Origin of the sequence: Pseudoalteromonas peptidolytica (genome assembly GCF_012641745.1) — a bacterium.
GTDB lineage: Bacteria > Pseudomonadota > Gammaproteobacteria > Enterobacterales > Alteromonadaceae > Pseudoalteromonas > Pseudoalteromonas peptidolytica.
The window spans coordinates 230685-277623 of the sequence record NZ_WEHZ01000002.1 but is presented as its reverse complement, the minus strand read 5'-3'; the positions used below and the strand labels follow the sequence as shown (position 1 = coordinate 277623).

General features: G+C 42.4%; 40 protein-coding genes (1 of these 40 running past the window's edge). 23 read left to right on the top strand and 17 right to left on the bottom strand.

Annotated features, from left to right (window positions below; genetic code table 11):
• Window positions 1–337 precede the first annotated feature (337 nt).
• Window positions 338–1309: an integron integrase gene (locus F9Y84_RS02470; RefSeq protein WP_147391343.1), complete on the top strand. Its 972-nt coding sequence runs from the start codon at window positions 338–340 to the stop codon at window positions 1307–1309.
• Window positions 1310–1764: 455 nt separating this feature from the next.
• Here F9Y84_RS02470 and F9Y84_RS02465 read toward each other — a convergent pair whose 3' ends face one another.
• The gene (locus tag F9Y84_RS02465) at window positions 1765–2313 is read right to left on the bottom strand and encodes a hypothetical protein (RefSeq protein WP_147391344.1); all 549 of its coding nucleotides are present in this window, start codon (window positions 2311–2313) and stop codon (window positions 1765–1767) included.
• Window positions 2314–2701: 388 nt separating this feature from the next.
• Between F9Y84_RS02465 and F9Y84_RS02460 the strand changes: the two genes are divergently transcribed.
• The 5 genes from F9Y84_RS02460 (at window position 2702) to F9Y84_RS02440 (ending at window position 7376) form a co-directional block, all read left to right on the top strand.
• Entirely contained in the window at window positions 2702–3451 is a 750-nt protein-coding gene (locus F9Y84_RS02460; RefSeq protein WP_147391345.1) for an acetoacetyl-CoA reductase, read from the top strand.
• Between the two features lie 168 nt (window positions 3452–3619).
• On the top strand, window positions 3620–3967 hold the full coding sequence (locus F9Y84_RS02455; RefSeq protein ID WP_125253982.1) for a phasin family protein: 348 nt from the start codon (window positions 3620–3622) through the stop codon (window positions 3965–3967).
• Between the two features lie 60 nt (window positions 3968–4027).
• Window positions 4028–5794 (top strand): class I poly(R)-hydroxyalkanoic acid synthase, encoded by a 1767-nt coding sequence (gene phaC / locus F9Y84_RS02450; protein WP_147391346.1) that lies wholly within the window; start codon window positions 4028–4030, stop codon window positions 5792–5794.
• 289 nt (window positions 5795–6083) lie between these two features.
• Window positions 6084–6770 (top strand): glycine-rich domain-containing protein, encoded by a 687-nt coding sequence (locus F9Y84_RS02445; protein WP_147390441.1) that lies wholly within the window; start codon window positions 6084–6086, stop codon window positions 6768–6770.
• A 117-nt stretch (window positions 6771–6887) separates the two neighbouring features.
• The gene (locus F9Y84_RS02440) at window positions 6888–7376 is read left to right on the top strand and encodes a hypothetical protein (protein WP_125253985.1); all 489 of its coding nucleotides are present in this window, start codon (window positions 6888–6890) and stop codon (window positions 7374–7376) included.
• A gap of 7 nt (window positions 7377–7383) precedes the next feature.
• On the opposite strand, the gene F9Y84_RS02435 is transcribed toward F9Y84_RS02440, so the two are convergent.
• The gene (locus F9Y84_RS02435) at window positions 7384–7857 is read right to left on the bottom strand and encodes a DUF4920 domain-containing protein (protein WP_125253986.1); all 474 of its coding nucleotides are present in this window, start codon (window positions 7855–7857) and stop codon (window positions 7384–7386) included.
• A 139-nt stretch (window positions 7858–7996) separates the two neighbouring features.
• On the opposite strand from F9Y84_RS02435, the gene F9Y84_RS02430 reads away from it, so the two are divergent.
• Window positions 7997–10225 carry a TonB-dependent receptor domain-containing protein gene (locus F9Y84_RS02430; protein WP_147390442.1) on the top strand — a complete coding sequence of 743 codons (2229 nt, stop codon included), beginning with the start codon at window positions 7997–7999 and terminating at the stop codon, window positions 10223–10225.
• Window positions 10226–10450: 225 nt separating this feature from the next.
• On the opposite strand, the gene F9Y84_RS02425 is transcribed toward F9Y84_RS02430, so the two are convergent.
• From F9Y84_RS02425 to F9Y84_RS02410, 4 genes are all read right to left on the bottom strand, one after another.
• Window positions 10451–12178, bottom strand: coding sequence for a hypothetical protein (locus F9Y84_RS02425; protein WP_128731600.1), 1728 nt, complete (start codon window positions 12176–12178; stop codon window positions 10451–10453).
• Window positions 12179–12470: 292 nt separating this feature from the next.
• Window positions 12471–14435 (bottom strand): pre-peptidase C-terminal domain-containing protein, encoded by a 1965-nt coding sequence (locus F9Y84_RS02420; protein WP_147390443.1) that lies wholly within the window; start codon window positions 14433–14435, stop codon window positions 12471–12473.
• A 10-nt stretch (window positions 14436–14445) separates the two neighbouring features.
• Complete coding sequence (locus F9Y84_RS02415; protein ID WP_125253990.1) at window positions 14446–15117, bottom strand: Lcl C-terminal domain-containing protein; 672 nt, start codon at window positions 15115–15117, stop codon at window positions 14446–14448.
• Window positions 15114–16616, bottom strand: a complete 1503-nt coding sequence (locus F9Y84_RS02410; RefSeq protein ID WP_147390444.1) for an ethylbenzene dehydrogenase-related protein — start codon at window positions 16614–16616, stop codon at window positions 15114–15116. Before F9Y84_RS02410 ends, F9Y84_RS02415 begins: the two co-directional genes overlap by 4 nt.
• Window positions 16617–17042: 426 nt before the next feature.
• On the opposite strand from F9Y84_RS02410, the gene F9Y84_RS02405 reads away from it, so the two are divergent.
• Window positions 17043–18881 (top strand): di-heme-cytochrome C peroxidase, encoded by a 1839-nt coding sequence (locus tag F9Y84_RS02405; protein WP_147390445.1) that lies wholly within the window; start codon window positions 17043–17045, stop codon window positions 18879–18881.
• Between the two features lie 140 nt (window positions 18882–19021).
• Here F9Y84_RS02405 and F9Y84_RS02400 read toward each other — a convergent pair whose 3' ends face one another.
• Window positions 19022–20131 carry a GNAT family N-acetyltransferase/peptidase C39 family protein gene (locus F9Y84_RS02400; protein WP_147390446.1) on the bottom strand — a complete coding sequence of 370 codons (1110 nt, stop codon included), beginning with the start codon at window positions 20129–20131 and terminating at the stop codon, window positions 19022–19024.
• Complete coding sequence (locus F9Y84_RS02395) at window positions 20131–21579, bottom strand: RimK family protein (RefSeq protein ID WP_147390447.1); 1449 nt, start codon at window positions 21577–21579, stop codon at window positions 20131–20133. Before F9Y84_RS02395 ends, F9Y84_RS02400 begins: the two co-directional genes overlap by 1 nt.
• 629 nt (window positions 21580–22208) lie before the next feature.
• Here F9Y84_RS02395 and F9Y84_RS02390 point away from each other — a divergent pair.
• Window positions 22209–23351 carry a serine hydrolase domain-containing protein gene (locus F9Y84_RS02390; RefSeq protein WP_147390448.1) on the top strand — a complete coding sequence of 381 codons (1143 nt, stop codon included), beginning with the start codon at window positions 22209–22211 and terminating at the stop codon, window positions 23349–23351.
• 129 nt (window positions 23352–23480) lie between these two features.
• Here the strand turns inward: F9Y84_RS02390 and F9Y84_RS02385 are convergent, their stop codons facing one another.
• Window positions 23481–24449, bottom strand: a complete 969-nt coding sequence (locus F9Y84_RS02385; RefSeq protein ID WP_147390449.1) for an AraC family transcriptional regulator — start codon at window positions 24447–24449, stop codon at window positions 23481–23483.
• A gap of 119 nt (window positions 24450–24568) precedes the next feature.
• Here F9Y84_RS02385 and F9Y84_RS02380 point away from each other — a divergent pair, with 119 nt between their 5' ends.
• Entirely contained in the window at window positions 24569–25417 is an 849-nt protein-coding gene (locus tag F9Y84_RS02380) for a sterol desaturase family protein (RefSeq protein ID WP_147390450.1), read from the top strand.
• Window positions 25418–25421: 4 nt separating this feature from the next.
• Here the strand turns inward: F9Y84_RS02380 and F9Y84_RS02375 are convergent, their stop codons facing one another.
• Window positions 25422–26333 (bottom strand): LysR family transcriptional regulator, encoded by a 912-nt coding sequence (locus tag F9Y84_RS02375; protein WP_147390451.1) that lies wholly within the window; start codon window positions 26331–26333, stop codon window positions 25422–25424.
• Window positions 26334–26429: 96 nt separating this feature from the next.
• Between F9Y84_RS02375 and nfsB the strand changes: the two genes are divergently transcribed.
• The 3 genes from nfsB (at window position 26430) to F9Y84_RS02360 (ending at window position 30296) form a co-directional block, all read left to right on the top strand.
• Window positions 26430–27089, top strand: a complete 660-nt coding sequence (gene nfsB, locus F9Y84_RS02370) for an oxygen-insensitive NAD(P)H nitroreductase (protein ID WP_128731609.1) — start codon at window positions 26430–26432, stop codon at window positions 27087–27089.
• Window positions 27090–27605: 516 nt separating this feature from the next.
• Window positions 27606–28715 carry a M35 family metalloendopeptidase gene (locus F9Y84_RS02365; RefSeq protein WP_147390452.1) on the top strand — a complete coding sequence of 370 codons (1110 nt, stop codon included), beginning with the start codon at window positions 27606–27608 and terminating at the stop codon, window positions 28713–28715.
• A 519-nt stretch (window positions 28716–29234) separates the two neighbouring features.
• A complete protein-coding gene (locus tag F9Y84_RS02360) occupies window positions 29235–30296 on the top strand; it encodes an endonuclease/exonuclease/phosphatase family protein (RefSeq protein WP_147391436.1) in 1062 nt (353 codons plus the stop codon).
• A gap of 78 nt (window positions 30297–30374) precedes the next feature.
• Here F9Y84_RS02360 and F9Y84_RS02355 read toward each other — a convergent pair whose 3' ends face one another.
• The 4 genes from F9Y84_RS02355 to F9Y84_RS02340 all read right to left on the bottom strand — a co-directional run bounded on the left by F9Y84_RS02355 (window position 30375) and on the right by F9Y84_RS02340 (window position 34954).
• Window positions 30375–32246 (bottom strand): DUF885 domain-containing protein, encoded by a 1872-nt coding sequence (locus F9Y84_RS02355; protein WP_147391437.1) that lies wholly within the window; start codon window positions 32244–32246, stop codon window positions 30375–30377.
• Between the two features lie 677 nt (window positions 32247–32923).
• A complete protein-coding gene (locus F9Y84_RS02350; protein WP_147389780.1) occupies window positions 32924–33613 on the bottom strand; it encodes a transposase in 690 nt (229 codons plus the stop codon).
• Between the two features lie 578 nt (window positions 33614–34191).
• A complete protein-coding gene (locus F9Y84_RS02345) occupies window positions 34192–34365 on the bottom strand; it encodes a hypothetical protein (RefSeq protein ID WP_167508252.1) in 174 nt (57 codons plus the stop codon).
• A 124-nt stretch (window positions 34366–34489) separates the two neighbouring features.
• Complete coding sequence (locus F9Y84_RS02340; RefSeq protein ID WP_125254003.1) at window positions 34490–34954, bottom strand: CreA family protein; 465 nt, start codon at window positions 34952–34954, stop codon at window positions 34490–34492.
• 339 nt (window positions 34955–35293) lie between these two features.
• Here F9Y84_RS02340 and F9Y84_RS02335 point away from each other — a divergent pair, with 339 nt between their 5' ends.
• The 3 genes from F9Y84_RS02335 (at window position 35294) to F9Y84_RS02325 (ending at window position 40403) form a co-directional block, all read left to right on the top strand.
• Window positions 35294–37741: a TonB-dependent receptor gene (locus F9Y84_RS02335; protein WP_147389782.1), complete on the top strand. Its 2448-nt coding sequence runs from the start codon at window positions 35294–35296 to the stop codon at window positions 37739–37741.
• Window positions 37742–37795: 54 nt separating this feature from the next.
• Window positions 37796–39280, top strand: coding sequence for a tetratricopeptide repeat-containing sulfotransferase family protein (locus F9Y84_RS02330; protein ID WP_147389785.1), 1485 nt, complete (start codon window positions 37796–37798; stop codon window positions 39278–39280).
• Window positions 39281–39344: 64 nt separating this feature from the next.
• Window positions 39345–40403 carry a hypothetical protein gene (locus F9Y84_RS02325; RefSeq protein WP_147389786.1) on the top strand — a complete coding sequence of 353 codons (1059 nt, stop codon included), beginning with the start codon at window positions 39345–39347 and terminating at the stop codon, window positions 40401–40403.
• A 3-nt stretch (window positions 40404–40406) separates the two neighbouring features.
• Here F9Y84_RS02325 and F9Y84_RS02320 read toward each other — a convergent pair whose 3' ends face one another.
• The gene (locus tag F9Y84_RS02320) at window positions 40407–40988 is read right to left on the bottom strand and encodes a YqaA family protein (protein WP_147389788.1); all 582 of its coding nucleotides are present in this window, start codon (window positions 40986–40988) and stop codon (window positions 40407–40409) included.
• A gap of 161 nt (window positions 40989–41149) precedes the next feature.
• Between F9Y84_RS02320 and F9Y84_RS02315 the strand changes: the two genes are divergently transcribed.
• Window positions 41150–41737: an acyl carrier protein phosphodiesterase gene (locus F9Y84_RS02315; protein WP_128732213.1), complete on the top strand. Its 588-nt coding sequence runs from the start codon at window positions 41150–41152 to the stop codon at window positions 41735–41737.
• Between the two features lie 3 nt (window positions 41738–41740).
• Here F9Y84_RS02315 and F9Y84_RS02310 read toward each other — a convergent pair whose 3' ends face one another.
• Window positions 41741–42139 carry an MmcQ/YjbR family DNA-binding protein gene (locus F9Y84_RS02310; protein ID WP_147389790.1) on the bottom strand — a complete coding sequence of 133 codons (399 nt, stop codon included), beginning with the start codon at window positions 42137–42139 and terminating at the stop codon, window positions 41741–41743.
• Between the two features lie 178 nt (window positions 42140–42317).
• Here F9Y84_RS02310 and F9Y84_RS02305 point away from each other — a divergent pair, with 178 nt between their 5' ends.
• The 5 genes from F9Y84_RS02305 to F9Y84_RS02285 all read left to right on the top strand — a co-directional run bounded on the left by F9Y84_RS02305 (window position 42318) and on the right by F9Y84_RS02285 (window position 45421).
• Window positions 42318–42635, top strand: coding sequence for a hypothetical protein (locus F9Y84_RS02305; RefSeq protein WP_147389792.1), 318 nt, complete (start codon window positions 42318–42320; stop codon window positions 42633–42635).
• A gap of 28 nt (window positions 42636–42663) precedes the next feature.
• Complete coding sequence (locus F9Y84_RS02300; protein ID WP_147389794.1) at window positions 42664–43398, top strand: helix-turn-helix transcriptional regulator; 735 nt, start codon at window positions 42664–42666, stop codon at window positions 43396–43398.
• A gap of 117 nt (window positions 43399–43515) precedes the next feature.
• Window positions 43516–44070 carry a hypothetical protein gene (locus tag F9Y84_RS02295; RefSeq protein ID WP_147389796.1) on the top strand — a complete coding sequence of 185 codons (555 nt, stop codon included), beginning with the start codon at window positions 43516–43518 and terminating at the stop codon, window positions 44068–44070.
• Between the two features lie 334 nt (window positions 44071–44404).
• Window positions 44405–45154, top strand: a complete 750-nt coding sequence (locus F9Y84_RS02290) for a hypothetical protein (RefSeq protein ID WP_147389798.1) — start codon at window positions 44405–44407, stop codon at window positions 45152–45154.
• A gap of 108 nt (window positions 45155–45262) precedes the next feature.
• Entirely contained in the window at window positions 45263–45421 is a 159-nt protein-coding gene (locus tag F9Y84_RS02285; protein ID WP_167508253.1) for a hypothetical protein, read from the top strand.
• A 169-nt stretch (window positions 45422–45590) separates the two neighbouring features.
• On the opposite strand, the gene F9Y84_RS02280 is transcribed toward F9Y84_RS02285, so the two are convergent.
• Window positions 45591–45773 (bottom strand): alternative ribosome-rescue factor A, encoded by a 183-nt coding sequence (locus F9Y84_RS02280; protein ID WP_125254016.1) that lies wholly within the window; start codon window positions 45771–45773, stop codon window positions 45591–45593.
• 243 nt (window positions 45774–46016) lie between these two features.
• Between F9Y84_RS02280 and F9Y84_RS02275 the strand changes: the two genes are divergently transcribed.
• Window positions 46017–46939, top strand: partial view of an alpha/beta fold hydrolase gene (locus F9Y84_RS02275; RefSeq protein ID WP_128732222.1) — the 5' portion only. 7 nt of this gene lie beyond the right edge of the window; the window shows 923 of its 930 coding nt (coding positions 1–923); the start codon lies at window positions 46017–46019; its stop codon lies beyond the right edge, outside the window.

Sequence of the window (46939 nt, the reverse complement as noted above, 5' to 3'; positions counted from 1 at the left end):
TTTGACTTGTTCTATGAGTGGGTTCATGACTTACCTCCAAGTTATGGGATAACCTCAAGGTAAGTGTGGCTCAGTTGGTGAGAGTAGGATCTCCGCGTAGCGGCTTAGTTCAACAATTTAATATCGACCCAACGGGTCGTTTTTCTACCATTGGCTGGGTCGTTTATCTGATTGAACCAGTTTTATCATACATTTCAACCTATTGCTAAATATTTATATTTAGCAATAATACCTTTTAACAAAAAGGAGAAAACGTCCCATTTGCTCGCTTTCTTGACTATGGAGGCAATGCAGCAAAACTGTATATATATACAGCCAACAATTCAAAGATATGATGATGAAAACACGCTCTCCATTTTTAAACTCAATTGTCGATTACATGCTAACCAAACAATACTCTTTGCGGTCTGTTGACACCTACTTAAAATGGATTGCTGGGTTTATTAATTATCACGACAAGCGACACCCTTCATCTATGGGGGATAACGAGGTTGAGAAATATTTAGACTATTTAGTTTTGAAGAAAAATGTATCTCCTAAAACCCAAGCTACGGCTTTAAATGCGTTGGTATTTTTATATAAACACATCATCAAACAAGAGCTATCGCCCGATCTAGTATTTGTACGTAGTAAAAAACAGCAAAAATTTCCCATAGTGATGACACCCAATGAAGTAAAATTATTGATGTCATTTTTAGATAAACGCTATTACTTAATCGCAGGATTAATGTACGGTAGCGGTTTACGCGTGATGGAAGCTGTGCAGCTACGAGTTCAAGACATTGATTTCGATTATAAAAGCATTCGTATATGGAACGGCAAGGGTAATAAACACCGTATAGTGACGTTAGCTAACGAGTTAGTTCCTTTATTGCGAAGTCAAATAATTCAGGTCAACGATTACTTGCAGTTTGACATAAGGAACGAACAATACGCGGGTGTTTGGATGCCCAATGCCCTTGCTCGCAAATATCCATCAGCTAATAAGTCTCTGGCGTGGCAGTATTTATTTCCATCTTATAAGTTAAGTGCAGATCCAGAAACAGGCGAAATTAGAAGACACCACTTTTATCCGACGGGAGTACGCAAAGCGATTAAAAAGGCAGCTTTAAAAGCGCAAATAACAAAGCCCATTACACCTCACACGCTAAGACATTCATTTGCAACTCATCTACTACAATCTGGGGCCGATATTCGTACCGTGCAAAGCCAACTTGGACACTCAGACGTTAAAACAACACAGATATATACCCATGTTTTACAACAAGGGGCTAACAGCGTGGTGAGTCCATTGAGCAAGCTACTCTAATGAAGCGATTATCAGATCGCAGTTTGTGCTCATTAATGGATAAGTAATAGGCCTGAATTTATGACTTTGTTTAGTGTTAGTGAACGTCTGCTATTGGGAAATGGGGCTATAGAAAAATACTAATCGCAAGTGTCCGTAGAATGCGCAATTAAGACCTGAGCTCTAACTCACTTTGGGGCAAAAATGAGTTGGTTGAACGGCCACTTTGTTAAGTTGCGGTAGCATTCACAACCATCACCTATGCGCTTAAAGCGGCCTGTCAGGCGAGTCTAATAGACCCTCTCATTTAAACGGTAAGATTTGGGGGTAAGCTACTATACATTAGCTTATTTCTTTCTCACTTTAGGGCATTTTGAGGATAGTCCTGCTCTTATATGCCCAAGTTCTTGTCTCTAGTTGGCAAGGCTGATTCACTTTCAATAATTCACTAGTAGCAGGGAGCTTTTCGCTGTACTTTACAGTTTACCCTTACTTTTGAGCTCTTCTAACCGCTCTCGTTCTGCCAAAATCGCCTTTAACATCTGAGTACGCAGCTGCGCTTCTTGCCCTTTTAACTCTGATAGTTGCTTCTCAAGTTCTTTTACTTCATCGGTCACCGTATTATCACGATACTTTTTGCTTCCGACATGCTCTGCAATAACGGCTCCGTCATCGGGCGTAATATCTTGTTGGTGGTTTATTTTCATAAAACGCTGTTCTCGGGATTGCATCAGCTTATCAATACGCTCTTGCAATGTATGAATTTGCGCTTGAATAAGATCCATCGCTTTTTCTAAGTTTTCGTAGTCTTCTTTAAAGACTGGATTATCTTCCTTATAACCCGTTGCCTCTTCATCAAGCTCCTTTGAGAGCACCACACGCTGATCTTGCTCATTCTCATTTTCAACTTCACTTTGAGGTAATGACTGAGCGTTTTGTGACACAGGTTGAGATGCAGCTGATGATTTAGACATAACGTCAGGTACTCTTGGTGATAAGCTTCCCTGATGTATTCGAATATCCATTTTCACTCCTTGGGATCAATACGATTAATTTGATGCTGACGACAGGGGTAAGTAATTAATGTTAGATCTCCTTATGCCCCGTTTACTCGCAGCTCCGCTTTACTTTATCGGTCAATCAAAAATAAACTTAAGACTATTTACCCTGAACTAGGGGTAGTAACTTGTTCTCTAGCAGCTATTACGCCTTTTGCGCTTAGGTGTTTTAGCTGACTAGCTCACTTTTACCCCACGTTCGGGTTATTTAAATTTTCGTTCCTAATTTAGTTTCCACTGTCTTCAAACTGACACAAACTCGCGACTAATTTGTCATAAAAGCGCGCAAAAATGATAGTTAAGCTAACTCGGCTAGGAAGTATGTTGGTATAGCCTCTTTTTTCGCGGGAGCGTTATGGAAAACAAGTATATTGCAGTAGTTACCGGTGCCTTTGGTGGTATTGGTTCTGCTATTACAAAAACACTCATTGAAAAAGACTTTTTTGTTATCGCCGTTGCGAGCGAAAGACGCAATGAGGCTGACTTTGATAATTGGCTTAATACGTTGCAAATCAACCCAGTAAACGTAAAGCCGTTATTTTTAGACGTCACCAATGCCGAACATTGCCACACTGCGATGACGCAAGTGTTACAAGAGTTTGGCAACATAGACTTACTGGTCAATAACGCGGGTATTACCAGAGATTCTGCATTTAAGAAGATGACACATACGCAGTGGAGCGAAGTCATAAACACTAACCTAAACTCTTTGTTTAATATGACAAACCCTGTTTTTTCTGCAATGTGTGCCAACCGCCAAGGTCGTATCATAAACATCTCTAGCGTAAATGGACTAAAAGGCCAGTTTGGTCAAACAAACTATTCTGCCGCCAAAGCTGGCATGATTGGCTTTACTAAAGCCCTAGCCTACGAAGGTGCTAGAAGTGGCGTTACCGTCAATGCTGTTGCACCCGGCTATACAGAAACGCCCATGGTAAGCGCTATGCGTGAAGATGTATTGAACAGCATAAAAGCACAAGTGCCCATGCAAAGGCTGGCGACTCCTGACGAAGTTGCCGCTGCGGTAGCCTACTTGGCATCAAAACAGGCGAGTTATATCACAGGAGAGACACTCTCTCTTAATGGCGGATTATACATGCAGTAATATCGCAACCACCAAAGGAATGAGCTGTACCTGATGTTTGGTGGCATTGTGGTTTATATAAAGCCAATTTATTACTTTGAGATTTTGAGAAGAAATGTACTGGCTTTTTTAAAGCCCAGATTTCACAAGATTTATTGCGTTAACTCAATCCAAAACAAGGAAACGATCATGTACAGCGATTTATTTAAAACATTCAACGAGCAAACCGAGCAATTTTTCGCGCCAGCAATACAGTTCAATCAAATTGTTGCAAAAAATATCGAAGCGCTCTCTAAAATCCAGCTTCATAGTGCAGAGCAACTCACTAAAACCTCAATTGAGCAATTAAAGCAAGCGACTGAAATCAAAGATGCAAAGTCGATGATGGACTTTAATGCAAGTCAGTTAACTGCCCTAAACGTACTCAGCCAGCAAATGATCCAAGACGGTCAAAAGCTTTCGCAATTAGGTCAAGAGTTTAAAGACAGCCTAGAGTCTCTAAGCAAAGAAACACTAAAAACAGCAAAAGCGCAATAACCTCTAACACTGGGCGATCTCGATCGCCTTACCCGTTCAAAAAATAAAGGATTTTCCGGTATGGGCACTCAAGCAAATATTGAGCAAGGGTTGACCGCATGGTGGCAATATAATCAAGAATTGTGGCAACTGGCCGCCACCAACCTAGGTAAAGCGCATCCATTGCAACAGGCATTGAATGAACAAAACCAAGCTGATTTTCAGAGCTGGCTCAGTGCCATCAACCAACAGCCTGATTCTTTCTTAAAACAACAAAGTGAATGGTGGCAAACTCAATTTGCTATTTTCCAAAATAGTTTTATGCCACACACAACAGGAGAAAAAGCGCAGGTTGTTAGTCCAGAGCGTGGAGATAAACGTTTTGTTGACGCAGATTGGCAGGAAAACCCGTGGTTTAACTACCTAAAACAGAGCTACCTTTGGTTTGGGCAATCACTGCAAAATACCATTGAAAATACCCCGGGCCTTGACCCTAAACTCAAAGAGCGATTGGCGTTCTTTGCCAGGCAGTCAGTAAATTCGATGTCACCAAGCAATTTTGTATCAACCAACCCTGAATTGCTTAGGCTAACGCTTGAGAGTAACGGCCAAAACTTGTTTGATGGTCTAGCACTACTGAAAAAAGATTTGGCCAAAAGTTCAGAAATGCTACGTATAAGCATGACCAATGAAAATGCTTATACCCTTGGCGAGGATCTCGCTTGTACCCCAGGCAGAGTGGTATTTCAAAACCATCTATTTGAGCTGATCCAATATCACCCTTGTACTGAAGAAGTACACAAAACACCGCTATTGATCGTGCCTCCTTTTGTTAATAAGTACTATATACTTGACTTACGAACTGACAATTCTCTGGTCAAGTGGGCACTCGAACAGGGTTATTCGGTTTTGATGATCTCTTGGAAAAACCCAGATCCAAGTATGGCTAACATTGCTTTTGATGACTACGTTGTTGACGGCGTGTTATGCGCTTTAGAGCAAACAGAAAAACAAACCGGCGAAACCCAAGTCCATGCTATGGGTTACTGTATTGGCGGTACTTTACTGACGACTTGCATGGCTTATATTGCAGCAAAGCGCATGAAGCAAAGAGTGAAAAGTGCCACCCTGCTGACGACTATATTAGATTTCTCGCAACCTGGAGAGATAGGCGCTTTTATCAATGAGCCAACCATTAGTGCACTTGAGCAGTACAACAACCAGCATGGTGTAATGTCAGGCCACTTGCTTGGCACTTCTTTTAGTATGCTGCGAGAAAACAGCCTGTACTGGAATTACTTTGTCAACAACTATCTGAAAGGCAAAACACCTGCGGATTTAGACCTGCTCTATTGGAATAGTGATAGTACAAACCTAACCGCAGCATGCCACAACTTTATCTTACGTGAGCTATATCTCAATAACGGTCTTATCGAAGACAAAGCAGTGAGTATCCGAGGCACTAAAATTGACCTTGGCAAAGTAAAGCAACCGGTCTACTTTCTCTCTACGCGTGACGATCATATTGCGCTTTGGCAAGGGACATACGAAGGGGCTAAAAGGCTCAGTAGTTCAGTGACCTTTGTGCTTGGTGAATCGGGCCATATTGCAGGAGTGATCAATCCGCCAGCTGCAAATAAGTACGGTTTTTGGTTTGACGGACAAGATAACGACGACCCAACTCAGTGGTTTGAATCAGCACAGCACCAAAGTGGTTCTTGGTGGCCTCACTGGGCACAGTGGTTACACCAATTAGCACCAGAACTTGTACCAGCAAGGGCTGCGCAAAGCGATGAACAGCCTGGTATTTATGATGCACCAGGCGAATATGTCAAACGCGTTATTTAGTCTCAACGATAAGGAACCTGAGCATGAGTAATTCATGCGTGCCTAGCAATTTGGATTTACAAAAGGTGCTCAGGTTATTTAGTTGTTCTAAATAAGAAGTTTTAACGCAGTTAGCGTCAGATTTGCTCCGTCAAATTGAGCAAGTATTAACGCTAATTGGTATTACAGCATCCAATCTCTACTGCTATAAACTCAGCCTCTCAAGTTTTATCCCTCAACCAAATGCTTTCATTATTGACACCCTTAGTGAGTTTCGTCATGCTAACTCTCAAAAATATAGGGAAAGTACATGCTAGGTTTTATCTACGCTTTAATTGGAGTGGCTGTTTTAATTGCCGTATTACATTATAAAAAGGTAAAAACTGACGCGCGTCGTCGTACGTACATTCAAAATTACAATCTAACCTTCCTTAGACCTAAATTACGTCAGTATCACCCCACACTATCAGATACAGATCTGGCGCAAGTAGAATCCGGCTTGAAGCAATTTTTTCTTGCTAATTTATTGCTCAAAGACCAATCTCTCGCTATGCCCTCAAAAGTAGTAGATACACTCTGGCATGAGTTTATATTGCATACCAAAACGTACCATGAGTTCTGCCAACAAGCTTTTGGCAGGTTTTTACACCATTGCCCATCAGAAGCAATGCAAGGCAGTAATAAAGCACAGCTCAGTATTCGTAAAACTTGGCGAGCCTGTTGCAGTATTGCCAGCATTTCGCCACGAAAACCACATCAACTGCCCATCCTATTTGCATTAGATGCACAGCTACACATACCCGACGGGTATTACTATACAACAGCTGAATTTCAATCAGATCAAACTGAACCGAAACATGACGATACGCTCGCCATTTATGCCGGAAACATCGGCTGTACGACACTAAAAAGTGGTGATGGTAACGCTGATGGCGCTGATAGTTCAGCATCCAGTTGTAGTAGTGGTTCCAGCTGTGGTAGTGGTTGTAGCAGCTAGCTTGATCCCTCCACTAAAATAGAGGCTCTTTACATTCGTTAACGTTGCACACTTATATTAACAGCAAAGATTAGCTACTATTTGTACCGGTTTAACTTATTGTAATTTGGTGATCCGGTGTCCATTATAAATAAACATTACAGCCTCGCCTTATCTGCACTGCTGCTCTTTGGATGCAATCAACTGAGCGAAACGCAGCCAATATGGAAAATTGCGGCTGAAGGTATTATTTTTAATGGCCAACTGCAAACCCATCTATCGGCAACCTCGATACAATGTGAACAGTGTGAAATCGTCAACCAAACCGATATGCGCCCCTCAGGTCCTGCCAACTACACCTTGGTATCTGAGAGTAGTAAGCTAAAAGCAATTTGGGGCAAAAGCGGTAATGCGGCTTTGTACATACCTAATAATGTCGGTAGAACGTTAATAAACTTAGCCCCAGATACAGAAACTGGTGTGTGGTTGATGGACTTAGACAGTACCCCAAAGCCACTCAAAGTAGGCAAAGTAAATTACGTTATGTTAGGGGCACAAACCTATCAGGTTGTCATCAGCCCCACGTCTAAGCGCACCGACTTCGAGTACGCTGTTTTGGTGAAGTGATGTCAGCCTACTCACTCTCTTGAATAATTGTTACTGCATCCGGTTTTAGCCTGATAAGCTCCATTCCCTCTATGACTTTAGTTTCATCGAACTGTTCGCCGTTTTCATGCGCTTTATGCGCAAGATAGCGCTTAGTTTTTGCAATATCCAGCTTAAAATGTTCAACTTTACCGGTCGCAAAAGCACGCTTACCGATTGCTGACATCGGAAATACCATATCACCATCTCGGACTTTAACATTCAAACTTTCACCGTTATCGACTTGCAGTGTCATCCAACAACCACGCTTCTTACAGACTTTAGTTACCTTGCCTGATACTGTGATCTCACGTTCTTTAAACTCATTCACGTTTTCAAGTACCTCTGTAGCCGCAACAAGCTTATTCAAATCAGCGCCACCACCAAACTCAATGTTTTTAGCTTCGCTTGCCAGACTAAGTACCAGTACTGATAGCGCACATAGTGTACGTATTTTATTCATATTTTCTCCTTAAAAATAAATTCTGTTTACCTTACAAATCATATAACTATAAGTAATTAATTATTGCAATTAGATCTTATAACATCTAACATCCACGCCGCAACTGCAAATAGTAATTGTTTTTATTAAGGATTAATAAATGAAATACTCTACTCTCTCCTTCTGCATTTTTGCAGCGCTTTATGGTGCCTCCGCTGATGCAGCAGCGTCTGACACCTCATCAACTACTATCGAAAAAATTGAGGTACTTGGTCATAAGTTAACTACCCAAAATCATGATGTTGCCGCATCAGTCTCGGCACTAACCAAAGAACAAATCGCAAGGCAGCAAGCCGCAGATCTAAATCAAATACTTAAAACGCTACCCAATGTCGAGTTTTCAGGCAGTGTGACGCCGCTATCAGGACAGCCTGCAATTAGAGGACTGTACGGTGAGCGGGTTCATATCTCCGTCGATAATGTAAAACGTAAGATTGATTCTGATGGTAGCCAAAATATTGCACAAATTAACTCCCTTGGCATTAATCCTGATCAGCTTAAACAAATACAAGTGTTAAGAGGTGCTGACTCGCTAACTGTTGGCTCAGGTGCCATTGGCGGCAGCATACGTTTAGTCACTAAAAGTGCAGCTGATTACCTGCAAGATAATCAAGGGCTTGGAGCTAGTGTGTCTGTAACACACTTATCTGTTGCTGACGCAAATGATGTCAATGTCAGTATATTCCACTTAAATGATCACAGCGATACCGTATTGTCTTTCGGACAAGTAAAGTATAGTGACATTGATGTTGTCGCTGACGAACATACTGATGAAGAAGATGATATTCAACGTATCAGTAAAATCAAAAACGAATCCAAACGACAAAACGTTGCGCTAAAAAATACTTGGTACATTAACGATCACCACAGCCTCACAAGTAAAGTCGACTACAGTAAAACCGAGTCAATCGATCAACCATATGCGCAGCGTATGGACTTGGCAATTGCCTACCCCACCCTCGCTGAAGACTACAAAAATGATTATCTTGAAGGAATGGTTAACTATACCTATCAGGCCGACAATGACTTAATCGACCTAGATGTCCAAGCGTTTTTCTCTCGTAAGACCTATGACGAAATCACCAAAGGATTTATCGAGCGTGGCAGCAATAAAATCAATTACGACAGTGCTAAAACGGGTGAGAGTAAACGCCATGGCTTGCGCGTGGCGAACTTATCAACCTTTACCGGCAAGGTAAAACACAAGCTCGCAATTGAGGCCCAATATGAAGCGGAGAGCTTTGACCAGCAACAATGGGATGATAACCCTGCCAACCTTTCAACCTACTACGGTGATAGCGACGCATCCAATTGGTCAATTTCTATAATCGATCAAAGCCAGTGGTGGCAAGACAAATTGCTACTTACAGGGGGCGTAAGATTCGATCATTACAGCCGCTCTAGTGATCATTTTACCGGCTATCAAGATAATGATGACTCCGCACTTTCAGGTGAACTTGGTGTCACAATTAAAGCTGCTGAGCACCTTAATTTGTACGCAAAAACAGCGCAGGCCTTTCGAGCCCCCTCACTGCAAGAGCTGTACAAAAAAGATGAATGGCGTTGCCACATTGGTGGAAAGATATGTTTCAGTGAACCGCAACCAGATTTACAAGCGGAAGAATCACAAAACTACGAGATAGGCTTTGGACTAAATTGGCAAAATTTACACTATGCTGAAAACCTAAGTATCAAGGTTATGTATTTTGATACCGAAGTAGATAACTACATCGATAATGTTCCATTTATGTATTACATAGATGCCAATGGTACCAAACAACTTGGGTCGCCAGGTCCAGAGCCCAGCAACGGTATTCCCGTCGCAACACACCGTGATTATAGTGCCAAAAATATCGGTAAATTATTTAGTCATGGTGTTGAGATTGAGGCGCACTACTCCTTTGCTGCACTTGATATGTACCTGGGGTACGCGTCTATGAATATGGATGTAGAAGGGGTACCTAACTTTTATCTCGGCACAATAGATTATCAGTCGCAACCCTACTCAGAAGCGCCAGCTGACAAGCTCACTTGGAACAGCAACTATCAATTAAATGAGAACATTAACGTAGGTCTGCAACTATTACACTACCGAGCACAGCAACGCCTTGATGATGCGATGTTAGAGCGAGGGTTTGGTACAAAAACCTATACTGTTTACAATCTCAATGCCAAGTATCAAGGAACAGGAGGCTTATCAAATTTCTCCGCTCGCTTAGGGGTAGACAACCTCACTGATAAGCGCTATTTGCGTGCACCTGCAAGTGAAGCCAATGATCCTGCGGAGCTTGGTCGTAATATTAAAATGACAGTGCGATACCAATTTTAATATCAATTTTCTTACTTAAGCGGTCTATTTTGAGGCGAGAAAATCTTGTCGATTACCAAGTAACAATTTTGCTATTTAGTTGTTCTGGAAAGGAAGTTTTTAACGCTGTTAGCGTCAAATTTACGCCTTCAAATTGAGCAAGCATTAAGTCAAATTGGTATAACCTCAGACACAAAAATGCCGACAGTAAGTCGGCATTTTTTACGTGTTATTTGTACTTAATCTTTATAGCTTTTTTAGCTTCATATCAGTACCGAATACGAGGCCATGTTCAGCCACATCCATACTAAACTCAAACACCATATTTTGCTCCAGGAGCGCATCGAGACTTTCAGGAACAGGTTGTCCTGCTGACTTCAATGCAGTTAGCATTGGTGTCAAAAAGGCCTGCATATCCATGCTAAAGTGTGTCATGCCATTACTCTCAAGTGCTTGGTCTGCCATTTTCTGTGCAACAACAGTAGACTTTTCACCAGTAAATAATACTAAGTGATCTCCTTTTAGCGCCAGTTTAATATCTATTCCTAGCGGCTGCGGAGAAGGGATATATTGATTAATTGAGATGGGGCTACCATCTTCAGGTATTTCAATTTGTGCAAGCATAGGAGCAAGACCTTTAACAGTATTCACCAATACTAATGGGTCTTCTGCTGAGAGCGTAATAAGTGCATCAACCGCTTTTGGCTCAGGCATCCCTTGGGCATTCTGATCTATTGATAAATCAAACACTGATGCGCTTACACCTTTTACAGAGTTAACCATACCAGTCATCATCGCCACTGCCATTGGACTATTTTGCTTAGCTTGTTGCTGCGCTGCGACAAGCTCTGCACAAGAAAACTCCGCTTTAGTAAAGCGACTCCATAAGGTGTTAGCAAGCGGTGCAATCTTAGCAACATCCACGCCGTATCCAAACCCCAGCACTTTGTCTTCATCATTAGTGACATGCGCAGGAATAAAGCCACGAATAGAACCAAGCGCTTTCATTAATTCTGTGTCTTTACCAACAACCACAGTGTCAATTTCAAAGTCGATTTCAGAATTAGTAAATTGAACCTTCTTAGTACCCATTACCGTTGCAGGCCACTGATTCGCAATTGCGCTGTAGTCAGCTTGGCATTCTGGCGTTCTGATGCTTGCAAGCTCTTCTGCGCCACCACCTAACTGCAATATGTTGTTCAGCATACGTGCCAAATCAGACTGCTTATTTGCTGTGATCCCATCAACTAACGCCACGTGATTTAAAAACGCAATTGACGCACCATCAAAACCAAATTGCTCGTTGTACTGTTCAAGTTTGCCTGATTGTGCAAGTGATTGAGCAGGCTTGGCAATACCTAGTGCAATTTTTAGATCGGCTTCAGTGTTAATCGGTGTATTGAAAGTAGTGGTGATCCACTGTCCCTGAATAGAGGTGATCAGCTCAATATTGGCATCTGGGGCAACCTCAAGTTTGTAACGCGTCAGCGCCACGCCATCTAGCGTGTCTTCCTCGAATGTAATACCAGCGTCTTTAGCTGCCATTTTGATGGTACGGTTTAACGCTTCAGGATCTGCAAGTTCGTAGCGAATTGAAGGTAACAAACCTACGGTATAGAACACACTTCTCACGGTGTCACCCATACCAAGGATAGCTTTCATTTGCTCAGGCGAAGTCATCGCTTGATTATACTGCTCTAATAATGTCGCCAAGAAGTTAAGATGCTTATTATTTTCCTGTCTGATTATTGCAGTTACTTCTTCAATATCTTGGATCTGCCTTAGTTCCTGTGGCATGAAAGAGAGGTATTTTTGCTGCTCAAAAGGCTGCAACTGCCCCCAAAAAACTGCAGTGTCAGCAGGCACATACTCTAGCTGTTCCATGGCTATGCTAGGTGAAGAAGGTTGAGTAGAAACATAAGCACCAACGGCAATAGCCACAGCACCTAAGCCAACGAGAAGTTTTGTATTCATAATATGATCCTTGTTATCACCACGAGACTAAATCCAGCTCGTGATCAATTATTCTTCCCTACGAACCGCAACGATTGCGAGCCTCAGAGGTCGTTGCCAGAACGCATGAATGCGTCCAAAAAAGCAGCGTAATTGTACCCTGATTATTGTCGCAATTCCATCAATTCACTCTATTTTGCAACAAGCCTATCTTCTGTGATCACACGCCAAAATAATTACTTAACCCGGCCTAACGTATAACCTGAGCCAAAAACAAGTGTTTGTTCCAAGCTCAAGCATATTATTACCATGACTACTGAGCATTAGCCTCCACTGTTACGCCAGAATAGGCGGCGTAGCCGTAAAGTCCAATGTGCCATTGCCCTGCGGCCGGCGCTGTAATAGTACACAGCTCATTATTGCCGTTTTCATAGGGGCGACACTCATACAATTCGCTTGTTGGTTTTTGACCAAAACGGACATATAAATCGGCATCCCCTGTCCCTCCTGCTGCACTGATCTGTAAGCTTTGCGTTCCTTGTGCAACATCAAATGTATAATACTGCCATTGTCCTTTGCTTCCACCTTGATCTGGCCATTGTTTTTGCTTGCCTTGATCCGGCGGTGTGTCTGTCGAATAGGTCGCAGTCAAAGACACACCAGAATAATCACGGTAGCCATTAAGCATCACATAATAATTGCCTGACTGTACCGGTGTGATGGTACACACTTCATTATTGCCAGACTTATAGGGGCGACACTCAAAGGTGTTTGTGGTGGGTGGTGCATTAAAGAGTACGTACAAATCTACGTCACCTTGACCGCCGCGCGTCTCTACCGTCAATTGTGTCGCCGTCGGAGGCACTGCAATATAGAAGAGTGACTGCGATGCTTGTGCGCCTGTTAAATTGGTTTCAGCTTGACCACTGATCAACTCTGTCGGCAAAGGAGGCTCTATCACCGGTGTATCTATTACCGAAAGGTTATTTGCAGCTTTAAGTAAGTTTAGCTCCTCACCAATTTCTGTGGCATACCACCATGTCATATTCATAGGCAGCGCCAGCGGATCGGCGTCACGCTCAGCTTTAGTCAACGCCGTCGCATTACTAGAAAACTCTGCGGTACGTACTGTCAGCTTGTCATTGGTCACACTCAATACTTTAAACTGCTGAATACTTGCCAAGTCAATCGTCCAATTTTTTGGATCATTTGCACTTCTTGCAGGTGCTCCCCAGCTACCTTCACCCACATAAACCGTACCACCTTGTGTAGTTGCACTGAATCCATTACTGGTGGGGCTAAGTGCATAAGTGAGCTTATTGATATGGGTGTCAGACTCAACGACGAGGTTCATCGCATGATCATAAAAAGTCTGCGCCCACCACGTATGTAATATGGTATTGTCAGACTTACCTGAGTAGTGTGGATACATAGGTTTGTGGTACTGTGCAACACGCCATTTGGCGCCAGCTCCCTGCGACTGTAAATCACTTTTTAACCAGTTATTCATGGCTGTTGCATAATTCGACCAACCACTGTTTTTAAATTGACTATTTAGCGTATAAACCCGCAACAGGCCAGCGACATTAAACGCACCATAGGTGTCCTTTGCGGTGCACGTCCCATCTTGATCATAATCCACGCCAAATACTTGGCAGAGCGTTTTATAGTTATCATCTTCATGATTTCCATGCGTCGCGACAAACGGATAAATACGTTTATAAGCCAGCCCATTTATTAAGTCATCTGAAAATGTTAATTGCCAATCTTTTAGATACTCACGCATTTCAGAAGCTGAATTTGCATTGGTATAATCTCCACCGTGCATAATAAATAACGGCCTAATTTTGGCAATCAACGCATTCCCCTTGCGTCGCGTTGTCCATCCGGTGCGCGTATCACCACCAGCCACAGCGGTGATACCCGATGCAGTTTGTGGTGCCGTTCTAAACCAAAGTCGCTGACCACACCCATCAGAGTCACACACGCGATAATACACGGCACTATTGGGTGTTAAGCCCGTTAACTTTACAAATGAACTTGAAAGGCCATTATCAAAAGTATGAGTCGCACTAACTGCGCCACTGCGCCAAGTTTGTTCATCGGTCGTATCGCCATATTTCACGATATGACCGGTTCCCGATGTGGCAGTAAAACCGATTGTGGCTGAGGTGCTAGGCTCTGCATCCCAAACAAGCCGATGATAATCACTGGCAGCCATGCTGCCAAAAGAGAGGCTCGTGGTAAGTAATAATGTTGCTGTATACGTGTATTTCATTTCCTTGGTCCTAGTTAAGCGTAATAGGCTCATTACCACTTAGAGCCGTAGAGAGTTGTATTGGTGGCGTTGCCACCAGCATCACAAAAGCAGCATTGTCATAAGGCAATGAAAGCGACTCTTTTGTATGAAAGTTCACCGCAACAGCCCCTCGTTTTTTACCTCTAAATGCACGAGGTAATTGGGCATCAGCTGCATTGCTCCAGTAATCACCATTTTTAATATGGGGGAAAAAATCACTCGCAATATGCGGACTACCTGGACTATTAGGTGTTTGAATTAATGAGCGCAGCTCTGCGGGGGTAGGCAAGCGCCACATAGTACTACCGCACAGTGCAGCACGGTTGGTGTTACGAATAAGGTCTTGGCTATCACAACGAGATGCTTCAAAGTAACAATCCCCTTGATCAGCAATACCTGTATTACCATCGTACCAAGAGTAGCTCCAGTAACCGTCATGAATAGATTCATCGTCACGTTTGACTTCCCAAATGAGATTTAACTTTTTGTCGTATACACAATGCCACGGTCCTTGCCATGCTGATAACGGCTGCATATCACTCGTTACTTTGATAAAGCGACTATGCGCTGGCGCTTTGCGCTTTGGAGGCTCTCCCCACAAACAAGCGAAGGTCATCCCCACGATTATCAGCGTTAAAATAAAGCGTGAAGTGATATTCATAGCATATACCGCAACTGGATGGCTCTGTGATGTCGAGTGTGTGCAATTTGTGCATGATCAAAGGCCGATACCCACATACACACACCTGACTGTAAATCTACATCAAGGGCGGAGTTAGTTTGGTGTTTCCTGACCAGTTCCAGTGTCCAATAACCATCTTGCCAACGCCCACGCGCTCTTACGTCCGCTCTATCCCCTTCAAAACGATTTGAGCGATACAACACCGATGGAAGTTGCTCACCTATTTTCGCGCTATCAGATTGTGGTGTGTAGACTGTACTAGAAAACCAATCAAGTACCTTGTTTGGTGTTTCTTCAGCGGTAGGAATTGGCAGCCGTTTTGGGGTCACTGTGTCGGGTGAATACCAACGCCAATTCATTACATAAGCCCCACTTTCTTTACCATCAGCTTGGTAACCTGCGGTATAGCGCCGCTCTCCTAGCGCCACCTTTTTTGCCGCTCCAACAAAGTTGTCATCTGCCAAGTACATATCGTTGGTTCTTAGGGCCTTCCAATGCCACAGATCTCGTACACGACCGTCTGTACTGGCATGGTATCCTTTGCCGTGCCAATTTTGCGGTTTATCATTTAGCGGTGTATCGCCATAATGGACAGTTCCATCTCCTCCCAGCTCACAGGTTGTCGACAGCATGATGGCAAATTTGTCTTCATAGTAAGTACGCTCATCAAAACGGTAAAAACCATCTTCTTGAACTTGCCACCCTGCTGCGGTTTTTTCCAACGGTAAGTGAGAGAGGCTTTGGGTGGGATCTTGCCAACGGATCAGGAAAAAGGTTTCGCTGTGATTACTCAGCGCCTTTATCTCCACCTCGCTACTACCATCGGTAAAGTTTGCCCCACCAAACGTAGTTAATGTCACGGGTTTTGCTCGAGACCATTCAGGCTCATCACCAAGACCATCGATTTCAAGAAAACTGTGTTCAGACAGGGGCGCTATCTCTAATCGTAAATGCTGCGTCAACATAAAATATTGCACACCTAACCCCGAGCAATACACAAGCGCCACACAACAACTTAGCAGTACTAAGGCGTTTCTAGGTATCAACACGCTCAGAACTCGTTTACCTTTATAGACAATATGCTTTACCCCATGTAGCAGTAAATAAACCATAATGGCTGCGGCGCAAATGCCATGAACAATGAGGCCGAGAGATTGCGGGCTTAACCATAATAACCAGCCCGTAATAATGGCAAGGATGATGCTGATATAACCAAACCAGTTAATAAGTTTGTCAAATTTGCTGGGCGTACCATAAAAGGGGTTACGAAGACTCACAAATGCAAATGCAATCGCAATCAAGGTCAGCACACAACCGGACAGTACATGCGTTGAGAGTATTGCACCTTGGGGCAATAACGGCGATAAAAATGCAAGAAAGTCATGGTTAATAATAGCCAAACGAGGGCCTGTGATCAGCCCAAACAAAATAACTACCACTGCCATCAAATGGAAAATAGCGAAACTACTTCGGCGCACAAATGCTCCCCAACAAACAAAGTAAATACAGTGTAAACAAATAAATTTACATAAATATTTCATCTTTGAAAAGTAAAGTCTGATAAATAATCAGCGTCTTGAATAACTCAAGCAGCTTGAGCAGTCATATTTTAGCAATAACAGGGGTGCGCTTAGCCTGTGCTTTGTTAAATAAAATTTACTATAAATATCAAACAGATAAAAAATAGAATAGAAAAAATCTGCAAGCTCTCCGTTACTAAAAAACACTAATATAGTAAAAAGGCATCTCTAGGAAAGCTTTAAAAACAATAGCTTGACCAACTCTCGATTTCAGCGTCAAGGTCACTTATAAATCTGCTTGCTTGGTGTAATGTGATGTAACTTGATTGTTAAAAGCCATGTACTAAGGTTGTCTGTACTTTTACCGTCAAAGCAAAGAAAATTATGGATAAGCCACCAGTATTACAATATATAAACACTGCAATTATCTGTACCTTGCTCCTTGCAAGTTGCACGTCGCCCACTAACAAACCTGAAATATCAAAAGAAGTCGTTGAGCAAGTAACACATTCAGGTCAAGTTCCTAAGCGGGTTTGGCTAAACCAAGGGTGGTCTGATAAGTTACGACAGGACTTTTGGTTTACAGGTCAAGGCTCTCAGATAATCCCCTATTCATGGTTTACGTGGTTAGAACAGCCTGACAGTACCGCACTTTTTCGTGATAGTGAACACATGGAAATGCTGCGTTATTTGCCAAGTAAAACATCTGCAAATAACCCATCGGGATTACCTATTGGGTTTGCACTTCATCACAACCAACAGACCGGACAAGCTTGGGTTGGTATGACTTGTGCGGCATGTCACACCAATCAACTTGATTTTAATGACACTAAAATCCTGATCGAAGGTGCACCGACCCTGGCCAATTTTGTGCTCTTTTTTAGCCGCTTAAATGCCGCACTTGAAGCCACGCTTAATGATAATCAGAAATTCAATCGGTTTGCCAAACGTGTATTGAAAGGTAGCAAATCTGCTGAGTTAATTGATGATTTGCGCGAAGATCTTAAACATGTTGCCCTTGCCACCGCTGAGCGGCAAACGGTTAATGCTTTGCCAGCACACTACCCTGAGGACTTTACCAGCTACGCCCGCTTAGACGCCTTTGGTAATATTCAAAATGCTGGTACTGCTTTCGCGCTGGATGATCTCAATAATAAAAATGCACCTACGGCACCGGTCTCTTATCCCTTCTTGTGGGGGACACATCAGTCTAATGTCGTGCAGTGGAACGCGTCTGCACCAAACGTTCCTGTGATTGGTCCTTTGGTCAGAAACATCGGAGAAGTCGTCGGTGTGTTCGGTTCACTAGCTATTGAGGAAGCACCTGTTTGGCAACGAGTTTGGGGGAAACATGCTCGTTACAGCTCAACTGTCGATATTCAAGGTCTTGGGCAACTAGAGGCGTGGGTTAAAACTTTATTGCCACCAGCTTGGCCTGAGCAATACTTACCTGGTATTGATACCAATAAAGCCGCGCAGGGTAAAGTGTTATATCAGGATAATTGCGCCAATTGTCACCAACTGATTGATCGAAAAAACGTGCTTAAAGATTATCAGGCAGTAACCGTACCTGTTAGAACAATTGGCACTGATCCGACGATGTCCAATAATGCCAGTTGTCATCAAGCTAAGACCTTATTCTTGGCTGGCACGAAAACAGATATTTTGATAGGAAATAAGTTTGATGCCATTGATAGAGCGATTGATATACCGGTAAATGGGGTGGTCGGCTTAGTGTTAAAACATCCCATCAAAGCCATTGAAGCTGGGCTTGTTGCTGAACGTGCAGGCCCAAATGGTAAGAAAACCACGGCCAAAAAGTCCATAGAAGAACGCCTCAAAGTATATCTGAAAAACAGGCATGATCTAAGCCCTGATACGGATGTAGATTGCCAAGATGGCTTTTATGATGCTGGTGTTTACAAAGCTCGACCACTCAATGGCATTTGGGCAACGGCTCCGTATCTTCACAACGGCTCAGTTCCCAACTTATGGTCATTACTACAATCACCTGAATTACGTCCGGATACTTTTTGGGTTGGTAGTCGCCAGTTCGATCCTGTACATGTGGGTTATATCACCCATAAAGGCATGAATGAATTTAATGTAAAGCAGGGAAATGGTGATGTGATGCCTGGAAATAGTAATCATGGGCACCTCCATGGCACAACGTTAAGCAACGACGAAAAATGGCAACTTGTCGAGTTTTTAAAGACATTATAAGGACAAAATAAGGGCTATAACTGATGCTCTTACTTTATCAACACTACTTTTTGAGTGAAGTACCTGTTTGCTGATAGTTAGGGTAAAGGGTGAGCAAGCTCCCCCTTTACTTTTAACTCAGGCGGTGTAGTACTGTTTGCTCAAAATGACTCATACAACACAACTAAGGCACTTAGCTTACTTGCGCCAAAGGTGATCATTTTTTCAAAATCTGCCCTTGCAATTGGAACTTGTTGGCAATCAATTGGATTTTGATTGTCCTCTACATCAGGATCATTAAGATATAAACATAATTCATCTATACCCGTAATTAGTACCCAATGTGGTGCCTTTTTACCGTTTAACCGATACGTGCTTATTAACGCCAGCACTGCACTGCCTTGTGATAGCCATTTTTCCACCTGCGCTAATTGCACATCGGTCTGATGAATCGGAATATCTCGATACTCACATTCTTGCTGAAATTGCTCATGTACTAACGTCATGATTTGTTTTTTCTGCGCGCTTCTTACACCATCCAAAAATATTGGCCCAGATGTATTAACTGCCACCTCTGCTGCAAAACCCCGGCGTTCAGCTGCCAATGCCAAACCAAACGGGTGACACCCACCGTGTCCGGCGGTCATAAATATAGTCGTCGCTTCACGCCAAATCTGAAGCTCCAATATTTGATCGCCCATACACCCAGAATCAATACTCGCCATCGCCATCATCAGTGACGCAGGGCCGCAAGTGAACTCAGTAGTTTGCTGATACCAAAGTGCGGGGTGTAATACGGCCTGCTTTGATAGCTTGCGTACACACTTTTGCATTCTTAGCGCATCATCTTGGTCTGCATAGTAGTTTTGATACTCACCAAACACCCGATAACCCATACGCTTATACAAACCAATGGCAGAGGTATTGCGCTTAGCAACCTCTAGACGCACGTATAGCCAACCAAACTCACCCGCTTTGGTTTCTAACTCTGACATGAGTTGGCGTGCTATGCCTTGCCCTTGATGCTGTGGCGACACCGCCAGCGAATAAAGTCTTGCTAGGCGTGTTCCTTGATGTAACCAAAGGAGACCATATCCCACAAGCTCTCCAGCAAGTTTAGCGGTTAGCAATAGGCTATGTTCAAAATTAATGTAATGCTTGAGTTGGCGACGGCTGAGCTTGTCTGCGCTAAAGCATTGCTGCTCTAGCGCGCTAAGATCATTCAAATCTTGTGGAACAGCCTTCTCAAGCACTAACGCCGGTTGTAACATTACTTTTTACCTCTCGCTTCTAGGCGCCTTAATAATTCAGACATTACCTGCATGTACAGCTCGTCACCGAGGTACTTGTCTTCAACCCCTTGGTCAATATTTGGGTTGTCATTTACTTCAAGCACGTAGGCCTTACCATTGTGCTCTTTAATATCAATTCCATACAAACCATTGCCGACGACTGCTGCCGCTTTTAATGCCGCCCGCAATACCGCTTTTGGTACTTCAAACGTTGGCAAAGTGTCAAAGCCACCAGAAAAGTTACGCTTTGAGCCGTGGTTATAAATTTGCCAATGGTTACGTGCCATATGATAACGGCAGGCGTATACCGCACGGCCATTTAATACACCAATTCTCCAATCGTACTCGGTATACAAGTATGCTTGCGCTAGTACAATCGCAGAGACCTTCATTAGTGCCTCTAGACGCTCTGTCAACTCTTCTTTGGTTTTCACTTTAAAAACACCTTTTGAGAACGAGCTCTCAGGCATTTTAAGCACCAGAGGTAACGACAAGTCGTCAATGAGCTTATCAATTACTTGTTCAGTGCACTGGCTAACAAATCGCGTCTCTAAACTTGGCACCTTCTTGTAATTAAAGGCATCATGTAAAAACACCTTATTACAACAGCGCAAAATAGAGCTTGGGTCATCAATTACCACTAAATCTTTTTGCTCTGCCTCTTGCGCAAGGCGATAAGTGTGATGATCAATTGCCGTTGTTTCACGGATAAATAAGCCATCATATTGACCTAAGTTATACAGCTCAGACGCTTCCAACGGATGCACCTTCATTCCTAGCTTTTCACCCGCCTTAACAAAACGGCTAATGGCACCTTTATTGCTCGGCGGTAGCTTCTCATCATGATCCACTAACATGGCAATATCCCAGCGATATTTTTTGTGGCTCTTGCGCTTGTTCCACTGAGTTGCGTGAACATGTCCTAGTACCTGAGTACAAAACGCAAGCTGCGCAGGCTGTAGCGTCGAAAAGTCGCGCCGCTGTACCTGCACACGTACACCTTTATCCTGAAGTTGTAACCCCACCTTTAATAATGGTGCAGGAAACTGCTGGAATAAGTACGCAGCTAACTTAGCAAACTCAGTTGACTGCGTCTCACCCATACAGATGATAAGCTCTATATCCTCTGCAACACGCATATCTCTTTTATCAAACCAAGCTTGGGATAAAAATAATGCGTTATCACCGTCCCTTAAGCCATTAATCACTTTGGTGCTTGGGATCACCTGATGATCACGCGCCTCAGCAAGTAAAGAGCAGTAGTAACCTTGGCTTAAATAGCGGTCACAGTCACATAAATTAATCACTCGAAGTTTTGATTCGCCAAGCTTTGGATATTCCTGTAAATAGGTTTCAAAGGTGACAACGTTGTTTGCCAGCGGCAGCACATCGGTGCTTTGATCAACAACGAATAAAGTTGATAGCATCTAAAGAGTCCTTGAGTGGTGATGCTTAACATCAATATTTGATGGTTTTAGCACCCCACGAGTTAACATAGGGTAAGTGGGAAATTGAGAGCACCCACATAAAGTGAAGTAGTTGTAATCTTAAATATAGCTCTTAGCAATTGAGTAATTTTGATGCTCAAGATAAATCTTTCTTGCGGTCGAGAGTAAAAATAAAAATCTTTAATTTCAAAAGGTTGAAAACCATAAAAACATTCACAATCAGATTTGATTGAAGCGATTAAGATTTCTCGTGTTTAAAAAGAAAATGAAGAATGAAATAGCAAACGATAGGCACACTTCAAAACGCCAAGAGCAATGAACGCTTTGATTGTAGTTGTTTATATTTGTAACTAACCTTGACTCTGACATCAAGGCTCCTCTTTAGTCCTTTACTGGCGTAGCTAATTTAGCAGACATGTCATATTCTTTCCGATACAAACATAGAGTATATTTTTCAACCTAAAACGATTAATATTTTGGAGTTACAAAATGTTATATAACGAGTTTTAGTACTTGACAATGCTAGTGCGAATGTAAAATCACCTAACGTTTTAGTTTACATGGAAGGCAAATGTTTCTAAGCATAAATAATAAAATAGGAAAAACTCATGCACAGATTAATTCAGGCGTTCACCTTTAGCTTACTACTCAGTTCAGGTCAAACTGTTGCACAGAATAAGCAGCTAATGCTTTTAGAAAAAAGAATGGATGCAATTGCAGATAAAAGCATTAACCCAGATGGACCGGGCTGCTCTATAGGTATTATCCAAAACGAAAAGTTTATTTTCAAAAAAAGCTATGGCCTGGCTAATTTAGAACACCAAATCCCCCTCAATAATCAATCGGTATTCAGAATGGCGTCGGTATCAAAGCAATTTACAGCGTTTGCTGTTTTGTTATTAGCAGATGATGGAGCCATCAAGCTGGAAGACGATATACGCAAGCACCTACCTGATTTAAAAGATTATGGAAGAAAAATTACCATTAATTCAATGCTAGGTCATTTCTCTGGTTTAGGAAACTTCGACGATCACCTAGACACGCTACGTGAATCTCCTTTAAGCCGATTTATGATAGGTAGTGAACAATTCATACCAAATGCGGAATACTATTCTGTCATTAAAGATTTCCCGCTTGTACATGAGCCTGACACCACAATGAAATACAGTAATCACGGGTATATCATTCTGGCAAAATTGATTGAGCGGGTAAGCGGAATGACGATACGCGAATTCACCGACAAGCGTATATTTAAGCCGCTCGGTATGAAGCACACATTTTTTTCAGATAGCGCCGAAGAGGTTATTCCTCACCGCGCTTCAGGATATCGTTCACCCGAAGCAGGAAAACAGCTCAATCATTTAACCGCTTTACACACTATTGGTGATGGAGGCTTATTCACCACCATAGATGACATGCTTATTTGGGATACTCACTTCCAAACTCCTAAGCTAGGCAAAAATCCAGAAACGTTAATGGCGCTAATGAACAAGCCAAATATCAATATTCCAGAGAGTGACGAAGGAAAGTGGTATTACGCCAATGGGCAAAATACTGATGGACGTTATTATTTCCACAACGGGGGTTGGGTCGGCACAGACACCAGTTACATTCGAAGGCCAGACACCAAAACGTCTGTTGTGGGAATGTGTAATTCGGTGTCCTTGAGTGTAAGTGACTTTACTTATGCAACCTTTGAAATATTGGCTGCTTTAAAATTATGGGACGGGGAAGACCCTTCGATTTATTGAATTAAAACGCGTAAGCGGTGAGGTAACGGTTGTTGGAAATCGATGATGCCAAGTATGTATTCTCAATACATATTTGCACCGATGCTGGGAGTTTGACTAACTAGCCCAAACTTACCCACCTTCGGCTCTTCATTTTAGCTTTGATGGTGATTTTCCGTACCATTTCATACAAACTTTATTGAGCGCACTTTGTTCTGTAAAACCGAGCGCATCGACAATATCGAGTAATCTCGTGTTGCCGATGAGCTGTTCAAATCGAAGCTTTCGCTCTTCATCGAGTAGGACTCTAAAGCTAGTGTGTTGTATTTGTAGCTTACGCTGCATCGAACGCACACTCATGTTTAATGCTTTAGCAATACTTGCTTGGTTGACTCCAGCAAGTGAGTGCTTTGCTGCCAGTAAATTAGCAACGCGGGTCTTTAAATCATGATTATCACAAAACGCTGAGACGCTTTTAGCAAGCACTTGCTCAATATGTTCGTGCATTAGGCTGTCGACGGTAGCGACTGGCATGGTAAGAAAATCTAACGGAAACCACAGTGCATTTTCAGGGCAGTTTTGTAAAACGGAGCAGCCAAACCAAGTTTGTAAACGCTGTAATTCTCGATCACACACGCTAAAGCTAAGATGGAGTTGATTAGGCGATAAAGTTGAACGCAAAAGCTGCCGTGCAGCGCTCACCCAAGCGGTCATATTACGCAAAATGGCTTGCTTACCCAGCGGGGTTTTTGGTTGCCAAGTTAACTTGGCATTGTCGCTATCACTTGTGAATACAGCGAGGCCAATATCGGCAACAATGGCATCGTAATGCAATAAAGAGGTAATCGCTTGCTGTAAGTCTTTACTGGTTTCAACCAAGTAACCTAGCGCTCCATAGTCATGCAACTGAATGGCTTTACCCAGTTCAAAACCAATCAAGGGATCGCCGCTCAGCTCCAGCCCTACCTCAAGCAGTCGCTCATATTCAACAAGTGGTACACGTTCAGGCCGTGACGCTACTAGCTCTGCAAGCTCACCTAGCAGTCTCTTGTTATCAGTAAAATGGTCATGAATATGTACCCACGCACTATAAAAATATACAAACGAAGTTGAGTGCATTGCAGTTCCTTTTGTCGTATTTGGACAAATTTTTGGCGCAGTTTGGCAGGATTGTCAATGACTATCCCGTTACGCTAGTGCATAAAGTACCAAAGCTTTGGCTAAAGAAGGAGCTGTATATGATTGATGTATCGCTAATTTTACTGGCACTCAGTCCCGCCTTTTTACTTTGTGTTGCTTGGGAGTACATCAAGCACCACGAATATTATGATTGGCGAGATTCAATGCTCAATGCCCTACTTGCCTTGCTCCATCAAGGCAGCGACGCGCTAGCTTTGCTTGTATTGATGCCACTCTTTTACTGGCTCCATCAATTTGCTTTATTCACAATCGAACTCAATCTCTTCACTTTGCTTTTTGGTTTTATCTTGCAAGATTTTTTGTATTACTGGTTTCACCGGGCATCACACTGTATTCATTGGCTTTGGAGCGCACACGTAGTGCATCATAGCTCTAATAAAATGAACTTTACCACCGCATTTCGCCAAAGCTTGCTTTACCCAATTGTCGGTATGTGGCTATTCTGGCTGCCTATGATACTCCTTGGGTTTACCCCGACCTTGGTATTTGCCATCGTCGCAATTAACTTAGCTTTTCAATTTTTTGTTCATACACAAACAGTTAATCGATTAGGGATGGTAGAGCGGATTTTTAATACGCCTTCCCACCACAGAGTTCATCATGCCAGTAATCCCGATTATATAGATAAAAACTTTGCCGGGGTGCTCATCATTTGGGATAAGCTTTTTGGCACCTTTGTTGAGGAGCGTAAAGACATAACAATTTGCTATGGAATAAGAGGTGCGGCACCAAAGCAAAACCCTGTAGACGTAAGCTTTGCTCAGTGGCGTCATATGTTCCACCGCTTTTCACAAGCAAACACCTTAAAGGGCAAATGGTTGGCGTTATTTGGTTATCCAACCCATTTACCCGACAAACCCAAGAGTACAGCTTCAGTCAAGCCCTAGCGCATTACTTATATCGCTCGGCCTTTTCCACAAGCGCTTGGCAGTACACTCTTAGTTTATCGCGCAGCACTCTCACGCTTGGGTTGATCATTTGCTTTGACGGGCAGATCAACCACAGCGGCTTACATTCAACGCGGTAGTCATTTAATATACTTTGCACCACACCTTGTTCTAGTTGGTCTGCTACATCTATCGCGGAGCGCAATGAAATACCCGCTCCTTGCGCACACCAGCGCTTTACCACATCCGCATCATTACTGGTTCTACGCCCTTTAAGTACCACTTTGTAAGTTTGTTCATTTTTCGTCAGTTTCCACGTATCAAACTTACTACCTCTGATCAAAAAGAATAGCCCTTGATGCTCGCTTAAGTCTTCATGGCTCTTTGGTGTGCCTTGTTTTTCTAAGTATTCCGTAGAGGCACAAAGCAGCAATGGCACATCGCAAATTTTAAAGCCGTAGAAGCTACTGTCTTCAGGCGCGCCATAGCGCAGCGCGATATCAACACCGTCACGATAAAAGTCGAGATTGTGATCATTAAGAATAAGCTTCAGGGCAAGTTTGGGGTATTCGTCAAGTAATTCGTCTAGCCAAGGTAGGAGAATATTACGGCCAAAATCTGACGGTGCGGTTAACCTTAGCTCACCGTCAATTTCGTTGTCGTTATCAAGCACCTGTTTTTTGCCATCAGCCAAAAGCGCAAGTGCCTGCTCGCAAATTGGCAAGTAAGTTTCACCTTGCTTTGATAGCCTTAAGCTACGCGTAGAACGCACAAAAAGTTGAAAGCCAAGGTGCTTTTCCACTCGCTTTATCGCGGCGCTCGCTGTGGCAACCTGCATATCTAACTGCGCAGCCGCCGCACTAATATTGCCAAGCTGAGCCGTTTTCATCACGACGATTAAATCTTGTGTATTCATTTTCAAAAAATTTTTGAAACTATTTAACTCATTATCATCTTTTTATTGATTATGTAAATCCATATTATGTCTTTAAAGCAATTTTAGGAGTCTAATATGTACACATTACGCGATGCAATTAACAATCGTTATTCCACAAAGGTCTTTGATCCTAATAAAAAAATTAGTGATTCAGATATTAACTTACTCAAGCAGGCGCTAAGACTAAGCCCGTCTAGTACCAACGTTCAGCCATGGCATTTTGTCATCGCAAGTACTGAGGCTGGCAAAACTCAAGTGGCTAAAAGCACACAAGAGAATTACAAATTTAATGAAACAAAAGTACTTAACGCGTCACATGTTGTTGTATTTGCTGCAAAACAAAATATAGATGATACGCATTTAGATAAAGTGCTTGCCAAAGAAAGTGCCGATGGTCGATTTGAAAAAGGCTCTGAAATCGAGGCACAAATGAATGATGGCCGCCGTTATTTTGTCGGCTTAAACCAAACCAGCGATGAAGCAATCAAAGCTTGGACGGGTAAACAAGTTTACTTAAATCTTGGACAGTTCTTGCTCGGTGCGGCGTCACTTGGCATTGACTCGGTTCCTATTGAAGGTTTTGATGTTGAAATCTTAGGTAAAGAGTTAGGATTAACTGAACAAGGTTTTGATCCCCTTGCCATTGTCGCACTGGGCTACCGTGACGAAACTGATTTTAATGCTAAATTACCTAAATCACGCCTCGCAATCGAAGACATCATTACCGAAATCTAGGCGACTGAGAGTTAAGCTTTTTTAAATATAAATGTTTGTACTCACTGTTTAAATTCAACTTGCCTACTGGCCAGTAGGCAAGTTGCTCAATCTCAAAATAGAGTATAAACCTGAAGTTATTTAGTGGGGGTATGCTAGGCAGATTGCTAAGCTAAGCTCTATAACTTTCAAAAGTATCGCTCATTGCGCACTCAGTGTTTGTAACACTTCGCTCCAATCATTGTAAACCAACGTAAATAAAACAATAAATTTACAAAAAAGTCTTCTCTCTATTCGATTAAAACTTATCCATACTTTTCAATAACATTACATACTCATGAAATTATTAGTAATTTATCTCTTCTCTCAAACATAAAAATAAGTTTCCAAGTAACCCTTGAAACTTTGAATATATTATTGTTAATTAAAAGTGAAGATAAAATTAAAGTTCTTCAAACAATAATGACAACAAGTAAACTCAGTCCTTAATTGCTTATGAGGATCAAGGCTCTGAGAAAACCTCAACAGGAAGAAATAATGAAACTACTATCACGCACAGTATCGGCTGGGTTACTCGCCACAGCTATCAGCGCATCACTACATGCTAATGCAATGAACGAAAACCTCTTAGTCAGTGTCGATGTTGATACAAAGAAAAATGGCGACGTTATCGCCACGCTAAACATCACCAACCAAGGCAAAGATAATCAAAAAATCCTAAGCTGGTATACTGATCTCGACGAAGAACATATATTTAAAATTACCAGAGATGGAAAAGAAGTAGATTTCTTCGGCCCTCACTATAAACGCCATGCGCCCACAGAAGAAGACTTCATCAAATTAAAATCAGGTGAAACACTATCAAAATCATTTGAATTGTCAGGACTTTATGACCTCAGTAAGCCTGGAAATTATGAGATCAGCTATGATGTTGAGTCTTTCGATCTGTTTGGCAGAAATGACAAGCTGCGTATGGAAAGCCGTATGATGCAGCATCAATCTAGCGTTACCAGCTCAGTAGCAGAGCTAAGCTCCAATGCGGTTAACTTATGGCTTGAAGGTGTTCCGTTAAGCAAAGGCAATATTCAGGCTGCTGCAAAGCCGGGCGCTGCAGCAGACTGTACTGATGGTACGTGTTTCACGGGCCGTTGTAGCAATAGCGAAAAAAACAGCATTTTATCGGCATTGGACGCAGCGGATCAAATCACAAATAACTCTGTCGCTTATTTAAATAGTCACTCAGCAAACAATCCATCGACTCGTTACAATACTTGGTTTGGATCAGCAACCAGTAGCCGTTATGCGACGGTAAAAGCAAACTTTAACGCCATTAACGATGCAATTGATAACCAAGACCTTACGTTTGACTGTAGCTGTAATCAATCGTACTTTGCTTACGTATATCCAAATCAACCGTACAAGATATATCTATGTCGTGCATTTTGGAATGCAAATGAGCTTGGTACAGACTCGCGTGCAGGAACAATTGTGCATGAGCTAAGCCACTTTAATGTGGTCGCCGGTACTGACGATATTGTGTATGGACAGTCTGGAGCGAAAAGCCTTGCGATTTCTAACCCAAGCCAAGCTATCCAAAATGCTGATAGCCACGAATACTTCGCGGAAAATACGCCATATCAAAACTAATATTTTTATATAACATAAGGTTAAGTAAATTTTTTTGAAGTGGAGAAAGTGCTTTGGCCATACCAACTGAGCAGTGTTACCAAGCTTACAAGGTAGTTCTCCCTTCAAATTGTTGTCTATTTAACCTGCACCTAGGGTAAGAAGTGAGTTAATCAACTAAATTATACCAATTTGCTTAATTAAGTGGTCTATTTTGAGGCGAGAAAATCTTGTCGATAACTCCGCTACCGCGTCCTGCTATCGCTAAGGTACCTACATCCATATAGGCAAGGCAAAAATTTTGCTATTTAGTTGTTCTAAATGAGAAATTTTTAACGCTGTTAGCGTCAGATTTACTCCTTCAAATTGAGCAAGTATTAAGTCAAATTGGTATTACCTAAGCTCAATAGTATAACCAACGGTGTTCCCCACCAACCGAGTATCGACAATGAGTGCCCACTCAACGTCGATACTATTCACAGTTATTTCAGCCAACATAAAGTATACTGAGCAAATTCCTCCATTATGTTAGGGTATTACATGACTTGGATTATCGTTTCACTGAGTGTTGTTATCTTGGTAGCTACGTTATTACCTTTGGCTAAACACCCGCATTGGAGTGTCAGAGCAATGGAGTTTCCTAGACTCCAGCTCGTCACAATGGCTGCCGTAGCACTGATGTTGTGCATTGTCTTTTTCAAGTTAAGTCTGCTTAGCGTGATCACTATGTTTGTGCTCACCGCGTGCTTATGCTTTCAACTTTGGTGGATCTTGCCTTATACGCCCCTTTGGCCAGTAGAGGTAAAACATGCAACATCAAATACCCAAACAATGAGTATACTCACCGCCAACGTGCTACAAACCAACCGCCAATTTAGCCTGTTGCTCAGCCAAGTTCGAGCACATCAGCCTGATATACTCATAACACTAGAAAGTGACGAGATATGGCAACAACACCTCGACTCACTGTTAGATATACTGCCCTACTCTGTAAAGTGCCCGCAGTCTAATTTATATGGTATGCATGTATATTCACGCCACCCGCTTGAGGACGCTACCTGTGAGTATATTGTTGAAGAAGATGTACCCTCGATACATGCAAAAATCAAGCTCCCATCCAATACCATCATACAAGCTCACTTTTTACATCCAGCTCCTCCTAGCCCAACAGAGAATAAAACCGCCATAGAACGTGATGCTGAGTTAGTCATTGTGGCTAAACGCATAGCGAAACACGCTTTACCGACCATAGTAACCGGAGACTTGAACGATGTTGCATGGTCTCCAACAACTAGGCTTTTTCGTAAAATTAGTGGACTATTAGACCCTAGGGTTGGTCGTGGTATGTTTAACACCTTTCACGCAGATTACCCGTTTGCTAGATGGCCATTAGATCATCTGTTTTCAAGTCATCACTTCACTGTTGTTGATATAAAGCGGCTGGCAAATATCGGCTCTGATCACTTTGCACTGTATGCTGAACTTGCCTATCAGCCTGTAGAAAATGAAAATACCACGGGCCTCGATCTACAACGTAAAGATATAAATCGCAGCGAAGAAATCCTTGCTAGGGCAAAAGCAAAACCAAATATCAAGTATTAACCCAGAGACCATAAAGACAGGCAAAGAGAAAGGCAAATCAGCTTGGTAGTTTAATCACCACCAAGCTGAGAGTAAAAATTAGGCTGCTGTTAGCGACTCAACCCACGCGTTAACATCCTCTTCAACTAAGCTCAGCGGCCTTGCACCTTTTAGTAAGATCACATCATGAAATGCTTTAATATCAAACTTCTCTCCCAGTTGCTGCTTAGCATGCTCTCTCAGTTCAACCAGTTTGAGCATACCTAGCTTATAACCAAGCGCTTGCCCGGGCCACGCAATATAACGATCGATAGCCGATACCACATCACTCATTGCCGTACCTGTTGCATCAGCAAAATAGGTGATCGCTTGGTCGCGTGTCCACTTTTTGTAATGCAACCCAGTATCAACAACAAGTCGAGCTGCACGGTAGGCCTCAGCTTGCAGACGACCTAAGTCACCAAATGGATCGTCTTTATACATGCCCATCTCATAAGCCAGCAACTCAGAATATAATGCCCACCCTTCGATATAGCCGTTAAATGACGCATTTTGACGCATCAAACCAATTTCGGTTTGCAACATATTCAGGGCAATTTGAAAATGATGACCAGGAACTGCTTCATGATACGTCAAGGTTTTCATGCCAAAGCTTGGTACTGCCTTCATATCTTTTAGGTTGATTGAAAATACCCCTGGGCGACTTCCATCAAGCGATGGTCCATTGTAGTAACCACCGGGCGCACCTGCTTCCACAGCCTGTGGGATGCGTTTGACTTCAACTGGTTGCGGTGGAATAGTAGAAAAATAATCTGGTGCTTTTTGTAAAATAGTCGCTATTTCACCACGCAAGAACGATAATAACGCTTCACGACCCTCGTCAGAATCCGCATATAAAAATCTCGATTCTTCATTGAGCTGCTTCATGCGTTCGCCAACAGATCCCTGTGAATAGCCATTTTGCTTAAGGATTTCGTCCATACGCTTTGAAATACGCTCCACCTCAGCAAGACCAATTTTGTGGATCTCTTCGGCGCTCATATCAGAATCCGCTAAGTAGGTGATCTCGTGCTGATAGAAAGCTTCGCCATTTGGCTGAGCCCAAATACCAACCTTTTCAGGCGCTTTACTCTCTAGAGCGTGCATAATAGCAGACACATTTTTAAACTCGGGATAAAGCTTTTGCTCAACAATTTGTATCGCCTGTGCAACATATTCAGCGGCGGCTTTACCTGTAATATCATTGATATTTGCAAGTTTTTCTTTAAACGATGTAACCAAAGGGTGCGCTGCACCATGTGGCGCCGTGAAGTTATCTAAATAACCTAGCGTGTTTGGAAACAATACTTTTGGTAAAATTACGCCTTTATTGGCGTCCGCTGTTACCTTACTTGCCACTTGCTGCGTCACTTCAACAAAGGCATTCAGGCGAGCAAGATAGTCTTTGGCATCTTGCTCACTCTCTATTCCATGTTGGTCTTTTAGCACATTAGGAATATCGAGTAAGGGGCCTGACAACTGGTTCACAATATATGGCAGGTGCCCACCCCACGTATCAATATAACCGGCTGAGAACCCCTTATCTCCGGCGTAATAACGCGCAATCACTTCATTGACTTTCACATGTAATAAGTCATCTGAGTTACTGATTGCCGGTTGTATTGCCGCTAGACGCTGCGCCGCTGCATTCATGTCGACTTGCAGTGCCTGCATACCCACGACAGAGTAGTCAGGTAGCTTTGTTTGATAATCACCGTATTCACTGTTCGGTAGTTTTAATGATGTTGCCAATGCCGGCTGGTGGTTAATAAATTGTCTCGTATATTGTTCAACAACTTTATCTATCTCTGTTCTGGACATACTAGATTGGCTGACTCCAACCTCAGAATGCTTTTGTGTAACCGGCTTATCTTGAGCGCATCCACTTAGCCCAAGCGCTACAGCAAAGGCCACCAAGCTCATTTTCTTCATTATTACGCCGCTCCGTTAATTTTGTTGTTTGAGCAAAAACATTACCAGCCTCTAAGACACTGGTATGAAAGCAAAACGGCGTGAAGTTAACCCAACAAAACAGTTCATTATGTTGGTTCAACCATCACCCGTGCAGATATTTATATTTAGTACCAATTAACCTGAGCTTTGGCTAAAGAATAAATGGGCCTGTTGTGTTCAACAACTACACACTGCCTAATGCAAAGCATATTTGCACACTAACAGCCTGTGTTATCCCAAGCTCAAGTTACCTCGATACAATTAACATATTTGCACTTCGGTTACAGCTATATAGGCTCAATTAAACAAAATAATACCAATTATCTTAATTTAAGTGGTCTATTTTGAAGCGAGAAAATCTTGTCGATAACTCCGCTACCACGTCCTGCTATCGCTAAGGTACCTACCTCTATATAGATAAGGCAAAAATTTTGCTATTTATTTGTTCTAAATAAGAAATTTTTAACGCTGTTAAGTGTCAGATTCACTCCTTCAAATTGAGCAAGTATTAAGTCTAATTGGTATAAAGATGGGGCTCAAGCACCCCGCATCTCAGGTACTTAAAGGCAAAACACCTTGTCGATAACATCGCTCTCATCCCTTGTTACAGCTAAGGCACCTACATCAAGGTGAACAAATGCTACTCTTGAAATGACTTATACTTCAAGCAATCCCACTTTTGACGTTACGCCTGCTTTTTCACAATTTACATCAGTTATAACACCTAGCACTCTTTTCGAAGATTTATCGAAGATAAAGCATGGATGCTCGTTCTTCTCTAACCGTAAGCTAATGGTTATACTCAAACTTTTAGGTAACGCCTGAGCTATTACATCCTTTGAGGCCTCAGTAAAGAGCACATTTTCCGACGTAAATTGATAAAACTGTAGAAATGACAATGCACAGTGCTCACCTTGCTTGAGATCTTGCCGGTATTCGTATTGATAAAGCTTACTGCCGCAACCTGGACCAAAATAGTTGGTCGTCAACGCAGAAAAGTTGTAATCCCTCAGTGGTGGGTTAAAACCTTGTGCTTTCCCTCGCTTGAGGGTCGGGTGCCAGATCTGAGCATAGACACCAAAAAATGGCTGCTGCTGTTCATAAAGTACATATAAATCATCGTTATCTAACAGCCCTCTTGGGTGGTGTGTGTACTTATTACCACCTGCAACTTGCGCCGCTAAAAACTGTTTATTTTGTGAGAGTCTGTAAAGCATTTCTGCCAGCAACCTTAGCGTGCCTTCATCTATACAATCAGGCCCCGTATACAAACTAGAGACACAATTAATAAAATCAGCAAAGCTAATTGCCCCATGACTATAAAAGTTATCAAATTGGCGTGCCATATATCTTCCTTGTTATTGCTGTTTTAGTCAGACAAGCACAAAGCAAGTCAGCTAAAATTCGTGTTCTTAGAGCAGCAAGCTGCGCCGTTTCCTTATACCAATTTGCTAAATTAACCTGAGCTGCGGATAATTAAACAGCCTATTTTGAGGCAAGCACATCTTATCGATCACTCCGCCTCCTGCTATTCCCACGGTACCTTTACCCATGAAGGTAAGATGGAAGCTTTTAATACCATTAGCGTCATATTTGCCACTTCAGATTAAGCCAATATTTAAACAAATTGATATGAGTCCTCAATTAAAGCTAATGCAGACTGAGTATAACGCAATAAATTAATTACAATTTTGACCGCAGGCGAATAAAGGCTATTAATGAGATGAATAAAACGGGGAGATTTAGAGTATACACGTTATACACAACGCAAGCCGGTCATGAGTATATGTCATAAATACGTTAGATAAATTTATGCCTTCATAACAACCCAGAAAAGGAACTAGTCCATTACTATACTAACTCTACCTTTTTCATTGTTTTAAGTTTTACTAATCAATAAAACAAAATAAATCAAGGCGCAAGTTTATTGAGATTTAGATTCTGAAATAACCTTATCTTGCGCAAAGATCTCAACCTCAGTTTCGTGGGAAGAGATACTATGCGCATCCGTTGTTAACGTCAGAATAATAAATAGCACCGTCATCACAGCAAACGCAGTATTGACTGTTTTACCAAAAAAGCGTGTTTTGAGCATCACGATTTCTCCTAAAATTATCGTTATTAAGCTTAGTCGAAATCGTGAGTAAAAAGGTTTAATTCAAACAAAAATAATGTACGAAAGAATTATCAAGGTGTATGAGTTTACCCTGAGCAAACCTGAGTTAATCGGCTTTGGCATTTCGATAAGCCTGCGTACCCCATAATGGCACTGTCGACAGGCTGTGCTTAAAGCTGCCTGAGGTTTCCTTTGTGGTGTAAGCCAAATACATCAAGGTTTGATTTTTCGCGTCAAAAATTCTTCTCACTTTCATGGATTTAAAAAACACACTTTTTGACTTTTTAAATACCACTTCGCCAGAGTCACTCTTGTCTATATTCGCCAGCATTGCAGGTGTTATTTCGCTCGTTTGACGACAAGAGATAGAGCTATCACTTGGGTCTGAAAAACTCAGGTCATCTTCAACACTCGCTACATGACAAGTCACGCCTGTAACAACAGGGTCAACCATAGAGTCCAGCTTTATATCTTTAAGCGTAAACAGACCGAGTGATACATCTCCAACTTCACTGTCAGAGCAACCAAGTAATGTACAAGATGCCAACAATGCAAACATCAGCTTTTTCATTATTTTTCCTTAGGGTATTTGACGTACAAAAGAAGCATATGGAGTTAATACTCTAAGCTATTTGAAAATTTTCGCAAATCGATACAACCAAAAAAGAAATAACCATTCAAAAAATCAAAATAATTATTCACAAAATAAGAATAAGCATGTTAGCATGCGATGCAGTTTCAGGGTGGGTAAATTACCTAAAACATACACAAAGTATGATTTGCTAACTTGCCACCAGTTGTATGAAATTCTCTCTAAGCTCGGGAAAAAAATGCACTATTTGCATAGTTACCCATCTCTAAAGATTGAAATTTCGTCACGTTTAATTCTTAATTTGAGGTTTCACCATTCATGAGTAAGCTCCATCCAAGCTTAGTCGCACTAGCTGTTAGTTCGAGTTTTTTTGTTGTTAATCAATCACACGCTGAAGAACGCAAGATTCAAGAAAAGTCAATTGAACGAATTCAAGTGACTGCCACTCGACGTGCTGGCACAGTTCAAGAAGCACCATTAAATATTACTGCTGTAGACAGCGATGTGATGAGCGACCAAAATATTGGTGACCTTGAAGATGTAGCAAGGTGGGTTCCTGGTCTTACAATGACAGAACAAGGAGGCCGTGAGGGTTCACCTATTATTGTCCGAGGTTTGAATACTAATTCATCAGAGCGAGCCTCTGACTCGGGTACCGTAGCGACTTACCTTGGCGAAATCCCGATTAATGTCGATTTGCGACTCACTGACATTGAGCGTGTTGAAGTTTTGATTGGTCCGCAAGGCACGCTTTACGGTGCAGGCACACTTGGCGGTGCAATTAGAACCATGCTAAAAGCACCTGTGCTTGATATCATTGAGGGCAAGCTCAGTGGCGACGTATTCAGTATCAACGAAAGTGACAGTAACGGTCATGAAATCGGTGCTGTGTTCAATATGCCTATAGTGATGGATGAGTTAGCTGTTCGCGCTAGCATTAACCGCTATCATAACCCCGGCTTTATGGATTATAGCTATGTGGTTAAACAACCTGGCGTTTCAAACCCAGACCCCGACTGGTCCAATGCTGAGGATGTTAAAGCGAATATCAACGCAATGGCGGATGCAAATGACGAAACCATCACCACTACGCGTGTTTCTCTACGTTGGTTGGTGAACGAGAATATCGATACCACACTGAACTATTTCCATCAAAAACAAGAAAATGGTGCTAACTCGATTTCACAGTACCAAAGCCTTGGCGCACAGCACCCGCTTGCCGACTCTATCAAACCATACGAGTCAGCCTATCGTGTGCTTGAACCTAACGAACAAGAAGATGACCTACTTAGCCTTGAAATCAACGCCGATTTGGAGTTTGCAGATTTAGTTTCGGCATCCGGTTGGTCAAGCAAAGAACAGCAAGGCCAACGAGATCAAACCGATCTCCTTTATGATATTTGGCCAGGCTACGCGGACTTTCCTAGTTTTACCGCTTTGACTAAAGACACTACAGATCAAGACACGTTTACCCAAGAGATCCGTTTAGTCTCTAAAGGGGATGACGCCCTAAATTGGATTGCAGGGGTATATTACAGCAAACAGGAAATTAGCTCAGATGATAGAGAATACACGCCGGGGCTCACGGAGTTTTGGGGCGACGAAATCAACAATATTGAGCAAGATCTTGAGTATATCGCTCTGACTAATGCCACCAGCAAAGAGTCAGCATTGTTTGGCGAAGTTGGCTACGCATTTTCAGAGGATTTTAATATCACTGTGGGCGCGCGTTTCTATCGCTATGACGTTAACACTAAATCAGCGGCTGAAACCCCGCTCTATTCTGGTGGTCTGCCAAGTCTTGAGCAAATTTCGTTTGAACAAGTCAGTGCCAAAGACAATGGTAGCTTGTTTAAGTTTAATGCCAATTACACTTGGCAAGACGGACTACTGACGTACTTTACTGTCAGTGAAGGGTTTAGGTTAGGCGGTGGTAACGGTTTGGAGTCGTGCCCAGAAACATTGCCTGAGCAACAGATCATCTGTGCACTGCCGCATGAACTTAGCTATAGGCCAGACACCACCACTAACTATGAGCTGGGGTTAAAGTCTACATGGCTGAATAATAAGCTGCATTTTAATGCCGCATTATTCAGTGTTGATTGGGAAGATGCACAGATCTCATCTGTGACGGTAAACGGCCAAGAAATCATAACCTCCAATGCAGGCTCTGCGAACTCGACTGGTATCGAGTTATCAACCCGCGCTATATTGAGCGACCATTGGACAGTTTACGCAACCTATTCTTATGCAAAAGCGCAGCTGACTGATGATGCACCAGCCCTGTTTGCGGTATTCAAAGAAGGTGACTACAGCGCTGAAGAAATCGCGCTTTACCAGCCATACTATGACGGTACAGATGGCGACCGCTTACCTGGCGCCCCAAAACAGCAGTTTTCATTCGGTTTAAGCTACGAGCAGGAAGTGTTCGACGACAAAATGCTTAACGTGAATTATGGAGTAACCGCACAGAGTGACGTATACACTAAAGTCGGGTTAAAGGCTGACGGAGAGGAACTGCCAGGATTTGCCTTATCTAACCTCAGCGCCAAACTTTCAAGCGAGCAATGGGCCGTCACTTTGTATGTTGACAACTTGTTTGACAAATTTACTTTCACCTCGGTAAGACGAGACAAATCTTGGGCTGGTGAAGCTAAATTTGCGGCATTAAATAAAGCTTTGCCTGAGCAGCAGCGAGTGTACGGGCACTATGTCACAGCACCTCGTACTATAGGCCTCAAGCTAGACTATCAGTTTGAGTTATAATCAGTAAAAACCAAGATAGAGAGTGAGGCCGCCTTCACTCTCTTGTATATTGCGATGACACCATACAATCAGATCCAAAGCTACATTCAACAGCGCCAATTTCAAGTAGCGCATCACGCATTAGTCGCTCGCATCAATACCAATGCCAATGACCACCAAGCGTACGCTTTATTGGCCGAGTTGAATATGACTCTTGGCAACCTCAATAAAGCGCAAAAAATTTACGATAAGTGCTTAAGTTTATTTCCCTGTGCCCTTTATTCTCTGAGCGCTGCCAAACTTGCGCTGTTTACACAATCACCATCAGCTGCAAAGCGCTATATACAGCATTTGCTAGGCTGCACACAATTGTCGGGGTCAGAGCACGATACGCTTGCAAATATCTTACTGAGATTAAATCAATATACTGACGCTGGTTGGCATTTTAACCGTGCCTACACACACGCACCGCACAGCCCTGAAATCGCGATAAACTATGCAATACACTTGAAAATGTCTGGTGAATTAGCTCAAGCGCGGACGCTGCTTGCCTCTTTAGTGCAAGCAAACTCAAGTAATGCAAAGTGCCAGTTAGCCTACTCAGAGCTTGCTCCTGTGGAATTAGCACCGACTCGCATCACTCAATTAGCTACTGAGATAACAGCGCAAACTACACCACTTGCATTACAGCGGCTTCACCATGCACTGGCACTCGAATACGAAAAGCAAGAAAATTATCCCAAGGCATGGCAAAGCTTTATTGCCAGTAAGCAAGCGATCAGTGCTGAGATTTCCTATTCACCTAAACAGATGACGGATTACTTTCAAGCACTTAGTAAACTTCTCGACAAACCTATTGAATTTGCACCAGAGCGGTCACTTGCACCAATATTTGTCGTTGGGCTGCCGCGCTCAGGCACCAGTCTGATGGAGCAAATTTTAGCGCAACTGCTGTTACAGCCACTGGGAGAGACCAGTATATTGCCTCAAGCACTTAGATTTTGTCATGATTATAACAGCAATATTCAACACCTCAGCCGCGCCTATGAAGAGGCTAACGCCATTGAGCAATATCGTCTCTTTAGCGCGCAATCCGTTGATGGTGACAAACGTTTTATAGACAAACAGCCATTTCATTTTTTCTTTATCGATTTGCTTGCTAAGGCGTTTCCACGCGCAAAGTTTGTCGTGATGAAGCGAGACAGAACAGATACTTGTATCGCAAACTTCCGTCAACTCTATCAAACGAGCAGCCCCTTTCATTGCTACTCGTACCGGATACAAGATATTCAAACTATGTATGATGATACTTATGCGTTTTTGCAAAAAGCCACACAAAAGCATCCGACTCAAATTAAATTGGTGAATTATGAATCGCTAGTAGAAGCGCCCCGATTGACTATGCAATCGCTTTGTCACTTTCTCGAATTGGATTGGCAAGACAATGCACTTCACTTTTATAAGCAGGGTTATTACTCAGCAACAGCCAGCAAAATGCAGATCAGACAGCCATTAAATAACTCCAGTGTAGGCAAATATCGAAATACATACCCGATTTAGGAATATTGCTCCGTTACGGTGATGATGCTAACGTTAGGAAAAAGGAATACAAAACAATAACGACATGAAGCAACTACTCCCTGCCCTTTGTTTCGCAGCGCTCGTGGCTTGTACACCGGCCGAAATAACAAAAACCGAACACGCGCTTAACCATGCCCAACAACAAAGAGACATAGAAGCACAGGCAAATGCACTTAAAACGCTCAGTGGGTACGATAGCGCCACATGGCAAGCGGTATACGAAGAAACACAACAGGCTTTTGCTTTGCTATTAGATGCAAAAACAGCTTATGAAAGCGCAGATATCGTTACGGCTCAAATAAAAGCGGCACAATCAAAAAGTATTAATAACTCACTACAAGCGGATAATTTACTGCGCGCATTATCTACAGATTACCCACTGACTGAATTGATCGATGTATTGGTGAAACTACACACACAAGCTAGCCAAGAAAAAATGACACTTCATGGTTTTTTTAACCAACCACCCAGTAAGTGGAACATTATTGAAGTTAATGAAAAACTCTCGCTGATCAACACGCATATTCAAGCAATCAAAAAGCAGATTGAGGCGATCCCAGAAGACAACAGGGACAAATTAGCTTACCAAACGGTGCTGGCAGAAGCGAGAGCTCAGATTAATCTGTTGGGCAAACAGGAAAGTGTGCTGTTGCGCAACCTCCAACAACAATTGAGTAAGCGACATGCAGAGCAATTTGTACGGCTCCACCACACAGTGACAGAGCAGCTTAATAACTTTGAGGAGCGAGTAGTAGCTTCAATGATCCGCCAAGATCAAAATAAGTTAATTGAGACAATGCAGCACCAAAGCGAGCTGCTGTACAACATTGATCTCATGTTAAAGCAGACAGGCTCTGCAAGACATGCCGAGTTTGAGCCTTTTTACCTTGCTTATATTCAACTGCTAAATAAGTCCAAAGATTACAGAGAGTATGCACAAAAGGGAAAAGCCGCGCTCACATTATTGAAACGCGCCGACGTTCCAAATAATTTTTATCAGCAGTATAAAACGCTCGCATCAACCCCATTGACATTAAGCAATGATTTTTTGATGTTTGCGCGCTCACAACATGAGTCTAAATTTTTATATCGAAAGCATTAATGATTAACGACTGGCTATCCACCAAGCCAACAGCACCATAGCCGTTGTAAAAATAACGGCTTTTATTTTATGCTTTTTGATTAGCTTTTCTGCCTGATCACCTGCAAAGTAAACGACCGCCGCCAAACCAAAATAGCGCAGTGAACGGGCAATACAAGTTGCAATTAGAAATTGTAAGAGTGAAAATTTAGTAGCACCTGCTGCTAACATGGCAATCTGAAACGGTATTGGTGCTATGCCTAAGGTCAGCACAAACCAAAATCCCTGACTTTGCATCTGCGCTTTCACTTGCTCAAATTGAGACTGACTCGACAGCAGCTCAATAACAGAATCCCCCACTACATCAAATAAATAATAACCCAATGCATAACCAAATAGGGCACCAATCACACATCCAACTGTCGCCATTAGCGCAATTAGCCACAGCTTTTCTCGCCTTGCTTGCATCAGCGGCACCATCACTGCCTCGAGGGGAATGGGCACGATAGTTGACTCTAAAAAGGATGCAACGGTGAGCCCGTTAAGCATATTTTTTGATTCGACCAGTCGCTTAGTCTTTTGCTTCAATTTAGTCTTAACTGCCATTATGCGCTCCCTGTTTACGGTGGAACCTGAAACTCAGATTATGTTATGACCCCAGCTTAATCTAACGTAGATTGCCCCTGACTGAATTAACCCCCTCTTATCTTCTTAAATCCGGCTCAATGAGTTACCCTGTTCACAGCAACATAACTGAGAAGGCTTCCATGAACTATTTGGCGCACTTGTACTTTGCTAAACCCACAGGCGCATCATGCTTTGGTAATCTACTTGGCGACTTTCAAAAAGGTGTTGATGTAAAGATGCTGCCAAACGCTGTGCAGCAAGGTCTGAAAACCCACATTCAAGTCGATAAGTTCACTGATAGTCATGCAATAACCAGAGCTGCGAAACAACTTTTTTCGCCATCACGCCGTCGCTTTGCAGGGATAGCCATAGACGTATTGTATGACCATTTTTTAATTAAGTATTGGGACAGCTTTCATACAACACCTCTACATCAATTCAAACGTAGCCGCTTCGCCTTACTCCAAGACAGTTTAGGTGCTATGCCAACCAACATGCAGCGCGTTGTAACGGCAATGACAACACATGACTGGTTTGCAACTTATGAGTCTGTTTCAGGTGTTGGTCTGGCGCTGGATAACATTGCAAGGCGCATTCGTTTTGCTAACCAATTTACAGGCAGCGAAGCTGACATAAACAAGCATTATCAAGAACTTGAAAGCGGGTTCAACACCTTCTTCCCACAGCTCATTGCACATATCAGTGATGTTCAGGGTGAACTGCACTGATAGCTAGCTATGTTCAACCCCATATATCTTTTTGCTGTTTTTTCGGCATTTTTTCGGCATTTTTTCGACCACAAGGTGAAATGAGTTATCCATCATCCGTTCAAGTTCTCCAGTTGGAATGGATCCATCAAGCATCACCGTGTTCCAAAGTTTTTTATTCATGTGGTAACCCGGTAACACCGCACTAAAAATATCTCGCAGCGCTTGTGCTTCATCAGGATCGCATTTGAGATTTACGCGCCAATGGCGATGCTCGTCATCTTCTTTACCCATTTTACCAAGCGCCAACGTCGCAAACATTCTGTCCTTTACTTTATACACATCAACACCTTCACCAAAAGGCTGACTTACACTGGTACAAGGCTTGGCTAGTAAGTAATCATGTACTTGTTGATGATCCATTGTGCAACTCCTGTTTAATAGAACTTGACGACTCGATATAGTTTGAACCTAGTCACTCATAGTGTATATCAGTACATGTTTGGTATCTTATCTATAATACTGTATATTTGAACACTACTGACACTCCCTGACACAGCCCCATGATTTACTGCTCTACGAACTTAATAGGAGACGTACTATGCAACAACATATCGTAGAGATCGTAAAATTTAAATTAGCTATTAGCGCAACAGAGCAGGATTTAATGCGTGTTAACACTGACTTTGCTCCATGGATTGAGCAACAGCCTGGGCTGCTATATCGGTCACTCAGTAAAGATGACCAAACCGATGAATATATCGATGTATTCTATTGGCAATCATTAGCACATGCGCAAGCAGTATCTGAACAATTCCCAACCACTGAAGTATGTAAGCGACTAATGCTGTATACAAACAGTGAAAGTGTCTCCATTAGTCGAAGCCATATCGTCACTCAAACTCAATGTAGTGGATAAGCACTACATCTTTTAAAAAGGAAAATTCGTGCATAAATCCGAACGCCTCTTCCAGCTAGTGAATTTGCTCAAGGGTCGGCGATTAGCTGTAACAGCCAAATCGTTAGCCGCTCACTTTAGCGTATCGGAGCGTACGATTTATCGCGATATTCAGGACTTACAAAGTTCTGGCGTGCCAATTGAAGGGGAAGCTGGTATCGGCTATGTCATTGCCGATTACCCGCTTCCTCCTATGATGTTTAGTTATGACGAATTAACAGCACTCTTGCTTGGCAGTAAAATGGTCAGTGCTTGGACGGATCCCGAACTAAGCGCCCATGCAAAATCAGCCATTGCCAAGATAGAAGCTGTACTACCTGCGCATCTTAAGCAACAACACGAACACTCTCCCTATTTGGTATCTAGCTTTAAACATGGGCCACAACAGCAATCGTTTAGTGCCAAGCTCAGAGCGGCCATCGAAACTCAGCGATGTGTAACCCTTGACTATAAAGATGCCTTACAGCAACACTCTCAGCGCGTTATCGAGCCACTTGGATTAGTCTATTGGGGTGGTAAGTGGACACTCATCGCATTTTGTCAATTACGCAGCGACTACCGCGAGTTTCGTTTGGATCGTATCACTGCGATAAATAAAAATGAGCTGACCTATGCTGTTAGCCCTGATAAAAACCTCAACCATTATGTTGAACTAGTTAAAGCCAAATACGCCGAAGAAATTGCACAGCACCAAGGCCAAGCACCCGATAAGAGTGGTCAATAACCCTAAGCTCACTGCCCGATTCATATTTTGTTACTAATACTTGCACATCTAAAATCAACCTTTTCAAACTGTACCACGACTAATTCTGTACATCAGACTTTTCCCTTTGAGGTGCTTATGAAAACCACAAAATCAATACTCATTATTTCGGTAACACTGGCGTTGAGTGCCTGCGTTGGCTACTCCAAAGCAAATCCAACTGAGGTGCAAACACAAGGCAGCTATCAGCTTATCGCTTACCAAGACTGTATCCCAATAATCAAACACACCATGGACTCCGAGCAGGTTGGTGCATATAAAGCACTTAAAGCGGCAGAGCGTGACATGTCAGCTAAAGAGTTACCAATAAGAGATATTGAGGACAAGCTTACACTGCTGAGCAAAGAAATAGAGGCCATTAGTATAGAAGCTATACGAGAAGACGACAGTCAACTTGTGATCAATAAAGCGTTATTGGCTAAACAAGAAGAAAAGGCCAAGCAGATTGAAGCAATAATTGAAAATCATAGCGACAGTTTTGATGCTATTGGTGACTATGCCGAAAAAATCGAAGCCGCAGCAAATCGTTTTGATAAGGCGCTAAAACCTATAATAGGCGACTTAACAGAGGTCAATATTAATATCATCGAACCTGGTGAAACCCCCAGTGTCCGTTGCCTCGTTTCAAGCTAAGTGAGCTGAACTAGCTGAATGGAGGAAACTATTCCTCCAACTGTATTTACATTGAAGTTAGCGGCAGATGTCCGATTGACATTAGCTGATTTAATTTCTTTATGGACTTGCAATTTAACTTCTATGTTCTTTTGCAGTAAGTCTACACCTGCTGGACTCTTCGTTTTAAGTCGTAATCGCCATTGGAAAACAAAAACACCTTAATCATAATTTTGGTGCATATTTTGCTCTATATATTTGCTTGCAACGTGGAAGGAATCTCAATACCTCACGCAAGCAATCCTAATTGTGGTAGAGAACTACCCATTCATTTTTTACTAAGGAGTAGAGCAAAATGAAAAAACTGTTAACCACCGGCGCTTTTATTATCACCAGCGCGCTTAGCGGTTTTGCACACGCCAACGACATCAACCAGCAACTACAAGCAAAGCTAGATGAAGCTAATTACTTATATGAGTCTGGCCGCTATCGAGAAGCGTTAGATATTGTTCATTGGCTTGATGAGAAAGGAGTAGCAATTGACCATGATTTTTATCCGGTACGTTTAGGCACACTTTTGCCGCTCTGGAAAAGATTATCCTCATCATATAATCCCGCCCGAACTAGTTACAATTCAAAGTTAAAAGTCACCATTTTTGATACGATCAATAACCCTCAAAATTGCACGAGTTATGACGACACACAAGTAATGCTCGACATCAATGGCAGCTATGATGAGTTTATTACTTTATTAGAAAACAAAGAAGTTGATTACCCGAGAGTGTGGCAGCGTTGTTGGGATCAAGCAAGTACGTTAGCAGCAGTGGAGCATGCTTCGAAACTGCTAATCGAGTCATACTTAGTTGACTTATCTGATCACTTTGACTCTTATTTTGTGCCGTTAATTGATGGCTTATACTTACAATGCTCAGATTATGATGGTGATGAAGAAACAGAGTGTCAAGACGGTGTCAAAGACTATCTCTTGGGTATATCATTATCATACCAAAACGCGGCTATGATCCATTATGGGCTATCAGAAGCAGGGAGTATAGGTGGGTCGACCTTAAAGCTACTTTTAAAATGGCAAAACGTAGAACTTTAACTTCATAAACTAACGTGATGGCGCGGGGGACACCCTGCGCCGCAAGCTTCACATTCCAAGCCTTCAATACGTGCTTTACACTTGATTATGGCGATAACAGCCTATTTTATGGATTGCACTACTAATACGGGACAATTTTGGCTTGTGCTTAGTGGCTTGTTTGTCACTACAAGATATTGGTTCAGCTACGAGCACGTAGTAGTTGACGATGAGTTTGCTGCCCTGCGTCTATTTGACGACACACAACCTGTAGAAGCAAAAGCATAACAGCGGTAACAACTATACTATTCAACATCCTATCGTTTAGTCATGGGAGACAAAAGGTGGCAATTTGAGGTAGTACCGGGCGGTATATGCCCAACACCCAACAACTGATATCAACAATTTAATCACACATGACATACAAATGTATCGGCAAAAAACCTTATCTTAAAGCTCAGGCTGCCTTAAGGTAAGGCTCTTGGCCTTTGTGTTTTGCGCTGCGTTGATAGCTGCCTTTTCCCTTTTTGCTCTTCTCGGTTTTTGCTCTGAACAAGGGGCTGGTTACCAACGCTTTTAGTGCATTATCTTTAATTTCACCACGCTGATGAGCATGTTGAATCTTACTTTTTTTAGTCATTATCCACTCCGAATAAATGTATAAATAGAAACGAAATTAATAAGCCTACTGTGGTCTAGATAAGCACGGTAGACACTGCACGGATAATAACCTAACGCAGTTAAAGCGCAATGCTTTGACAACAAATATTTTTAGCTGCTGATAGAAAAGTATAGCAACTAGGTTAAGTAAAAATGGTATAACCGCAGTTGTCATGCCTATACTTAACTTTAGTGCAAAAGGCCACCCAATCTATTTGTGATAATGACCAATATTAAGATAGCAACCGGGGTTGAATTACATTACCAAGACGAAGGAGAGCGATGCGCACCTGTCATCATTCTTATCATGGGTCTTGGTGCACAAATGACTGTATGGCCAGATGAGTTGTACTTTGGACTTGTAAACAAAGGGTTTCGCGTGATCCGATTTGATAACAGAGACTGCGGTTTATCAAGCCATTTAGATAGCCTAGGCTCACCTAACGTGATCAGAACAATACTCAGTAAAAAACTTCCGATCCACGCTCATATTCCCTACACCTTAGACGATATGGCGTCAGATGTAATAGGACTCATGAAAAGTTTAAAGATAAAGCGCGCACATCTAGTTGGTGCGTCCATGGGGGGAATGATTGCGCAAATAGTTGCGGCCAAACACAGAAAAAAGGTAGTGAGCTTAACGTCTATTATGTCAACTTCGGCGTATCCTCAGTTTACTTTTTCTAACCTCAAAGTGATGTTACAGCTCGCCAAGGCAAGGCCTAAACCAAACTGCCGACAATCAGCTGTACAGTATAATATCAAGCTCAACAAACTGATTGGAAGCCCCGCCTACCCACAAGATGAAATGACACTTCACCAACTCGCAAAGCAAAATATTGAGCGCGCCCATAGCCCTGAAGGGTTTAAACGCCAACTCACAGCAGTAATAGCAGGCCGTTTTCGCCAACATGCTTTATCACAAATCAAAGCGCCAACACTTGTCATCCACGGTACGGATGATCCCATTTTCCCTATCACTTCAGGGTTACAAACTGCAACGCGTATCCGAAAATCAAAACTCAAATTAGTCAATGGCATGGGGCATGATTTTCCACCAGTTTTAATGCAAAAAATAGCAAAATGGATAGCAAAGCACGCTTTCAAGGCGGAACAAAAACGGTATAAAAAGAGTTTACATAAAGT

Coding starts and splice junctions, on each gene's coding strand:
- F9Y84_RS02470 (WP_147391343.1), top strand. CDS start 338: ATGAAAACACGCTCTCCATTTTTAAACTCAATTGTCGATTACATGCTA.
- F9Y84_RS02465 (WP_147391344.1), bottom strand. CDS start 2,313: ATGGATATTCGAATACATCAGGGAAGCTTATCACCAAGAGTACCTGAC.
- F9Y84_RS02460 (WP_147391345.1), top strand. CDS start 2,702: ATGGAAAACAAGTATATTGCAGTAGTTACCGGTGCCTTTGGTGGTATT.
- F9Y84_RS02455 (WP_125253982.1), top strand. CDS start 3,620: ATGTACAGCGATTTATTTAAAACATTCAACGAGCAAACCGAGCAATTT.
- phaC (WP_147391346.1), top strand. CDS start 4,028: ATGGGCACTCAAGCAAATATTGAGCAAGGGTTGACCGCATGGTGGCAA.
- F9Y84_RS02445 (WP_147390441.1), top strand. CDS start 6,084: ATGCTAGGTTTTATCTACGCTTTAATTGGAGTGGCTGTTTTAATTGCC.
- F9Y84_RS02435 (WP_125253986.1), bottom strand. CDS start 7,857: ATGAATAAAATACGTACACTATGTGCGCTATCAGTACTGGTACTTAGT.
- F9Y84_RS02430 (WP_147390442.1), top strand. CDS start 7,997: ATGAAATACTCTACTCTCTCCTTCTGCATTTTTGCAGCGCTTTATGGT.
- F9Y84_RS02425 (WP_128731600.1), bottom strand. CDS start 12,178: ATGAATACAAAACTTCTCGTTGGCTTAGGTGCTGTGGCTATTGCCGTT.
- F9Y84_RS02420 (WP_147390443.1), bottom strand. CDS start 14,435: ATGAAATACACGTATACAGCAACATTATTACTTACCACGAGCCTCTCT.
- F9Y84_RS02415 (WP_125253990.1), bottom strand. CDS start 15,117: ATGAATATCACTTCACGCTTTATTTTAACGCTGATAATCGTGGGGATG.
- F9Y84_RS02405 (WP_147390445.1), top strand. CDS start 17,043: ATGGATAAGCCACCAGTATTACAATATATAAACACTGCAATTATCTGT.
- F9Y84_RS02400 (WP_147390446.1), bottom strand. CDS start 20,131: ATGTTACAACCGGCGTTAGTGCTTGAGAAGGCTGTTCCACAAGATTTG.
- F9Y84_RS02395 (WP_147390447.1), bottom strand. CDS start 21,579: ATGCTATCAACTTTATTCGTTGTTGATCAAAGCACCGATGTGCTGCCG.
- F9Y84_RS02390 (WP_147390448.1), top strand. CDS start 22,209: ATGCACAGATTAATTCAGGCGTTCACCTTTAGCTTACTACTCAGTTCA.
- F9Y84_RS02385 (WP_147390449.1), bottom strand. CDS start 24,449: ATGCACTCAACTTCGTTTGTATATTTTTATAGTGCGTGGGTACATATT.
- F9Y84_RS02380 (WP_147390450.1), top strand. CDS start 24,569: ATGATTGATGTATCGCTAATTTTACTGGCACTCAGTCCCGCCTTTTTA.
- F9Y84_RS02375 (WP_147390451.1), bottom strand. CDS start 26,333: ATGAATACACAAGATTTAATCGTCGTGATGAAAACGGCTCAGCTTGGC.
- nfsB (WP_128731609.1), top strand. CDS start 26,430: ATGTACACATTACGCGATGCAATTAACAATCGTTATTCCACAAAGGTC.
- F9Y84_RS02365 (WP_147390452.1), top strand. CDS start 27,606: ATGAAACTACTATCACGCACAGTATCGGCTGGGTTACTCGCCACAGCT.
- F9Y84_RS02360 (WP_147391436.1), top strand. CDS start 29,235: ATGACTTGGATTATCGTTTCACTGAGTGTTGTTATCTTGGTAGCTACG.
- F9Y84_RS02355 (WP_147391437.1), bottom strand. CDS start 32,246: ATGAAGAAAATGAGCTTGGTGGCCTTTGCTGTAGCGCTTGGGCTAAGT.
- F9Y84_RS02350 (WP_147389780.1), bottom strand. CDS start 33,613: ATGGCACGCCAATTTGATAACTTTTATAGTCATGGGGCAATTAGCTTT.
- F9Y84_RS02340 (WP_125254003.1), bottom strand. CDS start 34,954: ATGAAAAAGCTGATGTTTGCATTGTTGGCATCTTGTACATTACTTGGT.
- F9Y84_RS02335 (WP_147389782.1), top strand. CDS start 35,294: ATGAGTAAGCTCCATCCAAGCTTAGTCGCACTAGCTGTTAGTTCGAGT.
- F9Y84_RS02330 (WP_147389785.1), top strand. CDS start 37,796: ATGACACCATACAATCAGATCCAAAGCTACATTCAACAGCGCCAATTT.
- F9Y84_RS02325 (WP_147389786.1), top strand. CDS start 39,345: ATGAAGCAACTACTCCCTGCCCTTTGTTTCGCAGCGCTCGTGGCTTGT.
- F9Y84_RS02320 (WP_147389788.1), bottom strand. CDS start 40,988: ATGGCAGTTAAGACTAAATTGAAGCAAAAGACTAAGCGACTGGTCGAA.
- F9Y84_RS02315 (WP_128732213.1), top strand. CDS start 41,150: ATGAACTATTTGGCGCACTTGTACTTTGCTAAACCCACAGGCGCATCA.
- F9Y84_RS02310 (WP_147389790.1), bottom strand. CDS start 42,139: ATGGATCATCAACAAGTACATGATTACTTACTAGCCAAGCCTTGTACC.
- F9Y84_RS02305 (WP_147389792.1), top strand. CDS start 42,318: ATGCAACAACATATCGTAGAGATCGTAAAATTTAAATTAGCTATTAGC.
- F9Y84_RS02295 (WP_147389796.1), top strand. CDS start 43,516: ATGAAAACCACAAAATCAATACTCATTATTTCGGTAACACTGGCGTTG.
- F9Y84_RS02290 (WP_147389798.1), top strand. CDS start 44,405: ATGAAAAAACTGTTAACCACCGGCGCTTTTATTATCACCAGCGCGCTT.
- F9Y84_RS02285 (WP_167508253.1), top strand. CDS start 45,263: ATGGATTGCACTACTAATACGGGACAATTTTGGCTTGTGCTTAGTGGC.
- F9Y84_RS02280 (WP_125254016.1), bottom strand. CDS start 45,773: ATGACTAAAAAAAGTAAGATTCAACATGCTCATCAGCGTGGTGAAATT.